Annotated in this window: 50 protein-coding genes and 1 tRNA gene (2 of these 51 running past the window's edge); 28 read left to right on the top strand and 23 right to left on the bottom strand. The window is 71.0% G+C overall.

Annotation, left to right across the window (positions count from 1 at the left end; all coding sequences use genetic code 11):
• Together JOD31_RS16950 and JOD31_RS16945 are read left to right on the top strand one after the other, a co-directional pair.
• Positions 1–201 carry the end of a PhnA-like protein gene (locus tag JOD31_RS16950; RefSeq protein WP_204951614.1) on the top strand. 696 nt of this gene lie to the left of the window's left edge, so 201 of the gene's 897 nt are visible here — the last part of the coding sequence; the start codon falls outside the window, past its left edge; its stop codon occupies positions 199–201.
• 253 nt (positions 202–454) lie between these two features.
• Positions 455–958: a hypothetical protein gene (locus tag JOD31_RS16945; protein WP_204951613.1), complete on the top strand. Its 504-nt coding sequence runs from the start codon at positions 455–457 to the stop codon at positions 956–958.
• 28 nt (positions 959–986) lie between these two features.
• Here the strand turns inward: JOD31_RS16945 and JOD31_RS16940 are convergent, their stop codons facing one another.
• The 5 genes from JOD31_RS16940 to JOD31_RS16920 form a co-directional block, all read right to left on the bottom strand.
• Positions 987–2678 (bottom strand): saccharopine dehydrogenase family protein, encoded by a 1692-nt coding sequence (locus JOD31_RS16940; RefSeq protein WP_204951612.1) that lies wholly within the window; start codon positions 2676–2678, stop codon positions 987–989.
• Positions 2675–3088 carry a thiol-disulfide oxidoreductase DCC family protein gene (locus JOD31_RS16935; protein ID WP_204951611.1) on the bottom strand — a complete coding sequence of 138 codons (414 nt, stop codon included), beginning with the start codon at positions 3086–3088 and terminating at the stop codon, positions 2675–2677. The genes JOD31_RS16940 and JOD31_RS16935 overlap by 4 nt, the downstream gene beginning before the upstream one ends.
• Positions 3085–3756 carry a DUF4166 domain-containing protein gene (locus JOD31_RS16930; protein WP_204951610.1) on the bottom strand — a complete coding sequence of 224 codons (672 nt, stop codon included), beginning with the start codon at positions 3754–3756 and terminating at the stop codon, positions 3085–3087. The genes JOD31_RS16935 and JOD31_RS16930 overlap by 4 nt, the downstream gene beginning before the upstream one ends.
• Positions 3757–3787: 31 nt before the next feature.
• Positions 3788–4345 carry a GbsR/MarR family transcriptional regulator gene (locus tag JOD31_RS16925; protein WP_204951609.1) on the bottom strand — a complete coding sequence of 186 codons (558 nt, stop codon included), beginning with the start codon at positions 4343–4345 and terminating at the stop codon, positions 3788–3790.
• 82 nt (positions 4346–4427) lie between these two features.
• On the bottom strand, positions 4428–5132 hold the full coding sequence (locus JOD31_RS16920; protein WP_204951608.1) for a GntR family transcriptional regulator: 705 nt from the start codon (positions 5130–5132) through the stop codon (positions 4428–4430).
• A gap of 242 nt (positions 5133–5374) precedes the next feature.
• On the opposite strand from JOD31_RS16920, the gene JOD31_RS16915 reads away from it, so the two are divergent.
• From JOD31_RS16915 to mdcH, 8 genes are all read left to right on the top strand, one after another.
• Complete coding sequence (locus JOD31_RS16915; protein ID WP_204951607.1) at positions 5375–6733, top strand: SLC13 family permease; 1359 nt, start codon at positions 5375–5377, stop codon at positions 6731–6733.
• A gap of 133 nt (positions 6734–6866) precedes the next feature.
• The gene (gene mdcA, locus JOD31_RS16910; RefSeq protein ID WP_204951606.1) at positions 6867–8513 is read left to right on the top strand and encodes a malonate decarboxylase subunit alpha; all 1647 of its coding nucleotides are present in this window, start codon (positions 6867–6869) and stop codon (positions 8511–8513) included.
• 123 nt (positions 8514–8636) lie between these two features.
• Entirely contained in the window at positions 8637–9497 is an 861-nt protein-coding gene (locus JOD31_RS16905) for a triphosphoribosyl-dephospho-CoA synthase (RefSeq protein ID WP_271206217.1), read from the top strand.
• A 4-nt stretch (positions 9498–9501) separates the two neighbouring features.
• Positions 9502–9789, top strand: coding sequence for a malonate decarboxylase subunit delta (locus tag JOD31_RS16900; protein WP_204951605.1), 288 nt, complete (start codon positions 9502–9504; stop codon positions 9787–9789).
• Complete coding sequence (locus tag JOD31_RS16895; protein WP_246482562.1) at positions 9786–10628, top strand: biotin-independent malonate decarboxylase subunit beta; 843 nt, start codon at positions 9786–9788, stop codon at positions 10626–10628. The genes JOD31_RS16900 and JOD31_RS16895 overlap by 4 nt, the downstream gene beginning before the upstream one ends.
• Positions 10625–11443: a biotin-independent malonate decarboxylase subunit gamma gene (gene mdcE / locus JOD31_RS16890; RefSeq protein ID WP_246482561.1), complete on the top strand. Its 819-nt coding sequence runs from the start codon at positions 10625–10627 to the stop codon at positions 11441–11443. The genes JOD31_RS16895 and mdcE overlap by 4 nt, the downstream gene beginning before the upstream one ends.
• Positions 11434–12051, top strand: coding sequence for a malonate decarboxylase holo-ACP synthase (locus JOD31_RS16885; protein WP_204951604.1), 618 nt, complete (start codon positions 11434–11436; stop codon positions 12049–12051). The genes mdcE and JOD31_RS16885 overlap by 10 nt, the downstream gene beginning before the upstream one ends.
• On the top strand, positions 12045–12971 hold the full coding sequence (gene mdcH / locus JOD31_RS16880) for a malonate decarboxylase subunit epsilon (protein ID WP_204951603.1): 927 nt from the start codon (positions 12045–12047) through the stop codon (positions 12969–12971). The genes JOD31_RS16885 and mdcH overlap by 7 nt, the downstream gene beginning before the upstream one ends.
• A gap of 20 nt (positions 12972–12991) precedes the next feature.
• Here mdcH and JOD31_RS16875 read toward each other — a convergent pair whose 3' ends face one another.
• The 4 genes from JOD31_RS16875 to JOD31_RS16860 form a co-directional block, all read right to left on the bottom strand.
• Positions 12992–13885: an NAD(+)/NADH kinase gene (locus JOD31_RS16875; RefSeq protein ID WP_204951602.1), complete on the bottom strand. Its 894-nt coding sequence runs from the start codon at positions 13883–13885 to the stop codon at positions 12992–12994.
• Positions 13885–14868 (bottom strand): SPFH domain-containing protein, encoded by a 984-nt coding sequence (locus tag JOD31_RS16870; RefSeq protein ID WP_204951601.1) that lies wholly within the window; start codon positions 14866–14868, stop codon positions 13885–13887. The genes JOD31_RS16875 and JOD31_RS16870 overlap by 1 nt, the downstream gene beginning before the upstream one ends.
• A 5-nt stretch (positions 14869–14873) precedes the next feature.
• Complete coding sequence (locus JOD31_RS16865) at positions 14874–15611, bottom strand: NUDIX hydrolase (protein WP_204951600.1); 738 nt, start codon at positions 15609–15611, stop codon at positions 14874–14876.
• 147 nt (positions 15612–15758) lie between these two features.
• Entirely contained in the window at positions 15759–16037 is a 279-nt protein-coding gene (locus JOD31_RS16860; RefSeq protein WP_204951599.1) for a hypothetical protein, read from the bottom strand.
• 255 nt (positions 16038–16292) lie between these two features.
• On the opposite strand from JOD31_RS16860, the gene JOD31_RS16855 reads away from it, so the two are divergent.
• Positions 16293–16907 carry a hypothetical protein gene (locus tag JOD31_RS16855; protein ID WP_204951598.1) on the top strand — a complete coding sequence of 205 codons (615 nt, stop codon included), beginning with the start codon at positions 16293–16295 and terminating at the stop codon, positions 16905–16907.
• A gap of 325 nt (positions 16908–17232) precedes the next feature.
• Here JOD31_RS16855 and JOD31_RS16850 read toward each other — a convergent pair whose 3' ends face one another.
• Complete coding sequence (locus tag JOD31_RS16850) at positions 17233–17862, bottom strand: TetR/AcrR family transcriptional regulator (RefSeq protein ID WP_428980918.1); 630 nt, start codon at positions 17860–17862, stop codon at positions 17233–17235.
• 64 nt (positions 17863–17926) lie between these two features.
• Here JOD31_RS16850 and JOD31_RS16845 point away from each other — a divergent pair, with 64 nt between their 5' ends.
• Complete coding sequence (locus JOD31_RS16845) at positions 17927–19078, top strand: serine hydrolase domain-containing protein (RefSeq protein WP_204951597.1); 1152 nt, start codon at positions 17927–17929, stop codon at positions 19076–19078.
• A 261-nt stretch (positions 19079–19339) separates the two neighbouring features.
• Here JOD31_RS16845 and JOD31_RS16840 read toward each other — a convergent pair.
• From JOD31_RS16840 to JOD31_RS16810, 7 genes are all read right to left on the bottom strand, one after another.
• Positions 19340–19414: transfer RNA gene (locus tag JOD31_RS16840), tRNA-Glu, on the bottom strand.
• Positions 19415–19476: 62 nt separating this feature from the next.
• Positions 19477–20115, bottom strand: coding sequence for an exopolysaccharide biosynthesis protein (locus JOD31_RS16835; RefSeq protein WP_271206219.1), 639 nt, complete (start codon positions 20113–20115; stop codon positions 19477–19479).
• 198 nt (positions 20116–20313) lie between these two features.
• Complete coding sequence (gene recJ, locus JOD31_RS16830) at positions 20314–22137, bottom strand: single-stranded-DNA-specific exonuclease RecJ (protein WP_204951595.1); 1824 nt, start codon at positions 22135–22137, stop codon at positions 20314–20316.
• A 57-nt stretch (positions 22138–22194) separates the two neighbouring features.
• Positions 22195–23205, bottom strand: a complete 1011-nt coding sequence (gene glpX / locus JOD31_RS16825; RefSeq protein WP_204951812.1) for a class II fructose-bisphosphatase — start codon at positions 23203–23205, stop codon at positions 22195–22197.
• Positions 23206–23368: 163 nt separating this feature from the next.
• Complete coding sequence (locus tag JOD31_RS16820) at positions 23369–24679, bottom strand: homoserine dehydrogenase (RefSeq protein ID WP_204951594.1); 1311 nt, start codon at positions 24677–24679, stop codon at positions 23369–23371.
• Positions 24680–24749: 70 nt separating this feature from the next.
• Positions 24750–25967: an LL-diaminopimelate aminotransferase gene (locus JOD31_RS16815; protein WP_204951593.1), complete on the bottom strand. Its 1218-nt coding sequence runs from the start codon at positions 25965–25967 to the stop codon at positions 24750–24752.
• Positions 25968–26101: 134 nt separating this feature from the next.
• On the bottom strand, positions 26102–26332 hold the full coding sequence (locus JOD31_RS16810) for a hypothetical protein (RefSeq protein ID WP_204951592.1): 231 nt from the start codon (positions 26330–26332) through the stop codon (positions 26102–26104).
• A gap of 162 nt (positions 26333–26494) precedes the next feature.
• Here JOD31_RS16810 and phaC point away from each other — a divergent pair, with 162 nt between their 5' ends.
• Positions 26495–28903 carry a class I poly(R)-hydroxyalkanoic acid synthase gene (gene phaC, locus JOD31_RS16805; protein WP_204951591.1) on the top strand — a complete coding sequence of 803 codons (2409 nt, stop codon included), beginning with the start codon at positions 26495–26497 and terminating at the stop codon, positions 28901–28903.
• A gap of 67 nt (positions 28904–28970) precedes the next feature.
• Here the strand turns inward: phaC and JOD31_RS16800 are convergent, their stop codons facing one another.
• Positions 28971–29141 (bottom strand): DUF1127 domain-containing protein, encoded by a 171-nt coding sequence (locus JOD31_RS16800; protein ID WP_020185620.1) that lies wholly within the window; start codon positions 29139–29141, stop codon positions 28971–28973.
• 298 nt (positions 29142–29439) lie between these two features.
• Positions 29440–32517 (bottom strand): excinuclease ABC subunit UvrA, encoded by a 3078-nt coding sequence (uvrA, locus tag JOD31_RS16795; RefSeq protein ID WP_204951590.1) that lies wholly within the window; start codon positions 32515–32517, stop codon positions 29440–29442.
• A 243-nt stretch (positions 32518–32760) separates the two neighbouring features.
• On the opposite strand from uvrA, the gene ssb reads away from it, so the two are divergent.
• From ssb to JOD31_RS16720, 15 genes are all read left to right on the top strand, one after another.
• Positions 32761–33273: a single-stranded DNA-binding protein gene (gene ssb / locus JOD31_RS16790; protein WP_020185622.1), complete on the top strand. Its 513-nt coding sequence runs from the start codon at positions 32761–32763 to the stop codon at positions 33271–33273.
• A 123-nt stretch (positions 33274–33396) separates the two neighbouring features.
• Positions 33397–33834, top strand: a complete 438-nt coding sequence (locus JOD31_RS16785) for a YqaA family protein (protein WP_204951584.1) — start codon at positions 33397–33399, stop codon at positions 33832–33834.
• Positions 33835–34244: 410 nt separating this feature from the next.
• A complete protein-coding gene (locus JOD31_RS16780; protein ID WP_210341566.1) occupies positions 34245–35441 on the top strand; it encodes a glycosyltransferase family 4 protein in 1197 nt (398 codons plus the stop codon).
• A 72-nt stretch (positions 35442–35513) separates the two neighbouring features.
• On the top strand, positions 35514–37022 hold the full coding sequence (locus tag JOD31_RS16775) for an undecaprenyl-phosphate glucose phosphotransferase (protein ID WP_204951810.1): 1509 nt from the start codon (positions 35514–35516) through the stop codon (positions 37020–37022).
• Positions 37019–38284, top strand: a complete 1266-nt coding sequence (locus JOD31_RS16770; protein WP_204951583.1) for an O-antigen ligase family protein — start codon at positions 37019–37021, stop codon at positions 38282–38284. The genes JOD31_RS16775 and JOD31_RS16770 overlap by 4 nt, the downstream gene beginning before the upstream one ends.
• Before the next feature lie 72 nt (positions 38285–38356).
• Positions 38357–38950 (top strand): ANTAR domain-containing response regulator, encoded by a 594-nt coding sequence (locus tag JOD31_RS16765; RefSeq protein ID WP_204951582.1) that lies wholly within the window; start codon positions 38357–38359, stop codon positions 38948–38950.
• On the top strand, positions 38947–40053 hold the full coding sequence (locus JOD31_RS16760) for a CmpA/NrtA family ABC transporter substrate-binding protein (protein WP_204951580.1): 1107 nt from the start codon (positions 38947–38949) through the stop codon (positions 40051–40053). Before JOD31_RS16765 ends, JOD31_RS16760 begins: the two co-directional genes overlap by 4 nt.
• Before the next feature lie 208 nt (positions 40054–40261).
• Positions 40262–41134, top strand: a complete 873-nt coding sequence (locus tag JOD31_RS16755; RefSeq protein ID WP_204951579.1) for a DMT family transporter — start codon at positions 40262–40264, stop codon at positions 41132–41134.
• A gap of 378 nt (positions 41135–41512) precedes the next feature.
• Positions 41513–42823 (top strand): CmpA/NrtA family ABC transporter substrate-binding protein, encoded by a 1311-nt coding sequence (locus JOD31_RS16750; protein ID WP_204951577.1) that lies wholly within the window; start codon positions 41513–41515, stop codon positions 42821–42823.
• A 76-nt stretch (positions 42824–42899) separates the two neighbouring features.
• Positions 42900–43802 (top strand): nitrate ABC transporter permease, encoded by a 903-nt coding sequence (ntrB, locus tag JOD31_RS16745; RefSeq protein ID WP_204951576.1) that lies wholly within the window; start codon positions 42900–42902, stop codon positions 43800–43802.
• Positions 43803–43813: 11 nt separating this feature from the next.
• Positions 43814–44614 carry an ABC transporter ATP-binding protein gene (locus JOD31_RS16740; RefSeq protein ID WP_204951575.1) on the top strand — a complete coding sequence of 267 codons (801 nt, stop codon included), beginning with the start codon at positions 43814–43816 and terminating at the stop codon, positions 44612–44614.
• Between the two features lie 216 nt (positions 44615–44830).
• The gene (locus JOD31_RS16735) at positions 44831–46042 is read left to right on the top strand and encodes an NAD(P)/FAD-dependent oxidoreductase (RefSeq protein ID WP_204951574.1); all 1212 of its coding nucleotides are present in this window, start codon (positions 44831–44833) and stop codon (positions 46040–46042) included.
• A 187-nt stretch (positions 46043–46229) separates the two neighbouring features.
• Positions 46230–48026, top strand: coding sequence for a NirA family protein (locus JOD31_RS16730; RefSeq protein WP_204951573.1), 1797 nt, complete (start codon positions 46230–46232; stop codon positions 48024–48026).
• A 217-nt stretch (positions 48027–48243) separates the two neighbouring features.
• Positions 48244–49875, top strand: a complete 1632-nt coding sequence (locus JOD31_RS16725; RefSeq protein WP_204951572.1) for a sulfite reductase subunit alpha — start codon at positions 48244–48246, stop codon at positions 49873–49875.
• 175 nt (positions 49876–50050) lie between these two features.
• Positions 50051–52720 (top strand): nitrate reductase, encoded by a 2670-nt coding sequence (locus JOD31_RS16720; RefSeq protein WP_428980919.1) that lies wholly within the window; start codon positions 50051–50053, stop codon positions 52718–52720.
• A gap of 221 nt (positions 52721–52941) precedes the next feature.
• Here JOD31_RS16720 and murJ read toward each other — a convergent pair whose 3' ends face one another.
• The 4 genes from murJ to cysT form a co-directional block, all read right to left on the bottom strand.
• A complete protein-coding gene (gene murJ / locus JOD31_RS16715; protein WP_204951570.1) occupies positions 52942–54465 on the bottom strand; it encodes a murein biosynthesis integral membrane protein MurJ in 1524 nt (507 codons plus the stop codon).
• Between the two features lie 76 nt (positions 54466–54541).
• The gene (locus tag JOD31_RS16710) at positions 54542–55609 is read right to left on the bottom strand and encodes a sulfate/molybdate ABC transporter ATP-binding protein (protein ID WP_204951569.1); all 1068 of its coding nucleotides are present in this window, start codon (positions 55607–55609) and stop codon (positions 54542–54544) included.
• 18 nt (positions 55610–55627) lie between these two features.
• Positions 55628–56515, bottom strand: coding sequence for a sulfate ABC transporter permease subunit CysW (cysW, locus tag JOD31_RS16705; protein ID WP_204951568.1), 888 nt, complete (start codon positions 56513–56515; stop codon positions 55628–55630).
• Positions 56505–56585, bottom strand: the 3' portion of a protein-coding gene (cysT, locus tag JOD31_RS16700) for a sulfate ABC transporter permease subunit CysT (RefSeq protein WP_204951567.1). 753 nt of this gene lie beyond the right edge of the window; 81 of the gene's 834 nt are visible here — the last part of the coding sequence; its start codon lies beyond the right edge, outside the window — the gene reads right to left on this strand; its stop codon occupies positions 56505–56507. Before cysT ends, cysW begins: the two co-directional genes overlap by 11 nt.

The raw sequence follows: 56585 nt of genomic DNA, 5'->3' as shown, positions 1-56585 counted from the left end.
CGCGCCCAGATCGGCCAGTACGAGGAGCGCTACCGCGCGACGGTCGCCGAAGCCAAGAGCCAGGCGCAGGCCGCCGCCGTGACGACCGCCAAGGTCGTGTCCCGCGGCGCGCTGCTCGGCTTCCTCGCCCTCGCCCTCGCCGCCCTCGCCGCATGGCTCGGCGGCGCGGCTGGCGCGACGCGCCCCACGCGTCGGGTCTGACCCCATCGTCCAGGCCTTTCCCGAGGTCTGGACGTTAGGCAGGGGTGGTTCGCCCCCCCGATGCCCCTGCCGGAGGGCGGGACCCCACGGGGTCCCGCCCTCTTTTTTGAGACCTGCGCAACCGTCGTCCGCACGACTCCGCGCGCTCCGATTTGCGAAGGATCAGGCGCTCGCGCCATCATGGTTCGCGATGATCACGCCAGCGCCTCCCTCTTCGCCGGATCCGAGGTCCACGCCAGATCCGAGGTCCGCGGTGAGCGACGGCGAGGAGGCCTTCGCGATCTCGGTCCCGGCCTGGCGCGCGCGCCGGCTGCGCGCCCATCTCGGCGCCCTCCCCGCCGCAGGCGCGGCCGCCCGGGCCGCGGGCGAGCCGCGCGCCGCCCCGGCGGAGGCCGCGCACCGCGCCGAGGCCCGGCGCTGGCTCCAGGGGTGGGACCAGGCGGACGTCTCGGCGGCGTCGAGCGAGCCCAAGCCCGCGACCCCGAAGCAGCTCGCGAAACTGGCGCGCTGGGAGGCCGGCGTCGGCCGTCTGCGTCCCTCCGAAGGCGCGCTGCGGCGGGACATTCTGGAGACCGTCGCGGACGCGCTGCTTTCGGCGCGGCCGTTGCCCTTCGGCGCCATCGCCGCGGCCCACCGCGAAACCGTGAGGCGCTGCCGGGAGGCGGGCGTGCCGGCGCCGAAGGCCTCGCGCTACCGCCGCTGGCTGAAGCTCACGGGACGGGCCGCCGGCCCGACGGGAGCGCCCCGTCCGGACTGAACGCGCCGGCGGAGACCGCCTCGCGGCGTCAGAGGGCTCCCCGAGCCTTCGCGGGCTTCGGCTTCAGCCAACCGGCGTAGCGCACCAGCAGGCCGAACACGGGAAGCGTCAACGTTACGTCGAACCGGAAGCGTCCTTCCTCGTCCGCCCGTTCGACGGCCTCGCAGCGTGGACGCAGGAGGGACGGCAGGGGGACGCCCCAGAGCTGAGCGTCGAGCACGGGCAACGAGATGCGCCCCTCGCTCGCCGCGAGGCCCAGACGGAACGTCAGGGGACCGAACCGCTCGACGAGCTTTCCGTCGGCGTCCCGGCGGAGGCGGGAAGAGAAGCGCGTTCCGCCGAAGGTCCGCGTCCAGATCTCCTCGCCTCCGCCGCCGGACGCCTCCCGTTCGACGCTGACCGTCACGGGAACGTCGGCGCCGGGTCGCGGCAAGCCGATCACCCACCGGACGAGCCGGGCCACGGGACTCCGGCCGCCCTCGACGCTGGCCCGCCCCTGCCAGACGGGATCGCCGTCGGAGCGGTGGAACGCTTTCAGCGGCTCGGGCAGGCCCGCGAAGGCCGCCGCGCCCAGGACCTGCTGGAACACGGCGGGGCCGTGCGCCGCGGTCTCGATGGTCGTCGAGATCGCATAGGGCGTCATCTCGGCCTCGATGCGACCGAGCGTCAGAGCGCCGGCGGCCGAGCGGGCGCCCGGCGCAAGCTGACCGGCCCGGATCGCCCGCACGGCCGCCGCGGTGGCGAGCGTCGGCACCTGAGGCCCGTGGCCCTGCTCGGCGAGCAGCGACCAGCGCGCATGGCGCGGTGCGCCGGCCTCGTCCAGCCCGGAGACCGCAACCAGCATCCCGCCGCGCTCCGAGGTGGTGATCCGCGTCAGGCGGCGCGCGGCGAGCAGGAGGGGGATCAGCCCGTCGAGCCGTCCGACGAGCCCTGCCCGGCGCAACAGCGCCAGCGCAGTCAGCCCGCTTTGCTCGATCGACGACTCGAGGCCCGCATAAAAGGCGACGCGGGACGTCACGCCGAGCGCAGGCCCGAGACTCTGGGCGTCGACCGTCTCCACCGCCGCGACCCGCTGCGTCCGCAGGCGCGGCATCGCCGCCGCGCGGCCGTCGAGCCAGCCGGTCGTCTGCTGCAGCTCGCCGTCGCGCCAGACGGAAATCGGCCGGCCGGCGTAGGTGAGGATCGCGGCGATCACCGCGGCGCCGACCTCGCTGCGCCCGCCCGGCGTTATGGCGATGTCGACGCTGTCGATCCGGCGCCAGCCCTCCGTCAGCGCGATCACCGCCGCGGCCGACAGGGCGGGCGTCGAGCTGGCGCCCGCGAGCGCCACCCGCCCCCGCGCGCGCGCCAGGTCGTCGAGCGCCGCGCCGTAGCCCGCGATGTAGTCGCGCGCGTCGGCGAGGTCGACGACATGCGCCCCGGCGTCGAGCGCCGCGCGCGGCACGTCATAGCCCGCCCCCTGAAACGGGCCGGAGGCGTCGATCACGAGCCAGGGCGCGATCTCGGCGAGCCGGGCGGCGAGTCCCTGGCGGTGGTCGAGCCTCGCGCCGGAGACGCGCGTCCCCTCCCCGCGCCCGACGCTGCGGGCGAGGGCCTCGGCCTTCCCGGCGTCGCGGGAGGTGAGGATGAGGTCGAGGCCGTCGAAGGCCGCGAGATGGCGCGCCAACCGCGCGCCGAAGACGCCGGTTCCGCCGATCAGCAGGACGCGGTGCAAGGTCATTCCGTCTCCGAAGGCGCGAAGCGATGGCGGTGCGCGGGATCTGGCGTCTCGCACACGGTCTTCCGGCCGAAGATCCGGTAGCGGTTGCGCGCGACGCGATCGTAGAGCCAGTCCCGAAGCGCCTTCGGCATGATCCGACCGATCACGAGCAGGCGGGCGGGGCCGTTCAGATGGGCGGCCAGCGCGAGCACCGCGTCGGACTTCGCCAGCGCGCGGCCGTCCTCGATGAAGAGGAAGCTCTCCGGATCGTCGGGGTCGGCGCCATGGCGCGCGGCGAGCGCCCGCCCCTCGCGCGACTGGATCGCGACGAAACGCATCGCGTGGTCGCGCTCGTGGCCGAGGGCGTAGCGCACGCTCCCGGAGCACAGCACGCAGACGCCGTCGTAGAGCCAGACCGGCGCGGCGCTCATCCGCGCTGGTCCCGGTAGCGCCCGCTCTGGCGCAGCAGTTCGCCGAACAGGGGGTGCCGCAGGCTGAGCGCGAACTCGAAGGCGCCGGCGCCGGTCTCGCGGTGGGTGACGGTCAGCGCCCCCGGCGACAGCCAGCCGGGCAGCGCCACGCGGAAGCGCCCGAGCCGCAGCGTGTAGCCGGCGCTGCGGAAGGTGAGCGCGCCGTCCTCGACCGAGAGCCTGAGCGGCATGGCGACGCCGTAGCCGACGTACTCCTCCAGGCCGGTCGGCCCCGCGAAGCGCTTGGCGGAGTGGATCACCTGCGGGAAGCCGCCGCGCTTGGCGTAGAGCCGGGTCCAGACCTGCCCGCCGGTCGCGCCGTCCTCGGTGACGGTGACGACGCTCGCGACGTCGGTGTCGAGACAGACCGGCAGCGGCGCGCCGATCAGGCGCAGCGCCTGCGACAGGATGCGGCCCGCCCGGTTCATCCGGAGCTCCGTGATGCGCCCGACATAGGTCGCCGCGGCGGAGCCCGACAGCCGCTTGGAGAACCGGCGGCGGACGTCGGCCGGAAGCCGCTCCCACTCGGCGGCGCCCAGCAGCGCGCGGAAGCGCAGATCGACCAGCCGGGCCTCCGGCCGCGAGGGGGACAGCTGCAGGTCTTGGTCCGTGTCGCGTTGCGCCGACATCCTTTGTCTCCAATCGAATCCTAAAGCCGCCTCAGCCCTTCTCCTTCGGAAGGAACGACGCGATCTTCGCGCCGAGCTTCAGCAGCATGTCGCGCTTGCCCCGCGGGAGGGACAGCATCTGGCCGTACCAACGGTCCAGCGCGACGGTGAAATCGAGCATCGCCTGCAGCCGCTGCCGGGCCACGGGGCTGACGGTCGGATCGCCGTCGGCCTCAGCCGAGCAGTGGCGCAGCGCGGCGAGCGCGGGGTCGATCTCGCGCTCCTTGCGCCCGGCCGCGATGCGCGCGGCGATCTCCCAGACGTCGGTCTCGGCCTCGTAATGGTCCCGCCGATCCTGACGCACCGGAACGCGGCGGATCAGGTTCCAGGCCAGCAGCTCCTTCAGCGAGTTCGAGACGTTGGAGCGCGCCATCGACAGGTCGTCGGCGATCTCCTCCGCCGTCAGCGGGCGCTCCGAGAGGTAGAGCAGAGCATGGATCTGGCCGATCGACCGGTTGACGCCCCACTGTCCGCCGAGATCGCCCCACTGCAGGACGAAGGTCTCGATCGGCCGCGGCAAATTTCCGGTTTCATCTGTAATTTCTGTCATGACAGAAATTTACGACACAACGGAAGGAAGCGCAAGCGGGGCGTTGCGGCGAACGCCGTTCAGGCGGCGCGTGGCGGCGTGGTCAACCGAGGTCCGACCGGTCGAGCGTCGCGATGAAGTCGCTCAGACGGTCGCCCTGCACCAGGATGTGGGCGCGCAGCTCGCGTTCGGCCCCCGGCGTATCGCCCGTAAAGATCGCCTCGACGATCCGTTCGTGCTCGGCGAGCGAGGTCGCGACGCGGGCGCCGGCGCGGAGCTGGAGGCGGCGGTAGGGCTTTAGCCGCATATGCAGCCGGCGCGCTTCGTCGCCCAGGAAGGCGTTGTGGGCCTCGGCGTAGATCACGTGGTGGAAGCGCTCGTTGGCGAGATAGTAGGTGTCGCTGTCGCCGTCGGAGGCCTCCGCCCGGCAGTCGTCGAGCGCGGCCTGCAGCGCCCGGCGGCCTGGTCCGTCGATGCGGCGCGCGGCGAGGCCGCCGGCCATGGCCTCGAGCGCCGCCATGGCCTCGAACCGTTCGATGATGTCGCGGAAGCCGAGCGAGGCCACGAAGGCGCCGCGCCGGGGCAGCAGCGTCACGAGGCCCGTCGCCGCGAGCTGGCTCAGCGCTTCGCGCAGGGGGGTGCGCGACACGCCGAAGCGGTCGGCCAGCGTCTGCTCGTCGAGACGGTCGCCGGGCTTGAAGACGCCGGTGACGATGTCGGCCTCCAGCGCGAACCGCAGGGCGTCCGCGCGACGGACCGGCGCCTCCGCGGCCGCATGCTCCGCCGACGTATTCCTCTTCGTCCTCAAGACTCTACCGTTCGTTTCACTGCGTGGAGAGGATCGTAGCCGCGCTCTCCGTCATGCACAATTTCATTTCTTGTATACGAGAATATTGACACCGCATTTGTAGGGGCGTTTGCTGAGCGCATAAAAATCAACAGCCTGAGGAACGCCGACGATGACCAGCGCCCCCCGCGATCCGGGAGGCGGCGGGCTCGCGCCTGCCCTCCCGAACGCCGCCCCGCTCCCGCTGACGGGGAGCGCCCGCCATGACGCCTGAGCTTCTCTCCATCGTCGGCCTCGGCGCGATGTTCGTCGTGGCGACGCTGCTGCCGGTGAACATGGGCGTGCTCGCCTTCGCGGGCGCCTTCCTGCTCGGCACGCTGGTGGCCGGCCTCACCACCAAGGCCATCATCGGGTTCTTCCCCTCCGGCCTGTTCCTGACGCTGGTCGGGATCACCTATCTCTTCGCCATCGCCCAGGCGAACGGCACCATCGACTGGCTGGTGCGCCTCGCGGTGAAGGCGGTCCGCGGCCGGGTCGTCATGATCCCCTGGATCATGTTCCTGGTCGCCGCGGCGCTGACGGCGGTCGGCGCGGTCAGCCCCGGCGCGGTCGCGATCATCGCCCCGATCGCGCTCGGCTTCGCGATCAAGTACGGCATCTCGCCCCTGCTGATGGGCCTCATGGTGATCCACGGCGCCCAGGCCGGCGGCTTCTCGCCGATCTCGATCTACGGCGGCATCACAAACGGCGTGGTGGCGAAGGCCGGCCTGCCGATGGACCCGCTCGTGACTTTTGCGGCGAGCTTCGCGGTGAACGCCGGCGTCGCGGCCCTGCTGTTCGCGCTGCTCGGCGGCAGAAGCCTGTTCGGCGCGCGGGTCGAGACGGCGGGCGCCAACGGCGCGCCCGTCGGCGGCTACGGCCGCCCGCCCCGGAGCGAGCCGCGCTACGGCGACGCCGAGACCGAGGCGATCTCGGCCGAGCGCCGCATCGCGGCCGGCCAGACGCAGACCGACGCCGACCCGATGGCGGACAACCGCGCCTACCAGATGCTGACGCTTGGCGGTCTCATCCTGCTCGCGGTCCTGACGCTCGCCTTCAACCTCGACATCGGCTTCTGCGCCATCACGATCGGCCTCGCGCTGTCGCTGGTCGCGCCGACGCTGCAGCGCCGCGCCATCGCGCAGGTGACCTGGCCCGAGATCGTGCTGATCACCGGCGTCAGCACCTATGTCGGCGTGATGGAGAAGATGGGCACGATCTCCTACGTGGCCGACAGCGTGGCGGGCCTCGCCTCGCCGCTCACCGCGGCGCTGCTGCTCTGCCTGATCGGCGCAGTGGTCTCGGCCTTCGCCTCCTCGACCGCCGTGCTCGGCTCGCTGATCCCGCTCGCGGTGCCCTTCCTCCAGGGCGACACCGGCGTCGGCGCGATCGGCTTCATCGCCGCCATGGCGGTGTCCTCGACCATCGTGGACGTGAGCCCGTTCTCCACCAACGGCGCCCTCGTCCTCGCGAACTCGCCCGAAGGCTCCCGCGACGGCTTCTTCCGCCAGTTGCTGCTCTACGGGACGATCGTCACGCTCGTGGCGCCGTTCGTGGTGTGGTTCCTGTTCGTGGTGCTGTGAGGACGGATCGGCAGACCGCGAAGCCCCCTCACCCGGCGCTTCGCGCCGACCTCTCCCCGCCGGGGAGAGGTCGGAGGGCGAAGCTCTCCGGGTGAGGGGGCTCTGGCCCAACAGAAGGACTTTGGAACCAGCGATGTCCGATACGAACTCACGTTCCTGGTCGACCCGCCGCGACGACAAGCTGCGCCGCGTGCGGGCGGTCGAGGCGCACGCCGACGGCAAGGTCCTCCGAACGGCCGAGATGGTCGCGGCGCTGGAGGCGGTCCTCGTCTCCGGCGACCGGGTCGCGCTCGAGGGCGACAACCAGAAGCAGGCGGATTTCCTCTCGCGCTCGCTCGCGAAGGTCAGCCCCGAAAAGGTGCGCGATCTGCATATGCTGATCTCGTCGATCTCGCGGCCCGAGCAGATCGACGTGTTCGAGACCGGCGTGGCGAAGAAGATCGACTTCGCCTACGCCGGCCCGCAGTCGCTGCGCGTGGCGCAGCTGCTGGAGGACGGCGCGCTCGAGGTCGGGGCGATCCACACCTATGTGGAGCTCTACGCCCGCATGTTCGTGGACCTGACGCCGCGGGTGGCGCTGGTCGCGGCCGAGAAGGCCGACCGGCGCGGAAATCTCTACACAGGCGCCAACACCGAGGACACGCCGACCATCGTGGAGGCGACGGCCTTTGGCGGCGGCATCGTGATCGCGCAGGCGAACGAGATCGTCGACGAGCTGCCGCGGGTCGACATCCCCGGCGACTGGGTCGACTTCGTCGTGAAGGCGGACCGCCCGGCCGCGATCGAGCCGCTGTTCACCCGCGACCCGCGGCTGATCACCGAGCAGCACATCCTGATGGCGATGCTCGCGATCCGCGGCGTCTACGAGCGCCACGGCGTGGTCTCGCTGAACCACGGCATCGGCTTCAACACGGCCGCGATCGAGCTGCTGCTGCCGACCTACGCCGAGCGCCTCGGGCTCAAGGGCAAGATCGCCCGGCACTGGACGCTGAACCCGCACCCCACGTTGATCCCCGCGATCGAGAGCGGCTGGGTCGACAGCGTGCACTGCTTCGGCGGCGAGGTCGGCATGGAGGCCTACATCGCCGCGCGCTCCGACGTGTTCTTCACCGGCCGCGACGGTTCGCTGCGGTCGAACCGGGTGCTGTGCCAGCTCGCGGGGCAGTACGCGGTCGACATGTTCATCGGCGCGACGCTGCAGATCGACGGCGACGCCAACTCCTCGACCGTCACCACCGGCCGGCTGGCCGGCTTCGGCGGCGCGCCCAACATGGGCCACGACCCCGGCGGCCGGCGTCACGCGAGCCACGCCTGGCTCGACCTCAAGACCGACCCCTCCCCCACCGCCCGCGGCAAGAAGCTCGTCGTGCAGATGGCGGAGACCTTCCAGTCCGGCGGCGTGCCGACCTTCGTGGAGGAGCTCGACGCCGTGGGCGTCGGCCAGGCCGCGGGCATGCCCATCGCCCCGGTCATGATCTACGGCGACGACGTCAGCCACGTGGTCACCGAGGAGGGCGTCGCCTACCTTTATCTGGCGGCCGACGAGGACGAGCGCAGGGCGGCGCTGGCGGCGGTCGCGGGCGTGAGCCCGATCGGCCTGCGCCACGACCCGCGCCGCACCGACGACCTGCGCGCCAAGGGCCTGGTGGCCTACCCCGAGGACCTCGGCGTGGACCCCACGGAGGCCAGCCGCTCGCTGCTTGCGGCCCGCACCATCGAGGACCTCGTCGAATGGTCCGGCGGGCTTTATGCGCCGCCCGCGAAGTTCAGGAGCTTTTGAGCGATGATGGACACGTTGACGCCGCGCTTTGCGCGCACGCCGTTCACGCGCAGAAACGCGCCGTCATGCCCGCGCGAGGCGCGGGTATCCACGACTTTCCCTGCCGCGATCGACGCCCAAGTCGTGGATGCCCGCGAAAGCGGGCATGACGGCGAGGATGGCGGCGCGCGCCCTGCGCATCTCGCCGACCTCGCCGTGGGCGCCCTCGCCGCTGAGGCCGAGCTGACGCCGAAGCCCGGCCTCGTCGACCGGCGCGGCGCGGGCTCCCACGCCGACATGGAGCTCGACACGCTGCTCGCCTCCGCCGCGGCGCTGCGCCCGACCTTCGCGGGCCTCGCACGCGCAGCTGAAGGACAGAGGCCCTCGCAAGCCTTGCGCGAGGCCCTCGCCCGCATCGGCCGCGACGGCGAGGCCGCGATGTTCGCCGCGACCGGCGGCGTCAACACGCACCGCGGCGCGATCTTCGCGCTCGGCCTGATCGTGGCGGCGGCGGCGATCGAGGGCCGTGGCGCGAAGGCCGCCGACATCTGCGCGACCGCCGGCGCGATCGCCGGTTTCCGCGACGGCGCGGCCCCCGACGCCGCGCTGAACGGCGCCGTCGCCTGCCGGACCTACGGCGTGACCGGCGCGCGCGGCGAAGCGGCGGCCGGCTTTCCGCACGCGCTGGCCGCTCTCGGCGCGTTGCGCGCAAGCCGCGCGCGCGGCGCGACGGAGACCGCCGCCAGTCTCAACGGGCTGATGGCGGCGATGGCGGGGCTCGACGACACCTGCCTGCTCCACCGCGGCGGGCGACGGGCGCTGAGGGTTGCGCGCCTCGGCGCGCGGGCGGTGATCGCGGCCGGAGGCGCCGCGACGGACGACGGCATGGCGGCGCTGCGCGCGCTCGACCGCCGCCTGCTCGCGCTCAACGCCTCGCCCGGCGGCGCCGCCGACATGCTGGCCGCCGCGCTGCTGCTCGACGCGTTGGACGGACGGGAGGTTTGAGCCGATGGAACGCTTCGAACTCCGCTTTTCCGGCAACGCGCCGCTCGTCGGGCGCGCCCATGTGGGCGTGGTGGCTTCCGGCGATCTCGAGGTGCTGATGGAGCCCGCCAACGAGACGGTGGTCTCCGTCCGCACCAGCGTCGACGGCTTCGAAAAGGTCTGGCGCGCGACGCTGGAGCGCTTCTTCGCCCGCCATCCCGTCGCCGCCCGGATCGAGATCAACGACTCCGGCGCGACGCCGGGCGTCGTGAGCCTTCGTCTCGCCCAGGCGCTGGAAAGGACCAAGGCATGAGCGTTCCCGCCCTGATGAGCCGCACCAGCTTCGTGGAGCTGAACGCGCGCGAGCGCGCTCGCGCGCTGCTGGACGTGGGCTCGTTCCGCGAGTTGCTCGGCCCCTTCGACCGGATCGAGAGCCCCTGGCTCGCGCGCCAGAACATCGTGCCGCAGGCCGACGACGGCGTGGTCGTCGCGCGCGGGACGATCGGCGGCGTCGCGGCGGTCGTGATCGCGATCGAGGGCGCGTTCCAGGGCGGCAGCACCGGTGAGGTGTCCGGCGCCAAGATCGCCGGCGCACTCGAGCTCGCGGCCAAAGACGCCGAGGCGGGCAAGCCGATCCGCCCGGTGCTGGTGTTCGAGACCGGCGGGGTGCGGCTGCAGGAGGCGAACCTCGGCCTCGCCGCCATGGCGGACGTGCACGCCGCGGTCGTGGCGTTGCGCGCTCACGTCCCCGTCGTCGGCGTCATCGCCGGGATGATCGGCTGCTTCGGCGGCATGGGCATCACGGCCGGACTGGTAAGCCGGCTCATCGTCACGAAGCAGGCGCGGCTCGGGCTCAACGGCCCGGAGGTGATCGAGCAGAACGCCGGCGTCGAGGAGCTCGACAGCCGCGACCGGCCGCTGATCTGGAGCCTGACCGGCGGCGAGCAGCGCCACGCGGTAGGCCTCGCCGACGACCTCGTCGCCGACGACGCCGATGCGCTGGCCGACGCCGTCCGCGCCGCCTTCGACCGCGGCGCCCCGGCGGAGCACGCGAGCGAGCGGATCGCGTTCTGGCGCGCGCGGCTCGACCGCCTGCCCGCGGCGCCGGAGGGCATGGCCTTGCGCAAGCTCTGGACAGGAGATCGGCCATGAGCGCCACGATGAGCGCGACGTCATCGAGCCGCGGGCGGACCTGGTTCGAGGCGCTTGGCCGAGGCGCCCCGCGGATCGACGGCGGTCCCGCTTCCGTGCTGGCGGCGGACGTCGCGATCGGCGACGAGACCGTGCGGATGATCTCCGTCGTCACGAACCCCGACAACCGCTTCCCGCGCGCGCGGGAGGGCGAGGTCGGGCTTGACGAGGGCTGGGGCGTCGCCGCCCGCGTGCGCGAGGTCTTCGGGCCGGAGAAGCACCCGATCCTCGCGATCGTCGACGTTCCGAGCCAGGCCTATGGCCGCGCGGAAGAGCTCTACGGCATCCACCTCGCCTGCGCCGCGGCGGCCGACGCCTACGCCAGCGCCCGGCTCGCGGGCCATCCCGTGGTGTCGCTGGTGGTGGGGCGCGCGCTGTCCGGCGCGTTCCTCGCGCACGGCTACCAGGCCAACCGCGTGCTGGCGCTCGACGATCCCAAGATCTCGATCCACGCCATGGGCAAGCAGGCGGCGGCCCGGGTGACCAAGCGAAGCGTCGAGCAATTGGAGAAACTCGGCGAGGAGATCCTGCCGCTCGCCTACGACGTCCGCTCCTTCGCGAAGCTCGGGCTGGTGCACGAGCTGATCGGCGGCGTCGACGCGGACGCGCCGAGCGCGGAGGACGCGGCCAAGGTCACCGCGCGGATCGCGGCCGCCATCGCGGACGCCCGGAGCGGCCCGCGCGACCTTTCCAGCCGCCTGACGTCTCGGGAAGCGCGCGAGAACCGGGCGGCGTCGATCCGAGTGCGCGAGGCCCTCGCCGCGCAATGGGGGTGAGGCCGCACGACCTGCTGCGCCTGACGACCCCGAACGCGCTCGAGGCCGTCGACGCGCCGGACTGGGCGGCGCGGTCGCTCGCCGCCGCGCCGTGGGTCGTCGTGCGCCGCGCGGGGCTGGCGCGGGGCCGGATCGCGGTCGGCGTCCGCGGAGTCTCGCGCGCCGAGCGCTTCGCCGCCGTCGTCGCCGAGGACGCGGTCGCCGAGCGCCTCAGCCCGGAGGACCTGCGCCACCATACCCCGCCGCGCGCGCATCCCGCCTTCGCGGCGATGGCGCAGCTCGGCCGGACTCTCGATGCCATTCCACTCCATTGGGGTCCCGCCGGCGCGGCCGGCTACGAGCTTGCGACCGGGCGTCCGACGCTCACCCCGGCCAGCGACCTCGACCTCGTGCTGCGCGCCGACGGCGTCCCGGACAGGAGCGCCCTCGCCGCCGTGTCGGATGCCGCCGCCCGCGCGCCGCTCCGGGTCGACGTCGTGGTGGAGACGCCCGCCGGCGCGGTCGCGCTCGACGAACTGCTGGGCGACCCGGCGGAGGTCCTGCTGCGCACGCCGCAGGGGCCGCGCCTCGCGTCCCCCGACGAACTCTGGGTCGCGGCGCCATGCTGAGGACCGCGCTGCTGTTTCCGGGCCAGGGCTCCCAGCGCCCCGGCATGCTCGCCGCCCTCCCCGATCATCCCGCGGTCCACGCCGCGCGCGACGAGGCGAGTGCGGTCCTCGGCCGCGACTGGCGCGCGCTCGACGACGCCGACGCGCTGTCGCGCACCGACGGCGCGCAGCTCGCGCTGACCATCGCGGGCGTCGCCGCCGCGCGCGCGCTGATCGCCGAGGGCGCGCCGATCGACGTCGTCGCGGGCCATTCCGTCGGCGCCTTTCCCGCGGCGGTCGTGGCCGGCGCGCTGTCGTTCGCGGATGCGCTGGGCCTTGTCGCGCTTCGCGGGCGGCTGATGGCGGAGAGCCACCCGCTCGGTTTCGGCATGACGGCGATCATCGGACTGCGGGAGGCCGCCGTCGCGCGCCTCGTCGAGCAGGCGGGCGGGGCCGGGCCGGTCTATCTCGCGAACCGCAACGCCGAGCTGCAGATCGTCGTGTCCGGCGCGGAGGCGGCGCTCGTCCGCGTCGCGGAGCTTGCGCTCGGCGCCGGCGCGCGGAAGGCGGAGCGGCTGAACGTGCGGACGCCCTCCCATTGCCCGCTGGTCGCCCCGGTCGCCGAACGCCTGGCGGAGGCCATGCGCGACGTGCGCCTGAGCGCCCCGACGATCGCCTATGTCAGCGCGCGCCGCGCCCGCGTGCTGCGGACGGCCGAGGCGATCGGCGACGACCTCGCGACCAACGTCGCCGAGCCCGTCCGCTGGCGGGACACGGCGCGGCTGCTCGGGGAGCTTGGGGTCGAGCTCGCGTTCGAAACACCGGCGGGATCCACGCTCGGCGACCTGACCGCGGAGACGCTGCCGCAGGTCCGAACCTGCGCGCTGGACCAGGTCTCGTTGCGGTCGGCCTGCGTCCTGTCCCGCGCTCCCCGCGGATAAGGCTGGACGCGCCGGCGTTCTCAGCCCGTGACGAGGTTGAGGGTCTGCGCCGCGGGACCGAGCGTGACGCCGCGGCCCCAGTCGAACGCGAGGAAGTCCTGCTCGATCCCGTCGGCGAAGATCACCCCGCCGTCGTTCATCCGCGAGGTGACGGCGAGCGGCGCGGCGTCGAGCTTTCCTGCGCGCAGGGCGGTGCCCGTGGCGACGCTCGGAAACGGCTCGCGCACGAAGAAGGCGACCGCGCGCTCCTGCGGGTCGAGCGGCACGGTCTGGCGCGTCGCCTCCATGATCGAGCGCGCCCAGCCGGTCGCCCCGGTGCCGGACGCGACGATGAGCCCGCTCGACGAGTGGTCTTCGGCCGCCCCGTCGCAGGCGATGCGGTAGCGCGCCGACTGGTGGCTGTGGTGGCCGACGAACACCTCGTTCAGCGCGAGCAGGCGCTCGCCGGTGTCGAGCCGCGCCTCGACCATCGTCCGCCGCTCGGCGGGCGCCCGGCCGGCGGCGCTCGCCGGCAGCAGCGGCGCGAAGCGCGGGAGGGAAATGCGCACCAGCACGCCGTCGTAGAGGTCCGGCGCGGGATTGAGGCCCAGCACCGGCTGGCCGTCGAGATACTTGGCGACATTGGCGACCAGCCCGTCCTGCCCCACGACGACGATCACGTCCTCGGGGCCGAACAGGAAGCGGTCGAGGTCGGCCCGCGCGACGGCCGCCTGCCGCCAGTCGCCCGGCGCCGCGGCGCGCGCGGCGTGAAGCGTCGCGTGGAGCTGGCTGTGCCGGTCCTCCAGCACGTCGATGTCCTGGCCGCGGGAGTCCAGGAAGAACTTGGCCTGCCCGCGCGTGGCGTGGCGCGCGAGCAGCAGTTCGTAGTCGGTCTCGCGGGTGACGAACACCGCGCGCGGGCTGTTGGTCGCCATCAGCGCGCCGGGAGGCCGGTCGCGCCGCGCCGGAACTCGCCCAGCACGGCGGCGAGCAGGTCGGGCGTGACGTTGAGGTGTTCGATCGTCTCCAGCTTGCCCGCGAGTTCGCGCGCGGCGAGGCCGAGCATCACGGCGGGCGGCAGGTCGCGGTAGATCGTCATCCGGGCCTGTTCGGCCTCCGCCCTCGCGCTCTCGACGGTGCGGATGCGATCGGCTTCCGCCGCCGCCTCCACCTGCTGCGCCTCGGCGAGGCCCGTCGCGCGGTTGCGCGCGTTCTCCGCCTCCTGGGTGATCAGCAGCATCTCGCGACGGGCGAGCTCCGTCCGGTTGGCGAGCTCGTTCTCCGCGATCGCCCGCTCCTTCTCGACCGCAAGCGCGCGGCGCTCGAAGGTGGCCTGGTCGGCCTTCTGCTGGAGCGCTTCGAAGGTCGGGGTCTGCAGCGCACGCTCCAGTTCGCTCGACGGCGCGAGGTTGGTCAGGCGGACCGCCGCGACCGCGATGCCGATCTCGCTCAGCGCGGGATCGTCGCCGAGCGCCGCCTCGAGCTGCCGGCGCAACGGCTCAGGGCCGGCGTCGAGCAGCGCGCGCACCGGCGCCTGCGCGAGGTACTGCAGCGCCGCCTGATTGACGAGGCCTGCAAGCCGCGTCTCGATGCGCTGGAGCGGCTCGCTCTGGTAGGCCCCGGTGACGAGGCCCAGGCTGAAGTCCACCCGCGAGGCGAGCAGCTCGGGGTCCGCGACGCGCCAGGTCAGCGCGCCCTGGATCGCGACGCTCTGGAAGTCCTGGCTGCGGCCCCGGACGAAGACCGTCATCTCCCGATCGTCCATCGGCAGCTCGGCGATGCTCGCGGTCTCCGGGCGGAACCAGAAGACCAGCCCGCGCCCGCTCTGGCGGATGCGGCCGTTGCGGTAGCGGATGACGTGATTGCTCGCGTCGCTGCGCAGCTGCGCCAGGACTCCGAGGTTTCTGATCGACGCCATGACGGTTACTCCTGTTCTGGCATGGTCTTACGGCAGCGGAAGAGTTCCGCCGGACGGAACGAAGCCCCGGTCTCGCGCTCTCCGGTCGCCTCCAGCCGCCCGGTGTCGAGCATGCGGCGGCGGAAGGCGGGCTTGTTCAGGCGCACCCCGAGGATCGCCTCGTGGACGTCCTGCAGCGCGCGCAGCGTGAACAGCTCGGGCAGCAGCGCGAAGGCGACGCCGGAGTAGTCGAGCTTTCCGCGCAGCCTGAGCATCGCGAGACCGAGCATCTCGGCGTGATCGAAGGCGAGCGGCAGCGCGTCGCCGTCGGCCGACCGCGCCTCGACCGGGCCGCCGGTCTCTCCCGGCCACGGCACGACCAGCTCGGCCAGCGTCAGCTCCGGCGCGCCCTTCAAGGCCGCTGCGAAGCGGGCGGCCGGCAGCAGCGCGAAATAGGCGACGCTGACGATCCGCGTGCGTGGATCGCGGTCGACGGCGCCGAAGGTGTAGAGCTGTTCGACATAGGCGTCGGTCATCCGCGCCTTGGCGCCAAGCACGCGGCGGGCCGCGGCGTCGAGGCTCTCGTCGATCGCCACGAAGCCGCCCGGCAGCGCCCAGCGGCCGAGGTGCGGATGCTCGTCGCGGCGGAGCAACAGCGCGGCCGGGCGGCCGCCGACGACGCTCATCAGGATCAGATCTACCGCCACCGACGGCCGCTCGTGAACGCCGGGGTCGTACCCTTCCAGAAACTCCGCCTCGGTCATCGCACACCCCATATATTCACCATACATCTTAGTAAGACGCACTATGGATATATGTCAAGGGACGACGCAGGGAGAGGCGAGCCCGCCGGCGCAGGCGGGGGCGTCTTCGTTCGCAATGTCGCGATCTGAGAGCGGGACGACGCGGTCTCAGGCGGGGGGGCGAGGCGCGCGTAGATCCCCGGCCCGTCTCCGGGGCGTCTCGGTCGTATCGGCGGCTCGAACAGGGATCTGCAAGGTCGCGCAGTCGGCTGGCGAGCAGTTCAACGCCGACCAGCCGCCGCTCGTCAGCCGCCACCCGACGATCGAGAAGACGATCATCTTCTTTTCGTGAAGCTCGCTCAGGACGTCGCCGTCGAAGACGACGGGAGCCTTGGGCGTCGCAATCTGCGCAAGCGTCGCGCGCGCGGCCTGGGCCAGTTTCGGCACGTCACTTCCAATCCGATCATGTCAGCCGGCGTAAAACACCGCGGCGCAGCATTTCGTTGCATGCCAGCCGAGCCACAGTCCGCATTTTTCCCGACGCGGCCTTGCGGGGCGGGAGTCCCGGACCCGGTGTGCTGGGCTCACACCGGAACCGCGCTATAGTCCTCCCCGCCCGCCGACATCCGGCTGCGAGACATCAATGAGCGTGCAGTGATGCGTACCTGCGTAAGATCGAGGCTGACAGAGCTGACCGGGCTCTTGGCGTCCGTCGGCGTCGCAGTCGTGGTTCCGCAGGGCGTCGGCGCCTATGAGCTGGAGTATCGCTCGCCCTTCGGGCCGTGCGCCATGGACTGCGCCGTGACCGGCTTCGTGGGCGCGCTCGTGAAGAGCTCCATGTCGTCGATTTACGTGACGAAGGGCCTGCCGCCGACCAGCTGGCGCTACGGCGACTCCGGCATCGTGGGCGGCGCTTTCTCCCGCGAGGTGGTGACCTACGGCCCGCTCTGGGCGATCGAGACGGAGGTCGGGGCCGCCAAGCGCTTCGGAGCGCTCGACGAGTTCGAGGCCTGGACCGCGCTGTACTTCCGCTGGAAGAGCTTTCCCTGGAGCGACGTCGTCCGGACGTCCGTCGCGATCTCGACGGGCTTGAACTGGGCGTCCGACGTCCCGCGCTACGAGGTCCAGAAATCGCCGGGCGGGCAGTCGCAGCTGCTCCACTACCTCTCGCCCGAGGTCACCTTCGGATCGGTGAAACACCCCGACGTCGACCTGGTGTTCCGGTTCCACCACCGGTCCGGCGGCGAACTGGCGGTGTTCGACAACACGAGCGGCGGCGCCCAATACGGGACGGTGGGCCTGCGCTTCCGCTGGTGAGCGCCGCCGCCGCGGGCAGACGGCGGATCATGCTCTAGACGCGCGATATCCTGCGCGAAAACCGCCGAGTGCCGCACGTGATTTACGACCGGCGACGAAGCCGGCTCGGCAAAGATGTCTGGCGACCGATGCGGCAATTCTGCGCCGCAGGACATCTCATTTCGATTGCATGACAGGAAACGGAGTTTCGGCGGCGGGAGCCGGAGCTAGCGTTCGTATGCGGCCATCGAGGGCCTGCCGATGGTCGAAGCCCGCGCGATGAAATCGCTCGACGCCCTCACGCCGGCGTTCTTGACGAACCGATATCCGGAGGCGTCAGCGCCCGTCAGGCGCGGTGCCGAGCCAGCTCCATGGCCGCCAGCTCCGCGACGGCGACCAGTTCGTCCGCGCCGGCGCCGTCGCGGGCCTGCACCGACAGGCCCTGGATGACGGCGCCGACGAAGCGGGCGAGCGCGACCGGATCGGCGTCCGGTCGCAGGTCGCCCTCGACGATGGCGCGCTCCAGCCTCGCGCGGACCAGCGCCACGCTGGCGTGGCGCAGATCGGCGACCATCGCCGAGACCGGGTCATTCTCCTCAGCGCAGCCGAGCGCGGCCGTCGCGATCATGCAGCCCGGAGGATAGGCCGGATCGGTGAAAGCCCGCGCCTGGTCGCGCAGCAGCGCCGACAGGACGGCGATCGCATCGGGGGCGTCGAGCGCCTCCGGCGTGATCGCGCCGAGAGCCGCGCGATACCAGTCGAGCGCTTCGCGATAGAGCTGCGCCTTCGATCCGAAGGCGGCATAGAGGCTCTGCGCGGTGATCCCCATGGCGTCCGTCAGATCGACGATCGACGCGCCTTCATAGCCGCGCCGCCAGAAGATTTTCGCCGCCCTTTCCAGCACCTCCCGCCGGTCGAACGCCGGAGGGCGCCCGCGGCGGCGCACGAGGCCTTGGTTATTTTTCACATCGCTCACTATGGTATTTTCGCTCACACGGATATTACGTAGCGATCACTGTGATAAATTGCGAGGCGCCGGCATGACGACACGATCTCCTTCCGCCGCCCGTGCGCTTGGAGACGCGCTCGGGGCCGCGATCGACGCCGCCCTCGCCGACAGGCGGATCGTGGGCGCGGTGGTGCTGGTCGCCCGTGACGGAAAGCTCGTGTACCGACGCGCCGCCGGCCTCGCCGATCGCGAGGCGGGGCTGCCGATGCGCGAGGATGTCATCTTCCGTCTCGCCTCGGTCACCAAGCCGCTCGTAACCGCGGCGGCGATGCGGCTGGCGGACGACGGCGCGCTGGCGCTCGACGCGCCGGTGACGCGCTGGCTGCCGGATTTCCGGCCCCGGCTGGCCGACGGATCGGCGCCGGAGATCACTATCCGCCATCTGCTCACCCACACCTCCGGCCTCAGCTACCGGTTCATCGAGCCGGCGGAGAGCCCCTATCACCTGCGCGACGTCTCCGACGGGCTGGACCAGCCGGGCCTGTCGATGGCGGAGAACCTGACGCGCCTTGCCGCCGTGCCGCTCGCCTTCGCGCCAGGGACCGCGTGGCGATACTCGCTGGCGATCGACGTGCTGGGCGCGGCGATGGAGCGGGCGGCCGGCGCGTCGCTGCCCGATCTGGTCGCCGCGCTCGTGACGGACCCGCTCGGCTTGCGCGACACGCGCTTCGGCGTGGCCGACATGGACCGGCTCGCGACGCCCTACGTCAACGCCACGCCGGCGCCGATCGCGATGGCGGACGGCGTCGCCGTCGCGCTGGACGCCGGCGCAGCGATCTTCGCGCCGAGCCGCATCATCGATCCCGCCTCTTATCCCTCGGGCGGCGCGGGCATGTCGGGAACGGCGGGGGATGTCCTGGCTTTCCTCGAAGCGATCCGCACCGGCGGCGCGCCGATCCTCGGTCCCGCAACGATCGCGAAGATGACGCGCGATCATGTCGGCCCTCAGGCGGAGACACAGGGACCGGGGTGGGGCTTCGGCTACGGCTGGGCGGTGCTGGACGATCCCGAAGCCGCACAGACGCCGCAGGCCAGGGGCACGCTGCAATGGGGCGGCGCATACGGCCATTCCTGGTTCGTCGATCGAGCGAACGCGCTCACGGTCGTGGCGCTGACCAACACCGCGTTCGAGGGCATGAACGGCCGCTTCGTCGCCGATGTCCGGGACGCAGCCTATGCGTGACGCCGCCGGGCCGGGATTCTCCTCCCCTCCGGATGCGGGTTTTCCGGCATTCTGATCTGATGAGGACGGAGCCGGCGAGGACCAGGCCGGGGCAGGCGTCGCGCAAGGCGCGCCAGGGGCTCCCTTCCCGCCAGCCCCTGAGGGTTGCCGTACTCATGGAGCTGAAAACCGCCACGGGTTTGCGCCCACCGTGCGGCGGGGGGCGATCCAAGGCCCTGAGAACCTTGGATATTCCAGCAATATCAGCAGCTTGGAGGTGTCTGGCGCGCCCTACGGGAGTCGAACCCGTCTTTTCAGCGTGAAAGGCTGACGTCCTAACCGATAGACGAAGGGCGCGGCGACGGGACGTATAGGGGGGTTCGCCGCGGCGGGCAAGAGCGCCGGGCGGGCGGCTCCGCTCAGAATCCGAAGAAGCTGAGGACAGGCTGCGCAAAGGCCTCGATCAGCTTGACGATCGCCGTGGAGAAGGCGGCGAGGATCGCGAAGCTCGCCGCGGTGGCCGCCCAACCCACGCCGATCGCGACGCCGTCGCGCTCGATGATCCCGAGCGCGAAGGCGGAGATCGCGATCGCGGGGGGCATGTTGCCGAAGGGGATGGGCAGCACCAGGATCAGCGCCAGCACGAAGCAGGCGAGCCCCGTGAACCGGTCGGCGACGTAGCTCGTCATGACCTCCGCGCGCGGCTTGAGCAGGCGCTCGAGCTTCGCGACCCAGGGCTCGACCTTCGCGGCCAGCGTGCGGAAGTCCTCGCGCTTGAGCGAGCGCTCGGTGATGAAGCGCGGCAGCCAGAGCCGCTGGGCGCCGATCGCCAGCTGCAGCGCGATGAAGAACAGCGGCGCGCCGAGGATGGCGGAGGTTCCGGGCGGCATCGGCAGCGCGTTCGGGAGCGCGAACAGCAGCAGGAGCGCGCCGAAGGCGCGGTCGCCGAAGGCCTCGAGGATTCGCCCGATGCTGATGCGCTCATGCTCGCTGTCCGCAAGCTCGCGCAGCACCTGCGAGAAGCCGCGGCGCGGCTCCTGGGGGTCCTCAGCGGGCACGGAGGCAGGCGATGGGGAGCTGGCGACGTCGGTCACATGGCCTCGAGAGGGTTGGTCGCGGCGTGAACGGGCGACCTTCGCGGCCACTCAACGCTGAAAACGTGAACATCGCGTGGCGCTGCAACCTTCGGCCGACAATCCTGAGGGAGATCCTGCGAGAAGACATGGCGCTCGACCGCCGCCATTCAATGCGCCCGCTCACCGTCCGCCCGGCGCCGCGTCGATCAGGCGAAGGCTGACCCGCTCCGATCCGCCCCAGCGGTCGACGCCGAGCACCCCGGCGGCGTGGACCTTCGCCCCCCGCGCCTGGAGCAGCGCCCGGCCGAGGTCGGCGTCCGCCGCGCGGAAGGCGATCGCGCCCACCGAGGCGCCGTCGCCCGCCCTGAGGCGCAGGCGCACGTGCCCCTGCCCCACCACGTCGGCCGAGGAGACGGTGTGGTCGGCGAGCGCCAGCACCGGCTCCGGCGCGCCGGAGCCGAACGGTCCCGCGCGCTCCAGCTCGCGGACGAGGTCCGGGGTCGCGGCGGCGGCGGTGAGCGCGGCGTCGACGGCGAGCGAGCGGTCCGCGCGCGCCCGCACGACATGGCCCTTCAGGCGGTCTTCGAGAAACCCGCGGAAGACGCCGAGGCGGTCGGCCTTGAGGGTGACGCCCGCCGCCATGGCGTGGCCGCCGCCCTTGACCAGCAGCCCCTCGGCCACGGCCTCGCGGACCACGGCCCCAAGGTCGACGCCGAGGATGGAGCGTCCCGAACCGACGCCGGTTCCGTCCGCGCCGAAGGCGATGGCGAAGGCGGGGCGGCGGAAGCGCTCCTTCAGCCGCGCGGCGACGAGGCCGACGACGCCGGGATGCCAGCCTTCGCCGGAAACGACCACGGTCTGCGCCGCCTCCTCGTCCGGCCCGAGCGCCGCCCAGGCCTCGGCCTCGCCCTCGGCCAGCGTGGCGCGCTCGATCGCCTGGCGCTCGCCGTTCAGCCGGTCGAGATCGGCGGCGATCGCGGTCGCGCGCTCCTCGTCGTCGCAGAGCATCAGCCGCGCGCCGAGGCCGGCGTCGCCGATGCGACCGCCGGCGTTGATGCGGGGGCCGAGGAGATAGCCGAGGTGGTACGGCGTCGGCGGGCCGTCGAGCCGGGCGACGTCCATCAGCGCGCGCAGGCCGAGCCGCGACCGCGAGCGCAGCGAGATCAGCCCCTTCGCCACGAAGGCGCGGTTGAGGCCCTTGAGCGGCACCACGTCCGCGACGGTTCCGAGCGCGACGAGATCGAGCGCGCGGAGCAGGTCGGGCTCGCCTCCCCGCCCCGCCCAGAAGCCGCGGCGGCGCAACTCGCGGCTGAGCGCAACCAGCGTCATGAACACCACGCCGCAGGCCGCGAGGTGGCCGAGGCCGGACAGGTCGTCCTGCCGGTTGGGGTTCACCAGCGCCGTCACGTCGGGCAGCGCCTCGCCGACCTGGTGATGGTCGAGCACGATCACGTCGAGGCCGCGCGACCGGGCGTGGGCGAGCGCGTCGTGGCTGGTGGAGCCGCAGTCGACGGTGACGAGCAGCGTCGCGCCGCCGTCCGCCAGCATGTCGATCGCCCCGACGTTCGGGCCGTAGCCTTCGAAGATCCGATCCGGAATGTGCGTCTTCACCGTGGCGCCGGCGGCGAGGAGAAACTCCGCCAGCAGCGCCGTCGAGGTGGCGCCGTCGACGTCGTAGTCGCCGAAGATCGCGACCGTCTCGGCGCGCTGGACGGCGTCCGCGAGGCGGCCCGCGGCCGCGGGCATCGCCGTCAGCGTGTCGGGATCGGGCATCAGCCGGCGGATCGAGGGGTCGAGATGGCCGACCGCGGTCTCGCTCGTCACGCCGCGGCCGGCCAGCACGCGGGCGAGCAGGTCGCCGTAGCCGTGGTCGCGGACGAGTTCGGCGGACAGCGCGCGGCCCCGCGCGTCGAGCCGGTCCCGCCACGCCCGCCCGCCGAAGGACGCGACGACGCCCAGGAAGGCGTCGGAGGGATCGCTCCGCAGCGCGGTCGCCGCGGTCATGGACGTTGATTCTCCATGGGCCGAGCATAGTCCATGGCGCGCGGCATAGCCCGCGCCTCAGTCGAGGTGGAACTTCTCCGTGCGGGCATGCTCGGCCCGGATCCGGCGGCTGGTTCCGGTCGACGACCGCATCACGAGCGTCTCGGTCACAATCGCCCGGCGGCCGAAGCGGACGCCCGCGAGCAGGCCGCCGTCGGTCACGCCGGTCGCCGCGAAGATGACGTCGCCGCGGGCCATGTCGTTCAGCTCGTAGACGCGGCTGAAGTCGGAGATGCCGGCGGCGGCGGCCTTGCGGCGCGCGTCCGGCGAGTCGAGCAGCAGCCGGCCCTGCATGTAGCCGCCGGTGCACCGCAGCGCGGCCGCGGCGAGGACGCCCTCCGGCGCGCCGCCGACGCCGAGATAGATGTCGATGCCGGTTTCGTCCGGATCTGTGGCGTGGATCACGCTCGCCACGTCGCCGTCGGTGATAAGCCGGATCGCGGCTCCGGTGGAGCGGACCGCGTCGATCAGGCGCGCGTGGCGCGGCCGGTCGAGCACGCAGGCGGTGATCTCGCGCACCGGCACGCCCTTGGCCCGGGCGAGGCTCTCGACGTTCTCCCGGGGCGAGCGGTCGAGGGCGACCGTGCCGGCGGGATAGCCCGGTCCGATCGCGATCTTGTCCATGTAGACGTCGGGCGCCTTCAGCAGCGTCCCCGCCTCCGCGATCGCAAGCACCGAGATCGCGTTGGACTGCGCCTTGGCGCAGAGCGTGGTGCCTTCGAGCGGATCGAGCGCGATGTCGACTCGCGGGCCTTGTCCCGAGCCGACCTCCTCGCCGATCCAGAGGACAGGCGCTTCGTCGCGCTCGCCTTCGCCGATCACCACGACGCCGCGGATCAGCAGGTGGTCGAGTTCGCGCCGCATGGCGTCGACGGCGGCCTGGTCGGCCGCGCGTTCGTCGCCGCGCCCGCGGAAGAAAGCGGCCGCCACGGCCGCGCGCTCGGTCACGCGCACAAGTTCGATCGTCAGGGCGCGATCGATCGCGTCGTTCGCGTCGAGCGGGCCGAGGCCCTGCCCGTCCGGTTCCATCTCGGCTCTGAGAGCCGTCGCCTTCTTCGCCACGTGTCGTCCCCCGCGGCAAACGCCGCTCCGCCCCGGTTCGCCGGGGTCTCGTCGCGACGTCCTCGTTGCGGCGGCGGGGGAGGTCGCGCTGTCCCCGGCCGTCCGCGGCCAGAGCTCCGATCGAATCGCGTCAGCGCTTTTCGATGCGGATCAGCTGGGGCGCGCCATCGATATGCCCGTCCGCTTCGATCGCGTCCAGCGCGATCCGAAGGCTCGCCTCGGTCGTGGCGTATGTGATGAGCACCACCTGCACCGGCTCGCCGCCCGCGGAGTCGCTTTCGGACTCGCGTCCGCGCTGCACGATGCTCTTCAGGGAGATGCCCTGTTCGGCCATCCGGGTGGCGATGGCGGCCGCCGCGCCCGGACGGTCGATGACCGAAAGACGGATGTAATATCCGCCTTCGTGCCGTCCCATCGGGGCGCGCGTCGGGCTCCGGAGCTTGCCCGCCGGCAGGCCGAACATCGGCGGCGTGACGCCGCGGGCGATGTCGACGATGTCGGCGATGACCGCCGAGGCGGTCGCGTCGCCGCCGGCGCCGGGACCCGACAGCACCAGCGCGCCGACCGCGTCGGCGTCGATCTCGACGGCGTTGGTCACGCCGTCGACGCGTGCGATCGCGCTCTCCTTCGGCAGCATCGAGGGGTGGACGCGCTGCTCCACGCCGGCGTCGGTCCGCGTCGCGACCCCGAGCAGCTTCACGCGGTAGCCGAGCTCCTCCGCCATCTGCAGGTCGAGCGGCGTGATCGAGGCGATGCCCTCGACATAGATGCCGTCCGCGTCCGGCTCGACGCCGAAGGCGAGCGAAGCCAGCAGCGCCAGCTTGTGCGCGGTGTCGAAGCCGCCGACGTCGAAGGTCGGGTCGGCCTCGGCGTAGCCCAGCCGCTGCGCGTCGGCGAGGCACTCGGCGAAGCCGATCTTGTCCTTCTCCATCCGCGTCAGGATGTAGTTGCAGGTGCCGTTGAGGATGCCGAACACGCGGGAGACGTTGTTGGCCGCGAGCCCCTCGCGCAGCGTCTTGACGATCGGGATGCCGCCGGCGACCGCCGCCTCGAACGCGATCGGGACGCCCTTCTCCTCCGACGCGCGGGCCAGCGCCACGCCATGCTTGGCGAGCAGGGCCTTGTTCGCGGTGACCACCGGCCGGCCGTGCTCGATCGCGGTCTCGACGCAGGCGCGCGCAGGCCCCTCCGCCCCACCGATCAGCTCGACCACGAGGTCGACGTCGTTCGCGCGCGCAAGCTGGCTCGCGTCCATGTGCCAGGCGACACGGGAGAGATCGAGACCGCGGTCGCGGCCCTTCTCGCGGGCGGAGACCGCGGTCACCACGATCGGGCGGCCGGCGCGCGCGGCGAGCTCCTCGGCTTTGGCCGACAGGATGCGCACGACGGCGGAGCCCACCGTGCCGAGGCCGGCCACGCCGACCCTCAGAGGTTCCGCCATTAGATATTCCAAGCCGAAGAGAGGGACGGTCTGCGGAGGCCTCGAACCGGCCTCCGCGAGGTCCGGTCCGTTAGCGCGCCGCGGCGAGCGGGACGACGTTGTGCAACGTCTCGTCCGCCGTTTCAAGGAACCGGCGGATGGAGCGGGCGGCCTGCCGGATGCGGTGCTCGTTCTCGACCAGCGCGATGCGGACGTACTCGTCGCCGTGCTCGCCGAAGCCGATGCCGGGCGCCACCGCCACGTGCGCCTTCTCCACCAGCAGCTTCGAGAACTCGAGGCTGCCGAGCGACCGGAACTTCTCCGGGATCGGGGCCCAGGCGAACATGGACGCGCGCGGGCTGGGCACCGGGAAGCCGGCGCGGCCGAAGGAGTCGACCATGATGTCGCGGCGCTTCTTGTAGATCTCGCGCATCTCGACGATGCAGTCGTCCGGGCCGTTCAGCGCGGCCGAGGCCGCGACCTGGATCGGCGTGTAGGCGCCGTAGTCGAGATAGGACTTGACCCGCGCGAGCGCCGCGATCAGCCGCTCGTTGCCGACCGCGAAGCCGACGCGCCAGCCCGGCATCGAGAAGGTCTTGGACAGCGAGGTGAATTCCACCGCCACGTCCATCGCGCCCGGCACCTGAAGGATCGAGGGCGGCGGCACGTCGTCGAAGTAGATCTCGGAATAGGCGAGGTCCGAGAGCACGAAGATGTCGTGCTGCTTCGCGAAGCGCACCACGTCCTTGTAGAACTCGAGGTCGGCGACCTCCGCCGTCGGGTTCGACGGGAAGCAGGTGATCAGCGCGATCGGCTTCGGAATCGAGTGGATCACGGCGCGCTCGAGCGCGTGGAAATACTCCGGGCCGGGCGTCGCCGGCACGTTGCGGATGACGCCGCCCGCCATCAGGAAGCCGAAGGCGTGGATGGGGTAGCTCGGGTTCGGCGTCAGCACCACGTCGCCGGGCGCGGTGATCGCCTGCGCCATGTTGGCGAAGCCTTCCTTCGAGCCCAGCGTCGCGACGATCTGCGTGTCCGGGTTCAGCGTCACGCCGAAGCGGCGGGCATAATAGGCCGCCTGCGCCTTGCGGAGGCCGGGAATGCCCTTCGACGTCGAATAGCGATTCGTGCGCGGCTTGGTGACGGCCTCGATCAGCTTTTCATTGATGTGATCGGGCGTCGGCAGGTCGGGATTGCCCATGCCGAGATCGATGATGTCGGCGCCTGCCTTCCGGGCGGCGGCCTTCACGCGGTTCACCTGTTCGAACACGTAAGGCGGCAGACGGCGCACGGAATGGAATTCGGTCATGGCACGATTCGCGGAAAGTGGCTCCGGCGCACCAGCGCGCCGGCCGTCCGGGAATACAGTATGGGCCGTTTGCGGGCAAACGGCGGCGCGCCGGATTGGCCAGAAGGTCTAAGAGGCTGCCGGACTTGGCGCGGTCAGCGCTTGCCGCGCGCCAGCAGGTCCGCCTCGAGCGTCTTCTGCTCCTCCGGCGTGCGCAGGCGGCCCGGACGCTGCGGCGGCGTCACGCCCACGGACGGGTACGCGAGGTTCGTGGGCGCCGGCGGCAAGCCGCGCGTGCCCTTGTACTTCTCCAGGTCGCACCCGCCGAGCGCGAACCCGCAGGCGACGAGGAGGACCGCGCGGGCGGCGTTCCGGGATACGCTCATGGCTGTCTCTCGAACGCGGGCGGATCGCCCGTTTGTCTGGCGGAAGGGCCGGTTGGCGCGTGACGCGCGGCGCGGCTTGCGCCTATTGTCATGGGAACAGGTTACGACGCAACCCGAAGCGCTTGACGCGACCTCGGGGCCGTCGAAAGGGGAGGAAGGGCTATGGCCCGGAGCGCCGTCGGACGTTCGGCGACGAAGCCTGCGAGAACGAGCGGCCGGCCGGCCGCAGCCAAGCCCCGCCCCGCGGCGCGGCGCGCGAACGCCCGCGACGCGCCCGAGATCGCCGCCGACGCTCCGGCCCCTGCAAAACCCGCCGCTCCGCCCTCCGCCGGCCCCAAATCCGCGCGGTCGAAACCGGCGGCGCCCAAACCTACGCTCTCGAAACCCGACGCCGCCCCGTCCGCCGAGCAGAAGCCGGCGCCACCCAAGTCCGCGAAGCCCAAGTCCGCACGGGGCCCCGCCGCCAAGGTGAGCGCGCCGGCGGCGTCCGCCGAGACGGCCGCGGTCGAGCCCGCCGCGCCCGAGACTGCGACGGCGCCGAAGAGCAGAACCGCGAAAGCGCGGACGGCCGCCAGGACGCAGGACGACGCGGGCGCCAAACCTCCGCGGAAGCGGAAGGCGGCGGTTCTGAAGGACGACGCAGCCAAACCCAAAGCGGCCGGATCGAAGAGGCAAGAGGCGCCGGCCGACGCCCCGCCCCGCCCCGAAACGCAGGCCGGGTCGACCGCCTCCGGCGCTCGCGCCGACCACGGCGAGCGCGACGCGGGAGCGGAGGGCGGCGACGGCGGGCCCAATCCCTTCCTGACGCCCGACGTTGAAGCCTTCGCGGCCAACATGGCGCGGCTGTTCGAAGAAGGCGGCCGCGCGCTGTCGGCCTATCTCCGCCCGCGCGAAGGCGCCGCGCTCAAGGCGGCCGGCACGGACGAGATCGTCGACGTCGTCAGGACGCTCGGCCAGGTCGCCGAGCGCTGGATGGCGAGCCCCAGCCGCACGCTCGAGGCGCAGCGCGCCTTCGCCGGCGGCTTTCTCGAGCTCTGGGCGGGCTCGCTGAAGCGGTTTTCCGGCGAGGACGCCCCGCCGGTCGCCGTGCCGGACCCGCGCGACGCCCGGTTCAAGGATCCGGAATGGACCACGAGCCCGTTCTTCGACTTCGTGAAGCAGGCCTATCTGCACACCAGCCGCTGGGCCGAGCGCATGGTGGACGAGGCGCACGAGCTTGATCCGCACACGCGGCACAAGGCGTCGTTCTACGTGCGCCAGATCGCGAACGCCGTGGCGCCGTCGAACTTCGTGCCCACCAACCCCGAACTGATCCGCGAGACGCTGTCCTCCAAGGGCGAGAATCTCGTGCGCGGCATGCGGATGCTGGCCGAGGACATCGCCGCCGGAAACGGCGACCTCCGCATCCGCCAGACGGACGGCTCCAACTTCGTCGTGGGCAAGAACCTCGCGACCACGCCCGGCAAGGTGGTGTTCCGGAACGATCTGTTCGAGCTGATCCAGTACGCGCCCTCGACCGAGATGGTCCGCACCCGGCCGGTGCTGATCGTGCCGCCGTGGATCAACAAGTTCTACATCCTCGATCTCACGCCGGAGAAGAGCTTCATCAAGTGGTGCGTGGACCAAGGGCTCACGATCTTCTGCATCTCGTGGGTGAACCCGGACGCCCGCCACGCCAAGCTCAGCTTCGACGACTACATGCGCGACGGGGTGCTGACCGCGCTGAAGATCGTGCAGGAGATCTCGGGCTCGGAGACCGTCGACGCCGCAGGCTACTGCGTCGGAGGCACGCTGCTCGCGGTCACCCTCGCCTACCTCGCGGCCAAGGGCGAAGCGCCGTTCGCGAGCGCGACCTTTCTCACCACGCAGGTGGACTTCACCCACGCGGGCGACCTGAAGGTCTTCGTGGACGAGGCGCAGGTGAAGGCCGTCGAGGCGCGGATGGCGGAGTGCGGCTTCCTCGAGGGCGCGAGCATGGCCAACGCCTTCAACATGCTGCGGTCGAACGACCTGATCTGGCCCTACGTCGTCAACAACTACCTGAAGGGCAAAGCGCCCTTCCCGTTCGACCTGCTGTACTGGAACTCCGACGCCACGCGGATGCCGGCGGCGAACCACTCGTTCTACCTGCGCGGCTGCTACCTCAACAACGATCTCGCCAAGGGCCGGATGACGGTGGGCGGGGAGCGTCTCGACCTGAAGACGGTCACGGTTCCGGTCTATGAGCTCGCGACCCGCGAGGACCACATCGCGCCGGCGCGGTCGGCCTTCCTCGGCGCCCAGCTGTTCGGCGGCCCGGTGCGCTTCGTCCTCGCCGGCTCCGGCCACATCGCCGGGGTGGTGAACCCGCCCGCCAAGATGAAGTACCAGCACTGGGTGGGCGAGGCGCCCGCGGGCGCCTTCGAGGACTGGTTCGCGGAGGCCGAGGAGAGGCCCGGCTCGTGGTGGCCGGACTGGCGCGGCTGGCTGGCCGCGGCGGACGCGACCGCGACGCCCGCGCGGACGCCCGGCGAGGGCCCCTACCCCGCGCTCGACGACGCGCCGGGAACCTACGTCAAGATGCGGGTCTAACCGCCTGCCTGAAAATGAAAAAAGCCCCGGATCGCTCCGGGGCTTTTCCACGTGTCGTTCGCGCCGTTCAGGCCGCGACGGCGTTGTGGGCGGCGCGACGCGAGATGGTCTCGATGTCGTTGCGGCCGATGTTGATGTCGCGCAGCGTGCGCTCGTCGAGGGTCGCGAGCTGTTCGAAGGTCTCGCGGTACACGCGCCACATGCGGTAGCGCTTCAGAAGGAAAGCCCAGAAAATCATCGTCTTCAGTCCAAGGTGAGGCGGCTCTCGGCAGGCGGTCACGCGAGAGCCTCTTGGCCGTCGCTGTCCGTCGCTGGGTCGTCGTGTTTCGGTGAAGCCTAGATAATCAGCAGACTGGCAAGCGAATAGGCAGCCGATGGCATCGCAGCAATGCGCCGCTCACATGTCGCCTCGCCAAGGCGTTAACCTGAGCCATCCGGCTGTTAACGCCGTTGCAGACTGAGGCGTTACGCCAGAACCGCCGCCGCGGGCGCGGCGTCCCGGGACGCCACGCTGCGACGCGGCGCCACAGCTCGCGCTACTCCGCCGCGTCGTCGAGAGCCCGCCGCAGCGGCCGGCGCTTCAGCACCTCCGCGAGGAATCGCCCGGTGTGGCTGTCCTTCGCCCGCGCGATCTGCTCCGGCGTGCCGGTCGCGACCACTACGCCGCCGCCGTCGCCGCCTTCCGGACCCATGTCGATGATCCAGTCCGCGGTCTTGATGACTTCGAGGTTGTGCTCGATCACCGCGACCGTGTTGCCCTGGTCGACCAGCTCGTGCAGCACCTCGAGCAGCTTCGCCACGTCGTGGAAATGCAGGCCCGTCGTCGGCTCGTCGAGGATGTAGAGCGTCCTGCCGGTCGCGCGGCGCGACAGCTCCTTCGACAGCTTCACGCGCTGGGCCTCGCCGCCGGACAGCGTCGTCGCCTGCTGGCCGACCTTGACGTAGCCGAGGCCGACCCGGGCCAGCGTCTCCATCTTCTCGCGGATCGAGGGCGTCGCCTTGAAGAACTGCACCGCCTCGTCGACCGTCATGTCCAGCACGTCCGCGATTGACTTGCCCTTGTAGAGCACCTCCAGCGTCTCGCGGTCGTAGCGCCTTCCCTTGCAGACGTCGCAGGTGACGTAGACGTCGGGCAGGAAGTGCATCTCGATCTTGATGACGCCGTCGCCCTGGCAGGCCTCGCACCGGCCGCCCTTCACGTTGAACGAGAACCGCCCCGGCATGTAGCCGCGCGCCTTGGCCTCGGGCAGGGCCGCGAACCATTCGCGGATCGGCGTGAAGGCGCCGATGTAGGTGGCGGGGTTCGAGCGCGGGGTGCGGCCGATCGGCGACTGGTCGATGTCGATGACCTTGTCCAGCGCCTCGAAACCCTCGATCCGCTCGTGGGCGCCCGGGTTCTCGTTGGCGCCGTTCAGCTTGCGCGCCGCGGCCTTGAACACGGTGTCGATCAGCAGCGTGGACTTGCCGCCGCCGGAGACGCCGGTGACGCAGGTGAAGACGCCAAGCGGGATCTCGGCGGTCACGTCCTTCAGATTGTTGGCCTTGGCGCCGAAGACCTTCAGCGCTTTCTTCGCGTTGAACGGCCGGCGCTTCGGCGGCGTCGGCACCATCCGCGCGCCGGTGAGATACTGGCCGGTGAGGCTGTCGGGATGGTTCATCACCTCGTCCGGCGTGCCGGCGGCGATGATGCGGCCGCCGTGGACGCCGGCGCCGGGCCCGACGTCGACCACATAGTCCGCGAGCCGGATCGCGTCCTCGTCGTGCTCCACCACGATCACGGTGTTGCCGAGGTCGCGCAGGCGCTCCAGCGTCGTCAGCAGTCGGGCGTTGTCGCGCTGGTGCAGGCCGATGGAGGGCTCGTCCAGCACGTAGAGCACGCCGGTGAGGCCGGAGCCGATCTGGCTCGCGAGCCGGATGCGCTGGCTCTCGCCGCCGGACAGCGAACCGGAATTGCGGGCGAGCGTGAGGTAGTCGAGCCCGACGTCCACAAGGAAGCGCAGCCTGTCGCGGATCTCCTTGAGGATCCGGTAGGCGATCTCGTTCTGCTTCGCGGAGAGGTGGTTCGGCAGGTCCTCGAACCAGGCGTGCGCCGCCTTCACCGAGAGCTCCGACGCCCGCCCGATGTGCCGGTCCGCCACCCGCACCGCCAGCGCCTCGGGCTTCAGCCGGTAGCCCTCGCAGATCAGGCACGGCACGTCCGACATGTAGCGGCCGATCTCCTCGCGGGACCAGTCGCTCTCGGTCTCCTTCCAGCGCCGCTCGAGGTTGCGCACCACGCCCTCGAAGGTCTTTGTGGTCTCGTAGGAGCGCAGCCCGTCGTCATAGACGAAGCGCACCTTGTCAGAGCCCGAGCCATAGAGAATGACGTTCTTCGCCTTCTCCGGCAGGTCGGACCAGCGCGTCGTCAGGTTGAAGCCGTAGTGCTTGGCGAGCGCGTCCAGCGTCTGGACGTAATAGGGCGAGGTCGAGCGCGACCATGGGGCGATGGCGCCTTTGCGCAGCGTCAGCCCGCCGTCGGGAACCACAAGATTGGGGTCGACGCTTAGCTCGGTGCCAAGGCCGTCGCAGGCCGGGCAGGCGCCGAAGGGGTTGTTGAAGGAGAAGAGCCTGGGCTCGATCTCGGCGATGGTGAAGCCGGAGACGGGACAGGCAAACTTCTGCGAGAACGTTAGCCGCTTCGCCTGGCCGTGCTCGTCGGTCTCGCCCGCGAACTCGGCCAGCGCGATGCCGTCGGCGAGCGCCAGCGCGGTCTCGAGGCTGTCCGCCAGACGGCTCGAGATCTCGCCGCGGATCACCACGCGGTCCACCACCACGTCGATGTCGTGCTTCAACTTCTTGTCGAGCGCGGGAGCGTCGGCGATCTCGTAGTAGGTCCCGTCGATCTTGAGGCGCTGGAAGCCCTTCTTCTGGAACTCGGCGATCTCTTTGCGGTACTCGCCCTTGCGGCCGCGGATGACGGGCGCGAGCAGGTAAAGCCGGGAGCCCTCCGGCAGCGCCGTCAGCCGGTCGACCATCTGGCTCACGGTCTGGCTCTCGATCGGCAGGCCGGTGGCCGGCGAATAGGGAATGCCGACGCGCGCCCAGAGGAGGCGCATATAGTCGTAGATCTCGGTGACGGTGCCGACCGTCGAGCGCGGGTTCTTTGAGGTGGTCTTCTGCTCGATCGAGATCGCAGGCGACAGGCCGTCGATCTGGTCGACATCCGGCTTCTGCATCATCTCCAAGAACTGGCGCGCGTAGGCCGACAGGCTCTCGACGTAGCGGCGCTGCCCTTCAGCGTAGATCGTGTCGAAGGCCAGCGATGACTTTCCCGAACCCGACAGGCCGGTGAACACCACCAGCCGGTCGCGCGGGATGTCGAGGTCGACGTTCTTGAGGTTGTGCTCGCGCGCGCCGCGCACGGAGATCAGCCGCGCGTCGCGCCGCTCCGGCCGGCGCTCGGCCGCGGCGTCGAACGCCGCCTCCAGCGCCGCGGCGGAGGTCCTGGCCGCCGGCTTCGGCGCCGTCTCGCCAGCGGCCTTTGCCGCCGATTTGGGGGCCGTCTTAGCGCCGGGCTTGGCCGCAGCCTGCTTCGGCGCTCGGGCCTTGCCGGCCGGCGAAGAGGTTTTCGTCATGAGGTCACGTCGTCCCGCAGCGGCTCGAACCCGCCATTCGATCGTCAAGTCGGCCCGCAAGGCGTTCAGGTCAAGCGGAGCGCTTGTCGCGCCGCGATCCGCATGTTAAGGAACATAGGAAGAACAAACACCATTGTCCACCGCGATGCGTCCCGTCCCGAGGCTTGTGGACAAGCCCGGCGCGGGGGCGACGGCGGCGGGCGCGGCGATTAGGGTGCGCGCTCAAGCTTTCAGGAGATCGTCATGGCGGGCAGCGTCAACAAGGTCATTCTGGTCGGAAATCTCGGCCGTGATCCGGAAGTCCGCCGCATGAACTCCGGCGAGCCGGTGGTGAACCTGCGGATCGCGACCTCCGAGAACTGGCGCGACAAGCAGTCCGGCGAGCGCCGCGAAAAGACCGAGTGGCACTCGGTGGTGATCTTCAACGAGAACCTCGCCAAGATCGCCGAGAGCTATCTGCGCAAGGGCTCGAAGGTCTATGTCGAGGGCCAGCTCCAGACCCGCAAATGGACCGATCCCTCGGGCGTCGAGAAGTACACGACCGAGATCGTGATCCAGCGCTTCCGGGGCGAGCTCGCCCTGCTCGACGGCCGCGGCGGCGGCGGTTCGGACGACAGCTACGAGGCCGGCTCCAACGAGAGCTTCGGCCGGTCGAGCCCGACCGAGCGCCGCTCCCCCGCTCCGGCGGCCCCCGCCGCGGCGGGCGGCGGACGCGGCGGCTACTCCGACGCCATGGACGACGACATCCCGTTCTGACGCCGGCCCGACCGGACGCTCCCTCCTCCGGGCTTGGTCGATGACACGCGACGCGGTCGCGGGCCGGACGCGCCGTGACGCGTCACGCGCGTCGACGGCTTCGAGGGTCGCGGGATCGCGCCGATGACCGCCGCGGCGACCTATGGCGGGCTGTTCGTCGCCGCCTTCCTCGCCGCGACGCTGCTGCCGGCGCAGTCCGAGGCGGCGCTCGTCGGCCTGATCGCGCTGGGCGAACGGTCGCCCTGGGCCCTGGTCGCCACGGCGAGCCTCGGCAACACCCTGGGCTCGCTGGTGAACTGGGCGCTCGGCCGGCAGGCGGAGCGCTTTCGCCACAAGCGCTGGTTTCCGGTCTCGGACCGGGCGCTCGATCGCGCCACGGGTTGGTACCGCCGCTACGGCCGGTGGTCGCTGCTGCTGAGCTGGGTCCCGATCGTGGGCGATCCGCTGACGCTGGTCGCGGGCGTGCTGCGCGAACCGTTCTGGAGCTTTCTCGCGCTGGTGGCGGTCGCCAAGACCGCGCGCTACGCGGCGCTCGCGGCGGGGACGCTCGCCCTCGCCTAGCCCGGGATCGGAAGGCGGCCCGCATTCGGAGCTGGCTCCGGCCGTCGGCCGCGGGCCTGGTCCCGGCGTATGAACCCGCCGTCGCAGCCGGCCTCGCGCGGAGGTCATCGGCGGGGCCGAAGACAAGAAACGACGAAGGCCGCCGAACGCGGGGTTCGTCTTGCGTCGGCCGGCGGCGATCCCGAGCATGCAGGCGCTCGTTGCAGGGTTGTTGAGAGACGCCGTCCGACTTTCGGCGGATCAGACCTGTTTAGTATTAGTCTAAAGTCTTATATTTTACATTGTCCTGGCGGTTGATCGTTCGCTTACAACCTGTTGTGAAAAGCGATAGATAACCCTGCGCGCATTTCGGCGCGCCGCGGGCGGCGGGACAACCGCTCCTTTACCGGGCGCACATCACAGTCCCAGCCATGTCAGCCGCCCTCGATTATCGCCAAGCGCGCGCTTCGTCCGACGGCCCGCTTCGGATCGTCCATCTCGTCCGCTCGCCGGTCGGGGGGATCTTCCGGCACATCGCCGATCTGGCGACGGCGCAGGCCGCGGCCGGCCATCAGGTCGGCTTCGTGTGCGACAGCCTCACGGGAGGGGCCTTCGAGGCCGAGCGCATCGCTGCGCTCGAGCCGCACCTCGCGCTCGGGGCGTTCCGGCTGCCGATCGCGCGCCAGATCGCGCCCTCGGACGTCACGGCGCTCGCCCGCGTCCACCGCCGTCTGGCGCCGCTCGCGCCCGACGTGGTGCATTCCCATGGCGCGAAGGGCGGCGTGTTCGGCCGCATCACGGGCGCCTGGCTCAACCGGGCGAAGCCGGTGGCGCGGATCTACGCGCCGCACGGCGGCAGCCTGCATTTCGACCCGGCCACCGCCGAGGGCCGCATCTACTTCGCGATCGAACGCGCGCTGGAGAGCGTCAGCGACGTGCTGGTGCATGTCAGCGAGTACGAGCGCCGCGCCTACGTGGACAAGGTCGGCGCGCCGCGGTGCCGGGCGGTCGTCGTGCGCAACGGGCTGACGCCGCCCGAGTTCGAGGCGGTGACGCCCGCGCCGGACGCCACCGATTTCCTCTACCTCGGCATGCTGCGCGACCTCAAAGGCCCCGACGTGTTCATCGAGGCGCTGGCGCTGCTCGCGCGCGACGGCGCCGCGACGACGGGGACCATTGTCGGCGACGGTCCGGACGAGGCCCGCTACCGGGCGCTCGTCGCCGAGCGCGGGCTGGCGGCGCATGTCCGCTTCCTGCCGCCCCAGCCGGCGCGCGAGGCCTTCGCGATGGCCCACGCGATCGTCGTGCCGTCGCGCGCGGAATCCATGCCCTATGTCGTGCTCGAGGCGATCGCCGCCGGTCTGCCGATCCTCGCCACCGACGTCGGCGGCATTCCGGAGATCTTCGGCCCGTTCAGCGGCGACCTGCTTCCGCCCGGCGATGCGGCCGCCCTCGCCGCTGCGATGGAGCGGCTCACGGCCGACGCCGGCCGCGCCCGCGGGATGGCGCGCGAGCGTCGGGCGCATATCGCCGACGAGTTCGCGCTATCGTCGATGGCGTCGCGGATCGAAACCGTTTACCGCGACGCAATCACGGCGCGCGAAGCGCGTACTTTCTCCGTTCGGTAAAAGTGTTTGTTTTGAGTTTGGCGCCATCCTGATCCGACATCGCGGTGGAGCGGCGACGTGAGCGGGTTCAAAATGGCGCGCCTCGAGATCAGGCAAGATGAACCGAAGCCTCTGACGCCGCGGCAGACGCGGCTGAACGAGCAGGCGCGCGAGATCGCGCAGCAGTTCACGGCCGCGTCGATCTCGCAGACGCTGCTGGTCGGCGCTGTCCGACTGATCGACGCCGCGCTCGTGCTCGCCTCCGCCGCGATCGCCTACGCCGTCACGCTCGGCCCGCTGTCGGGCCTGAGCTGGGCCTACCCGCTCGCGGCCGGGCTCGGCGTGCTGCTGTTGCTGATCTTCGCGCAGGCGGCGGACGCTTATCACGTGGTGGCGTTCCGCTCGGTGGGGGGGCAGCTCGGTCGCATTCTGGGCGCCTGGACGCTGGTCTTCGCAGGCTTCGGGGCGCTCGGCGCCTTCCTCGACTTCGGCGGCGCGATCGACCGGCGCTGGCTCGGCTACTGGTTCGTGTTCGGCGCCGCCGTCCTGCTCGTCGCGCATGTGTGGCTCGCGGTTCTGGTGAAGCGCTGGGCGGTGCAGGGGCGGCTCGGCCGCAAGGCCGTCATCGTCGGCGGCGGCGAACCCGCAGCCGAGCTCATCCGCGCGCTCGAGGCGACGCCGGGCAACGACGTCCACATCTGCGGCGTGTTCGACGACCGCTCCAACGACCGCTCGCCGGCGATCGTCGCGGGCTACCCCAAGCTCGGCAACATCGCCGAGCTCGTCGAGTTCGGCCGCCTCGCCCACATCGACCTGCTGATCGTGACGATCCCGGTCACGGCGCGCGGCCGCGTCACCGAAATCCTGAAGACTCTCTGGGTGCTGCCGGTCGACATCCGGCTGTCGGCCCACACCGACAAACTGCGCTTCCGACCGCGCTCCTACTCCTACCTCGGCTCGATCCCGATGGTGGAGCTGGCGGAAAAGCCGATCGCGAACTGGGACTACGTGGCGAAGCGCACCTTCGACCTCGTGGTCGGCTCGCTCTGCATCCTGCTGACGGCGCCGTTGATGATCGCGACCGCGGTGGCGATCAAGCTCGACAGCCCCGGCCCGGTGTTCTTCCGGCAGAAGCGCTACGGCTTCAACAACGAGGTCATCGAGATCTTCAAGTTCCGGTCGCTCCGCCACGAGATGGCGGACCCGGAGGCGAAGACCGTGGTGACGAGGAACGACAGCCGCGTGACCCGCGTCGGCCGCTTCATCCGCAGGACCTCGATCGACGAGCTGCCGCAGTTGTTCAACGTCATCAAGGGCGAGCTGGCGCTGGTCGGCCCCCGCCCCCACGCCGTCAACGCCCACACCTCGGACACGCTCTGGAACGACGTCGTCGACGGCTATTTCGCCCGCCACCGCGTCAAGCCCGGCGTCACCGGCTGGGCGCAGATCAACGGCTGGCGCGGCGAGGTCGACACCCCGGAGAAGCTCAAGAAGCGCGTCGACCACGACCTCTATTACATCGAGAACTGGTCGATCCTGTTCGACCTGACCATCCTGCTGAAGACCCCGATCTCCCTCGCCAAGACGGACAACGCCTATTGAGCGCGTCGCACGCCACCTATGGCGGCGGCCGCTCGCTGGCCTTCGGCGCAGAGGGCCTGCGCGAGGGCATCGTCTGGCTGGCGGTCGCCTCCAGCTTCTTCGTGATGTTCGAGCCGGCGCCCTACGACCTGCTCTTCATCCTTGCGATCGGGGTGTTCGCGGCCACCGGTCTTAGCCTGCCGCGCGCGCTGCTGCCCTTCGTGCTGCTGGTCATCCTGTACCAACTCGGCGCGGTGCTGACGCTGACGCTGGTCTACGACCGGGCGGACACGCAGAAATGGACCACGGTCGGGGTGTTCCTGTCCGGCACCGGGGTGTTCTACTCGCTGCTGCTGGCCCAGCGGACAGAGATCAGGGCGCGCCTGATCGCCAACGCCTGGGTTATCGCCGGCGCCATCGGCGGCGGGCTCGCGATCGTGGGCTACTTCCACCTGGCGCCGTTCGCGGACTCGCTGCTGATCTACGGCCGCGCCAAGGCGACCTTCAAGGACCCCAACGTCTACGCGCCCTACCTGATCTTCCCGGCGCTGGTGCTGATCCAGCGGCTCTATTCGGTGGATCTCAGGAAGTCCCTGTTCGTGCTGCTGCCGCTCGGGCTGATCATGAGCGGCGTGTTCCTCAGCTTCTCGCGCGGGTCCTGGGGCCACCTGATCGGCTCCGCCGCGATCATGACGGTGCTGACGATCCTCGCCGCCCCTACCCCGGCCCGGCGGGCGCGCATCCTTTTCATCTGCGGCGCGGCGGCGCTGGGCGCCGCCCTGCTGATCGCGGTGCTGCTGACCCTGCCCTCGGTGTCGAGCCTGTTCGCGGAGCGCGCGAGCCTCGAGCAGAACTACGACGTCGGCCGCTACGGCCGCTTCGGCCGCCACGCCGCGGGCTTCCAGCTCGCGCTCGAACGGCCGCTCGGCATCGGCATCTTCCAGTTCGCCAAGCTCTTCGGCGCCGACGTCCACAACACCTACCTCAACGCCTTCATGTCCTACGGCTGGCTTGGCGGCATCGCCCTGCCGACGCTGGTTATCGTCACCTTCGTCTTCGCGGCCCGCACGATCCTCTTCCCGACCCCGTGGCGGCCGATCTTCATCTGCGCCTTCTCCACCTGGAGCGTGTTGATGATGGAGGCCTGGGTCATCGACGTGGACCACTGGCGCCACCAATGGGCGCTGCTCGGCATGACCTGGGGCTTCATCGCCGCGACCATCGCCCACCAGCGCCACGCCGACGGCGCGGCGTCGGCGCGCATCCCCCGCGCGGCGGGTTGACGGCCCCCAGGGCCGTCGCGCCAAAGTAGCCGGCACTCCCGCAGGCCCGCTTAAAGGCGCGATCCCAGCCCCATGTCCGACCGCGACCGACCGCTGAAGATCGTGCTGATCGACGCGAGCCCCGTCCGCGCCGCCATCATGGAGCAGGGCCTGCGCGACGCTGGGCACACCACGATCATGCGGATCACCGACCACGTGAACCTGCTCGCGCGCATCTACGCGATCGACCCCGACGTGATCCTGATCGACCTCGAGAACCCGAGCCGCGACGTGCTGGAGCAGATGTTCCAGGTGAGCCGCGCCGTGCGGCGGCCGGTCGGGATGTTCGTCGACCAGAGCGACAGCGCCTCAATCGAGGCCGCGATTGACGCCGGCGTCTCGGCCTATGTGGTCGACGGGCTGAAACGCGAGCGCGTGCAGCCGATCCTCGAGACGACGATCAGCCGCTTCCGGGCCTTCGCCAAGCTCCGCGCGGAGCTGGAGCAGGCGAAGGGCCAGCTCGAAGAGCGCAAGACCGTCGACCGCGCCAAGGGTATCCTGATGCGTGCGAAGAAGATCGACGAGGAGGAGGCCTATGCGCTGCTGCGCAAGGTGGCCATGAACGAGAAGAAGAAGATCGTCGAGATCGCCCAATCGGTGATCACCGCTGCGGAGTTGCTCGGATGAGCCTCGACCCGGTCAAGATCGGCTTCATTCCCCTCGTCGACGCCGCCATTCCGATCATCGCGGCCGACGTCGGATTCGCGGCGGAAGAAGGCATCGCGCTCGAGCTGGTGCGCGAGGTGTCCTGGGCGAACATTCGCGACCGGCTGACGCTCGGCCATTTCGACGGCGCGCATCTGCTCGCGCCGATCGCGATCGCGACCACACTGGGGCTCGGCACCATCAAGGTGCCGCTCGCCGCCCCGCTCGCGCTTGGCCTGAACGGCAACGCGATGACGATGTCGCCGCCGCTGTTCGAGGACATCCGCCGCCATATGGCGCCGGGCGCCGACATGGCCGACCCGCGCGCCACCGGCGCCGCGTTCAGGGCGGTCGTCGAGAACCGACGCCGCAACGGCGACGAGCCGCCGACCCTCGGCATGACCTTCCCGTTCTCGACCCATAACTACCAGCTCCGGCTGTGGCTGGCGGCGGCGGGCGTCGAGCCGGATGAGGACGTGCGGCTCGCGGTCGTGCCGCCGCCGTTCATGGTGGACGCGCTCGAGAACGCTCACGTCGAGGGCTTCTGCGTCGGCGCGCCCTGGAACTCGGTCGCGGTCGAGTACAACCTCGGCCGTATCCTTCACCTGGGCACGGACCTCGTGCGGCGCTGCCCGGAAAAGGTGCTGGCGGTGCGCGCGAACTGGCTGGCCCGGAACCCCGAGCTCGCGGCGCGGCTGGTGCGGGCCTGCGTGCGCGCGGCGGAATGGCTCGACGAGCCCAACCACCGCGAGGAGGCCGCACGGCGGCTCGCCGCTCCGAACCGGCTCGACGTGCACGCCCCCATCATCCAGCGCGCGCTCGACGGCCGGCTTCCGACCGGCGACGGCGACGAAATCCGCGCCTGCGACAGCTACGTCCTGTTCGGCGCGGACGGCGCCACGCGGCCCGACCCGAGGCACGCGCGCTGGCTGCACGCGCAGATGGTGCGCTGGCGGCAGGCGTCGGACGATCCCGCCGGCGCCGACCTGGCCGCCGCGAGCTACCGCACGGACGTCTACGACGCCGCCCTCGGCCGCGACGCGCCGCAACAGGCGGACGATCCGCTGGGCGTGTTTACGGACTGACGGACTGAAACGCCCTTGATGGCGCGGCCGAGGCGCTGCTAGCGTCCAAGCATCGACCGAGTGGCGACTAGGGTTCCGGGCGCAGACGCCGCCGCTGGACCGAGCGTCGCAGAGACCGCGGGAGTTCCGCGGCTGCACCCAAGGGGCAAAATCCCAGGGGAGGAGACGTCGAGATCAACCAGCGCCGAACGGCGCGCAGGAGGTCTCCATGACGCTCGCCTCGGCTTTGCTCGTCATTCTCGCCGCCGTCATCCACGCCAGCTGGAACATCATCGCCAAACGCGCGGCCGCGGTTGGGCCCGCGTTCGTGTTTTCCTACAATCTCATCGCCTGCGTCGCCTACGCGCCGTGGGTCGCGTATCTCGGAGTCCACGGCGGGCTCGGCTGGAGCTGGCGGGTCGCGCCATTCCTGTTCCTCAGCGGACTCATCCACCTCGGCTATAGCCTCTGCCTCCAGCTCGGCTATCAGCGGGCCGACCTCTCGGTGGTCTATCCCGTCGCCCGCGGAACGGGTCCGATGCTGTCGAGCCTTGGCGCGATCGTCATCCTCGGCGAGGCGATGTCCTGGCAGTCCCTGCTCGGCCTCGCCCTCGTCATCGCCGGGATCGGCCTCGTCGCAACGCAGGGAGACCTGTCCGCCTTCCGGCGACCGGGTGGACAGGCGGGCGTCGTCTGGGGGTCCGCCACGGGCGGGCTGATCGCCGCCTACACCGTGGTCGACGCCTACGCCGTGAAGACGCTTCACGCCTCGCCCGTGTTTCTCGACTGGTGCTCGAACGTGCTGCGCTTCATCCTGCTCGCGCCGTTGGTGGCGGCCTCCCCCGCGCGAGCGCTCCGCGCCATGCGCGAGTCCTGGCCGGCGGCGATCGCCGTCGGGCTGCTGTCTCCCCTCGCCTACATTCTGGTGCTCGTCGCGCTGGACGACGGCGCGCCGCTCTCTGTCGTCGCGCCGATGCGAGAGATGTCGATGATGGTCGGCGCGTTGATGGGCATGGCGATCCTGCGCGAGCCAGTCGGTCCTTGGCGGCTGGTCGGCTGCGCCGTCCTCACCGCCGGCGTCGTTCTACTGTCTTCCTCCTAGAAGGACGCCTCCCGCGCGCTCGCGCCGCCTAAGTTGCGTGCAGCGCACAAAATTGAAGCTGCGTCTGCGCGCTGTGGTGGCGCCCGAAGACAATCGGGTGCTGGCTCGCCGCTGTCCGACCCGGCCCCAAACTCCTCAAAACTGAACGACCTTCACACACCAACCCCAGTTGGCACGCGACTTGAAGGGAAACGTTCGAGGTTGGCGTCAACGATGACGCTTACCTCCTGCCCACCGATGGGCCCCAGCGACGCCGCTGACCTGACGAGCTCACGCACGTCACGTCTGCGGCTTTTTTCGTTTCTGGGCCCCGTCATGAGGACGGCGGCCCCTTCAAGACCCCGAGCGCCGATGGGCGCCCATGGAGCCGAAGGCCTGATGACCACCGACACGAAGACGCCGCTGATCCATGGCCTCCGTCGCCGCGACGTGCTGCGCGTCGGCGCAGGCGCCGCCGCAACCCTGCTCGCCGCCCGGACGCTCGCGCCCTCCGGCGTGTTCGCGCAGGGCGCCGGGCCGGAGACGACCAAGGCGACGCTGGGCTACATCGCGCTGACGGACTCCGCGCCGCTGATCGTGGCGAAGGAGAAGGGCTTCTTCGCCAAGCACGGCATGCCCGACGTCACCGTCACGAAGCAGGCGTCCTGGGGCACCACCCGTGATAACCTCGTCCTCGGCTCCGAGGGCAACGGCATCGACGGCGCGCACATCCTGACGCCGATGCCCTACCTGATCTCGGCCGGCAAGGTGACTCAGCAGAACATCCCGCTGCCGATGTATATCCTGGCGCGGCTGAACTACGACGCCCAGGCGATCTCCGTGGGCGCGGCCTACAAGGGCCTGAAGCCGACCGTCGACGCCAAGCCCCTGAAGGAGGAGTTCCTCAAGAAGAAGGCGGCGGGCCAGCAGGCCAAGGTCGCCATGACCTTCCCCGGCGGCACCCACGACCTGTGGATCCGCTACTGGCTGGCCGCCGCCGGCATCGACCCGGACAAGGACGTCGAGACCATCGTCGTGCCGCCGCCGCAGATGGTGGCGAACATGAAGGTCGGCACCATGGACGCCTTCTGCGTCGGCGAGCCCTGGGGCGCCCAGCTCGTCGCTCAGGGCATCGGCTTCTCCGCCTGCAACACCTCGGAGATCTGGAAGGATCACCCCGAGAAGTCGTTCGGCATGCGCGCGGCCTATGTCGACAAATACCCCAACGCCACCAAGGCGCTGCTGATGGCCGTCATGGAGGCGCAGATGTTCTGCGACGACATGGCGAACAAGGAGGAGGTCGCCTCCATCGTCGGCACGCGCGCCTGGTTCAACGTGCCGGTGAAGGACATCGTCGGCCGCCTCAAGGGCCAGTACGACTACGGCGACGGCCGCATCGTCGAGAACAGCCCCGGCCTGATGAAGTTCTGGGGCGGCGGCCCGGTCTCCTACCCCTACCAGAGCCACGACATGTGGTTCCTGACCGAGGACATCCGCTGGGGCAAGTTCGCCCCCGACACGGACGTCAAGGGCATGATCGCCAAGGTGAACCGCGAGGACCTCTGGAAGGAGGCCGCCAAGGCGGTGGGCGCCAAGACGATCCCCGACTCCACCTCGCGCGGCGTGGAGACCTTCTTCGACGGCAAGGTCTTCGATCCCGCGCAGCCGATGGCCTACCTCGAAAGCCTCGAGATCAAGCGCGTCGCCTGAGGCCTCGCCTTCATGGAGGGCGCCGCGCGCGCCCTCCCCGCTCCCGACCATCCGCCCCACCTCCTGAGGAGTCGCCATGTCGGCCCCCGTCCTGAAACTCGACGACGCCCGCGCGACCAAGGCGGCGTCCGTCGCCGAAGTCGTCGCGTTCCGGGCGCCGAAGGCGCCCTCCCCGATCGCCAAGCGCGCCAGGCGCGTCTTGGACTGGGCGAGCACCACGCTGATCCCGCCGCTGGTGGTGCTTGCCCTGCTGCTGTTGTTCTGGGAGCTGATCTGCTCGCGGCCCGGATCGTCGCTGCCGCCTCCAAGCCAGGTCGTCACCGACACCTGGGAGCTGATCATCGACCCGTTCTACGATCGCGGCGGCCTGGACAAGGGGCTGTTCTGGCACCTGCTGGCGAGCCTGCAGCGCGTCGCGGTGGGCTACGCCATCGCGGTGGTCGTCGGCGTCGCGCTCGGCGTGCTGGTCGGCCAGTCCACCTGGGCGATGCGCGGTCTCGACCCGATCTTCCAGATCCTGCGCACCGTGCCGCCGCTCGCCTGGCTACCGCTGTCGCTGGCCGCGTTCCGGGACGGCCAGCCCTCGGCGATCTTCGTGATCTTCATCACCTCGGTCTGGCCGATCATCATCAACACAGCCGTCGGCATCCGCAATATCCCGACCGACTACTCGAACGTCGCCAAGGTCATCCGGCTGAACGGCTTCGAGTACTTCACCAAAATCATGATCCCGGCCGCCGCCCCTTACATCTTCACGGGCCTGCGGATCGGCGTCGGCCTCAGCTGGCTCGCGATCGTCGCGGCCGAGATGCTGATCGGCGGCGTCGGCATCGGCTTCTTCATCTGGGACGCGTGGAACTCGTCCAACATCAGCGACATCATTCTGGCGCTCGTCTACGTCGGAGTGGTCGGGTTCATCCTCGACCGGATCGTCGCGTTCATCGCCAACGCGGTCACCCGCGGCACGGCTACCGCGTGAGGATCCGGACCATGTCAGCCCAAGCCTTTCTCTCCATCCAGCACGTCGACAAGGCCTTCTCGCGCGGCGGCGTCACCAACGAGGTTCTCAAGGACGTGTCGCTCGACGTCCATGAGGGCGAATACATCTCGATCATCGGCCATTCCGGCTGCGGCAAGTCCACGCTGCTCAACATCGTCGCCGGCCTCACCGGCGTGACGAAGGGCGTGGTCTTCCTCGAAGGCAAGGTGGTGGACGAGCCGGGACCGGACCGCGCAGTGGTGTTCCAGAACCACTCCCTGCTGCCCTGGCTCACCTGCTACGAAAACGTCGCGCTCGCCGTGGACAAGGTCTTCGCCAGGTCGAAGACCAAGGCCGAGCGCCGCGACTGGACCATGCGCCAGATCGAGCTGGTGAACATGGCCCACGCCAAGGACCGGCGCCCGTCGGAGATCTCCGGCGGCATGAAGCAGCGCATCGGCATCGCCCGCGCGCTCGCCATGCAGCCGAAGGTGCTGCTGCTCGACGAGCCCTTCGGCGCGCTCGACGCGCTGACCCGCACCCATCTGCAGGACCAGGTCATGCAGATCCAGACGGAGCTCAAGAACACCGTCCTGATGATCACCCACGACGTGGACGAGGCCGTGCTGCTCTCGGACCGCATCGTGATGATGACCAACGGCCCCTCCGCGCGCATCGGCGAGATCCTCGAGGTGCCGCTGGAGCGGCCGCGCAAGCGGCTGGAGCTGGTCTCCGACCGCACCTACATCGCGGCCCGCGCCGCGGTGCTCAAGTTCCTCTACGAGCGTCACCGCTTCGTCGAGGCGGCCTGAGCGATGAGCGGCCCGCACGCCTCCGAAGCGCGACGCGCCTCTCCCCTCCCCCTTGCGGGGAGAGGCCGGGGGTGGGGATCGTGCAGGATCGAGCGCGGCGTGTCGCCCATCCGTGACGCCTCTTTCTGCGCCACCCCCACCCTTACCCTCCCCGCAAGGGGGAGGGAGACGGAGACGGCGAGCCCCTTGTCCCACCATCGCTGCGAGGCCTGAGCCATGGACCGCGAGCGTCTCGTCGTCGTCGGCGCCGGCATGGCGTCCCTCAGGCTCCTGGAGGAGCTGAAGGCCGCTTGCCCCGGCCGCTACGCCGTCACCGTGATCGGCGCGGAGCCGGAGCCGGCCTACAACCGGGTCCTGCTCTCCTCCCTGCTCGCCGGCGAGGCGAGCGACGAGGACCTCGCGTTCAGGGACCGCGCCTGGTACGCGGCGAACGGCTATCGCCTGCTGACCGGCGCGCCCGCGCAGACAGTCGACGCCGCCGCCCGGCGGGTGACGCTGAAGGACGGGCGGGTGTTCGCCTACGACCGGCTGGTGCTCGCCACCGGCTCGGAGGCGATCCGGCTGCCGCTGCCGGGCGCGCACCTGTCACAGGTGCTGGTGTTCCGTGACCGCTTCGACGCCCTGCGTCTGAAGGAGCTCGGCGTTCCCGGCGCGCGCGCCGTGGTGATCGGCGGCGGGCTGCTGGGGCTCGAGGCGGCCTACGGCCTCGTCAAGCTCGGTTGCGCCGTCACGGTGGTGCATCTCATGGACAAGCTGATGGAGCGCCAGCTCGACGCCAAGGGCGCGGCGACGCTGCGCCGGGCGCTCGAGGCCAAGGGCGTCGCCTTCGCGCTCGGCGCCCAGAGCAAGGCAATCGTAGGCGAAACCCGCGTGGAGGGGCTGGAGCTGGGCTCCGGCGAGATCCTGCCCGCCGACATGATCGTCATGGCCTGCGGCGTGCGGCCAAACGCTGCGCTCGGGCGCGCGGCGGGGCTCGCCGCGAACCGCGGCCTGCTGGTCGACGACGCCCTGCGCACCTCCGACGAGCGGATTTTCGCGCTGGGCGAATGCGCCGAGCACCGCGGCGTGGTCTACGGCCTCGTCGCGCCGGCCTACGAGCAAGCCAAGACGCTGGCGCGCGCGCTTGCCGGCGACGCGGCGGCCTATGGCGGCACGCTGCTCTCCACCAACCTCAAGGTCTCGGGCGTCTCGGTGTTTTCTGCCGGCGCGATCGAGGCGGAGGACGGCGACGAGACCATCGTGCTCTCCGACCCCGGCCACGGCTGCTACCGCAAACTGATCGTCCGCGACGACCGCCTGACGGGCGCGATCCTTGTGGGCGAGGCCTCGGACGCGCTCTGGTACCTCGACCTCATCGCGAGCGGCGCGCCGCTCGGGCCTTTGCGCGACGACCTCGCCTTCGGGCGCGGCTTCGCGCTGGCGGCGTGAGGGCGGCGGCGATGACGATGATCCACCTCTCTTGTCCCGGCCTCGAGCAGGGACCCAGACACACAGACCTCCAAGAACAAGCCGGCGCGGCCGTAGCCTCGTCTTTCAGCCGACGTGGCTCTGGGTCCCGGCTCGAGGCCGGGACAAGGACGCGGATGAGCCTGCACGGAACGTGGACGGTGACGGCATGACCCAGGATTTCTCCCCCGACCAGAAGCGCTACCTTGAGGGCTTCGTCTCCGGCGTCCAGGCGATCCGCGGCTCGCGCGGGGCTCCGGGCTTTGGCGGCGGCGTGCCGTTCGGCGGTCCCGGCGCCGCGCCGGCCGCGGAGGCCGAGCCTACCGGGCCGGACGCCATCCACCTCAAGGCCATGGCCGCGCAGGAGAAGGCGGGCAAGAAGCTCGTGCCGCAGGAGAAGGCGAAGCGGGAGGAGCACCCGTTCGACGCCTACGCGCGCCTCAAGGTCCTCGCCGAGAAGAACCAGTTCGCGAAGCAGCTCGACGACTTCCGCATCCGCTTCCACGGCCTGTTCTACGTCGGCCCGACGCAGGACTCGTATATGTGCCGGCTCAGGATCCACAACGGGATCCTGAAGGCCTGGCAGTTCCGCGGGGTCGCCGACCTCTCCGAGCAGTACGCCGGCGGCTTCACCCATGTGACGACCCGCGCCAACCTGCAGGCGCGCGAGATCAATGCAGCCAATGGCATCCCCTACATCGAGGGCCTTGTCGACATCGGCCTGACCGCCAAGGGCTCCGGCGCCGACAACATCCGCAACGTCACCGGCACACCGACCGCGGGCGTCGACCCGCAGGAGCTGGTCGACACCCGCCCCTATGCAAAGGAGTGGCACCACCACATCCTGAACGACCGCGCGCTCTACGGCCTGCCGCGCAAGTTCAACGTGGCCTTCGACGGCGCCGGCCGCATCGCCGCGCTCGAGGACACCAACGACATCGGCTTCCAGGCGGTCGAGGTGCTTGAAGGCGCGGGCGTCGCGCCCGGCGTCTGGTGGCGGCTCGCGCTCGGCGGCATCACCGGCCACAAGGACTTCGCCCGCGACACCGGCGTGATCGTGCCGCTCGACAAGGCGATCAAGGTCGCCGACGCGATCGTGCGCGTGTTCATCGCCTCGGGCGACCGCTCCGACCGCAACAAGGCGCGGCTGAAGTACGTGCTCGACGCCTGGGGTTTTGAAAAGTTTCTGGCCGAGGTGGAGAAGGTCCAGGGCTGGGCCTTCACCCGCGTCTCGCCCGAGCACGTCGCCCCCCGCCCCGAGAGCGACCGTCTCGCCCACATCGGCGTGCACCCGCAGACGCAGGCCGGCCTCAACTGGGTCGGCGTGGTGCTGCCGCTGGGCAAGATGACCTGCGACCAGATGCGCGCGCTCGCGGACGTCTCCGAGCGCTACGGCGACGGCGACGTGCGCCTCACCGTCTGGCAGAATCTGCTGCTCTCCGGCGTCCGCGACGCCGACGTCGCGACCGTCGAGCAGGCGATCGCCGACATCGGGCTCGCGACCTCCGCCTCGAACGTCCGCGCCGGGCTGGTGGCCTGTACCGGCAGCCGCGGCTGCAAGTTCGCGGCCTCCGACACCAAGGGCTTCGCCGACCTGATCGCGAACCATGTCGACGACATCGGGCTTGCGGTGGACACGCCGGTGAACATCCACGTCACCGGCTGCCACAACTCCTGCGCGCAGCACTACATCGGCGACATCGGCCTGATCGGCGCGAAGGTGCCGATCAACGACGAGGACACGGTGGAGGGCTTCCACCTCCACGTCGGCGGCGGCTTCGGGACCGACGCCGCGATCGGCCGCGAGCTGGTGCGCGACGTGAAGGGCGAGGACTGCCCGGCCGTCGTGGAGAAGATGCTGCGCGGCTACCTCGCCGCCCGCGACGGCGCCGAGACCTTCGCCGCCTTCACGCGCCGCCACGAGATCGGCGCGCTCAAGACCCTCTTCGAGCTGGAGACGGCGTGATGGTCCGACGTCGAGCGCACCGCCTCTTCACCTCTCCGCGGCGGGGAGAGGTCGGCGCGAAGCGCCGGGTGAGGGGGACGTCCCATGTCCGGCGCGAGCAAAGACCCCTCACCCGCTCGGCTTCGCCTCGCGACCTCTCCCCACAGGGGAGAGGTGAAGGCCGCTCCCGGTACGACCACCCTCGCCTTCTCACAGCTTGTTCGTGCGGAGCCTCGTCATGACCGCGCAGACCCTGGTCCTCCCTCCCCTCGTCCCCGAGAACGCGCCGTTCAGCACGGAGCAGCGCGCCTGGCTGAACGGGTTCTTCGCAGGCCTCCTGTCCATGGACGGCGGCATGCAGGCGCTGTCGCGCGACGCCGCGACGGCCCTGCTGGGCTCGCCCCTGCCGGGCGAGGCCGCGCCCGCGGAGGAGGACGACGGCGCGCCCTGGCACGACGCCTCGCTCCCGATCGACGAGCGCATGGAGCTCGCCGCCGGCAGGCCCGTGAAACGGCGGATGTTCGCGGCCATGGCGCAGCAGGACTGCGGCCAGTGCGGCTACCTCTGCGAGAGCTACTCCGCCGCGATCGCGACGGGCGAGGAGAAGAAGCTCAACCTGTGCGTGCCGGGCGGCAAGGAAACCACCCGCATGCTGAAGAAGCTGTACGAGGAGCTCGACGGCGGTGCGGCGCCTGCGAAGCCTGCGGCGGCGCCCGCCCCCGCGACGCCGGTCGCGGTCGAACCCGGCCGCTCGCGCGAGACCCCGGTCGAGGCCGCCTTCCTGTCGAAGCACGCGGTCAGCGGCGAAGGCTCCGACAAGGAGACCAACCACGTCGAGATCGACCTCTCCGGCTGCGGCCTGACCTATGAGCCGGGCGACTCGTTCGGCCTGTTCGCGACCAACGCGCCGGAGCTGTGCGCGGCGGTCGCCGCCCGTCTCGGCGTGGCGGAGGACGTCGCGGTCTCCCACGACGGCCACACGCTGCCGCTGAAGACCTGGCTCTCCGAGCGGGTGGCGCTGGGCGCCGCGCCGGACGCGCTGTTCGAACTGCTCGCGGCTCACGTGGAGAGCTCCGACGACAAGCAGACGCTCGCCAAGCTCGCCGAGGGCGAGGACCCCGACGGCGACCTCGCGACCCTCGACGTGCTGGCGGCGCTCGAGAAGTTCCCGGCCGCAACGCCGCCGGTCGCCGAACTGCTCGGCGCGCTCGACCCGCTGCAGCCGCGGCTCTACTCGATCTCGTCGGCGCTTTCCGCCGATCCGGGCAAGGTCAGCCTCACCGTCGCCGCCGTGCGCTACCGCATCGGCGACCGCACGCGGCTCGGCCTCGCCTCCACCTACCTCTCGGACCGCGTGGCGCCGGGCGACCGGCTGAAGGTCTATGTCCAGAAGGCGCACGGCTTCGCGCTGCCGAAGGACGGCGCGGTGCCGATCGTCATGGTCGGCCCCGGCACCGGGATCGCGCCGTTCCGCTCGTTCCTGCGCGAGCGCAAAGCGACCCACGCGGCCGGCGGCGCCTGGCTGTTCTACGGCCACCAGCACGAGGCGACCGACTACTACTACCGCGACGAGATCGCCGATCTGCAGGCCGCAGGCGCGCTGACCAGGCTGTCGCTCGCCTGGTCCCGTGACGGGGCGGAGAAGGTCTATGTCCAGGACCGCATGCGCGAGTCCGGCGCCGAGCTCTGGAGCTGGCTTGAGAAGGGCGCGCACTTCTACGTCTGCGGCGACGCCAAGCGCATGGCGGCCGACGTCGAGAAGGCGCTGGTCGAGGTGGTCGCGGCCCATGGGGCGAAGACCGCCGACGAGGCCAAGGCCTTCGTGGCGGGCCTGAAGAAGGCCGGCCGCTATCAGGCGGACGTTTATTGATGGGCGCGGCGGGCGGCTGGCGTTCGACGTACTCGCCGTCATGCCCGGCGAAGCCGGGTATCCACGACTTCGACGTCGAGCGCTTCCCGAAGTCGTGGATGCCCGCGCGAAGGCGCGGGCATGACGGGATCCTAGGTCGGCCGCTCTCGTGCTTTTCGGGCTTCCGCCCATGAACATGCACCCCTCCGACCTGCCCAAGGCCCCCACCCGCACCACCTGCCCCTACTGCGGCGTGGGCTGCGGGGTGCTGGCGCAGCCCGGCCCGGCCGGCGGCGCGACCATCGCGGGCGACACGGAGCACCCGTCGAACTTCGGACGGCTGTGCTCCAAGGGCTCGGCGCTCGGCGAGACGCTGTCGCTCGACGGGCGCCTGCTGCACCCGGAGATCGGGGCTCAGCGCGTGAGCTGGGACGCCGCGCTCGACGCCACGGCGGAAGGCTTCCGCCGCACGCTCGAGGCGCACGGGCCCGAGGCGATCGCGATCTACCTCTCCGGCCAGCTGCTGACCGAGGACTATTACGCCGCGAACAAGCTGTTCAAAGGCTTCCTCGGCTCGGCCAACGTCGACACCAACTCGCGGCTCTGCATGTCGTCCTCGGTCGCGGGCCACAAGCGGGCCTTCGGCGCCGACACGGTGCCCGGGACCTACCGCGACCTCGAGACCGCCGACCTGCTGGTCTTCGTCGGCTCCAACGCCGCCTGGTGCCACCCCGTGCTCTACCAGCGCATGCTGGCGGCGAAGGCGGCGCGCGGAACGAAGATCGTCGTGATCGACCCGCGCGGGACCGCGACCGCGGAGGAGGCCGACCTCCATCTGCCGCTCGCCGGCGGCTCGGACACGGCGCTGTTCTGCGGCCTGCTGGTCCATCTCGCCGACGAGGGGCGCCTCGACCAGGCTTACGTAGCGGCTCACACGCAGGGGTTCGATGCGGCCCTCGCCCGCGCCCGCGAGATCGCGCCGACGCTCGCCGCCACCGCGGCCGCCTGCGACCTCCCGCCCGCTGACGTCGCCGCCTTCTTCGAGCTGTTCGCGACCACCGAGCGCGTGGTCACGCTCTACAGCCAAGGCGTCAACCAGGCGGCGCAGGGGACGGACAAGGTCGGCGCCATCCTGAACTGTCACTTGGCCACCGGCCGCATCGGCCGCGAAGGCATGGGACCGTTCTCGCTTACTGGCCAGCCCAACGCCATGGGCGGCCGCGAGGTCGGCGGGCTCGCCAACCAGCTCGCCGCCCACATGGGCTTCGAGCCGGCCTCGATCGACAGGGTCCGCCGCTTCTGGGACGCGCCGCGCATGGCGGAGGCGGAGGGGCTGAAGGCCGTCGACATGTTCGACGCGGTCGCGCGCGGCGAGATCAAGGCGCTGTGGGTGATGGGCACCAACCCCGCCGTCTCCATGCCGCGGGCCGACGCCGTGCGCGCCGCATTGAAGCGGCTCGACCATTTCGTCGTCTCCGAGAACGTCGCCTCCAACGACACGCTGGGCGCCGCCCCCCACATCCGCCTGCCGGCCGCGGCCTGGGGCGAGAAGGACGGCACGGTCACCAATTCCGAGCGCCGCATCTCGCGCCAGCGGCCGTTCCTCGCGCCTCCGGGCCAGACGCGGCCGGACTGGTGGGCCGTCGCGCAGGTCGCGAAGCGCCTCGGCTTCGGCGAGGCCTTCGGCTGGCGCACGCCGGGCGAGGTGTTCCGCGAGCACGCGGCGCTCTCGGCCTTCGAGAATGAGGGAACGCGCGATTTCGACATTGGCGCGCTGGCCGAGCTCGACGCCCGCGACTACGACCAGCTCAAGCCGATCCAGTGGCCGGCGAGGCAGGGCGCGGCGCGCACGGAGACCCGCTTCTTCGCGAACGGCGGCTTCTATACCGCGACCGGCCGGGCGAACTTCGTGGCCGTCGCGCCGATCACGCCCGCGGCGACGCCCGACTACCGCTTCCCCTTCCGCCTCAACACCGGCCGCATCCGCGACCAGTGGCACACCATGACGCGCACCGGCAAAAGCCAGCGCCTTTCCAGCCACCTGGTCGAGCCCTTCGTGGAGATCCACCCGGAGGACGCAGCCTCCGAAGGCTTGAAGGACGGCGGCTTCGCCCGCGTGACCACCGCCCATGGCCACGTGGTCTTGCGCGTGCGCGCGGAGCCGGGGCAGCGCCGGGGTTCGCTGTTCGCGCCGATTCACTGGAACGACGAGACCGCTTCGCACGGCCGCGTGGGCGCTCTGGTGCACGCCGCCGTCGATCCCTTCTCCGGCCAGCCGGACGCCAAGGCCACGCCGGCCGCGGTCGCGCCGCTGCGCTTCGCCCGCCAAGGCTTCGCGCTGACGCAAGGGACGCTCGGCGCGCTTGACCCCGCGACCTGGTGGGCCAAGGCGACCGTGCCGCACGGAATCGGGCTGCTTTTCGCGACCGACCACGTGGTGACGCTGTCGGAGATCTTCCCCGACCTCGAGCCGGGCGACGAGATCGTGGACTACGTCGACGCCGGCCGCGGCGTGGCGCGCTCGGCGGTGTTCCGCGACGGCGCGCTGGCGGCCTGCCTGTTCGTCGCGGCCGACCGACAGGAGAACGCCTGGACCTTCCTGCGCGCCAGGCTTGGCGAGGAGCTGACCGAGGGCCAGGTCCGCAGCCTCCTGCTCGCCGGCCGCGCCAGCGACGGCGCCGCCTGCGGCCCGCTGGTCTGCGCCTGCCATGGCGTGCCGAAGGGCGTCATCGAAACCGCCATCCGCGCCGGCGCGCCGGACGCCGCGGCGGTCGGCGCCGCGACGAAGGCCGGCACCAACTGCGGCTCGTGCCTGCCGGAAATCCGGCGCATGCTGGTCGACGCGCGGGCGCTCGCGACAGCGTAAGGGGCACCAAGGTCTTACGGGTCCTGACAACGCGGTCTCCCGGCCCCACACCGTCTCTTGTCCCGGCCTTGAGCCGGGACCCAGAACCACTGACGCAGCATGAGAGCCGCATCGGCCCTGCCTGCTCGTCAACGGACGTCGAGCGTCTGGATCCCGGCTCAAGGCCGGGACAAGAAGAGAGGCGCGCTTCAGGAAGAGGGGGCGCGTTTCGGGCGTCTCGGTCAGTTGCGCCCGAACCTGCGCGCGAGCCAAAACCCCGGCCCTGCGATGGCGACATACGCCGCAAACCCCGTGATCCCGATGAGCGCGGCGGGCGCGAGGTCCGGCATCTGCGGGACCAGCCCCTTCACGGCGCCGGCGGGCGCCAGCGCGAACCCGATGGCGGCGGCGGAGGCGGCCGTCGCAAGCACGAGTGCCGCGAGGTTCAGCGCGAGGCGGCGGTCCAGTTCGAACCGGCCGCGATTCCTGAGCAGCAGCACCAGCAGGCCGAGGTTGACCCACGCGCCGATCGAGGTGGCGAAGGCGAGGCCTGCATGCGCGTAAGGCCCGATCAGCACGAGCTTCAGCCCGAGGTTGACCACGGTCGCGACGGCCAGCGCCTTCACTGGCGTCGTGGTGTCGCCGGAGGCGTGGAAGGCGGGCGTGACGCAACGGAGCGCGACAATGGCCGGCAGGCCGACCGCATAGGCCTCGAGCGCGGCGGCGGAGCCCGCCACCGCCCTCAGGTCGAAGGCGCCGCGGCCGAACAGCGCCGCGACCACGGGGGCGGCGGCCACCGCGAACAGCGCGACGAAGGGCAGCGTCATCAGCAGCGCGCCCTCGAGCGCGCGGTTCAGCCGGTCGCGCGCGCCGGGCACGTCGTTGCGGGCGAGGCGACGCGACAGCTCGGGCAGCAGCACCGTGCCGATCGCGATGCCGACCACCGCCAGCGGCAGCTGGTAGAGCCGGTCGGCGTAGTAGAGGTAGGACACCGATCCCGTCGGCAGGAACGAGGCGAGGATCGTGTCGGCGAACATCGCGATCTGCACGCCGGCGGACCCAAGCACAGCGGGACCAAAGCCTTTGAGGAAGGTCTTCACGTGGGCCGTGAAGGCCGGAACGCGCAGTTTCAGCCAGAGGCCGGAGCGCCGGAGGTCCGCCAGCACCAGCGCGAGCTGGGCGAAGCCCGAGATCAGCACGCCCCAGGCCAGCGCGTGGGCGACGGTGGGGAACAGACCCGAGGCCATCAGGGCGGCGATCATGCAGATGTTGAGCAGGATGGGGGTCGCGGCGGCGGCGGCGAAACGGTCGTGGGCGTTCAGCACGCCGGAGACCAGCGTCATCATCGAGATCAGCAACAGGTAGGGAAAGGTGATCCGCGTGAGCGACGCCGTCAGCCCGAGCTGTCCGGGGTCCTCGGCGAAGCCGGGCGCGAGCGCTGCGACGACATAAGGCGCGAAGGCGATGGCGAGCACGAGCAGGCCGAGGTGGACCACCACCGTGATCGACAGCACGTCCTCGGCGAAGGCGCGGGCCGCGCCCTCCCCGTCCTGCGTCAGCGCGCGGGCGTAGCGCGGCACGAAGGCGGCGTTGAAGGCGCCCTCGGCGAAGATCGCGCGGAAGTGGTTCGGAAGCCGGAACGCGATCATGAAGGCGTCGGCCAGCGGGCCGGCGCCCAGAAGCGCCGCCATCATCACGTCGCGGACGAAACCGAACAGGCGCGAGGCGAGCGTCAGTCCGCCGACGGAGGCCGCCTTACGCCACATGAATCACCGTCTCCGCCGCGCCGTTGGCGGCGGAGAATACAGGGGCGCGTGGGGCGGGGTAAGTGCGCGCCGACGCTTACGCCGCGCAGGCGACGCTGGGCGCCCCTTCCGCGGGGAACACCGCGAAGCGCTCGAACGCCAGACCCACCTCCTCGCCTTCGCTGAAGGAAGCTTCCGGCGGCAGCCGCACCTCGATCCGCGACCGGCGGGCGCCGACCTCGACGTCGGCGCGGCGGAACGCGCCCAGCCGCCGCAGCGCGGCGATGCGGCCGAGGGCGACCCCCTCTCCCGGCGCCACGAAGGTCACGTCCTGCGGGCGCACGTGCAGCCGCGCGGGACCGTCCGGCGCATCGACCCGGCCGAGCGGAAGCGCCCTGCCGTCGAGGGTCGCCTCGCCGCTGCGCACGTCGATCGGCAACGAGCTCGAGTCGCCGATGAAGGCGTAGACGAACGGGGTCGCCGGCTCGTCGTAGATCGCGTCCGGGGTGCCGACCTGCTGCAGGTCGCCCTTGTGCAGGATGGCGACCCGGTCGGCGAGCTCCAGCGCCTCTTCCTGGTCATGCGTGACGAACACGGTGGTGTGGCCCGTCTCGTTGTGGATCTCGCGCAGCCAGCGGCGCAGCTCCTTGCGGACCTGCGCGTCGAGCGCGCCGAAGGGCTCGTCCAGCAGCAGCACCTGCGGCTCGATCGCGAGCGCGCGGGCGAGCGCCACGCGCTGGCGCTGGCCGCCGGAGAGCTGCGCCGGGTAGCGGTTCTCGAGGCCCTTGAGCTGCACGAGATCGAGCAGCTCAAGCACCTTCCTGCGGATGTCGGCCTCCGCCGGGCGGCGCGCCCGGCCGCGCACGCGCAGGCCGAAGGCGATGTTGTCGAACACCTTCATGTGCCGGAACAGCGCGTAGTGCTGGAACACGAAGCCGACATTGCGCTCCTGCACCGGCTTCGCCAGCGCGTCCTCGTCGCCGAACAGGATCTGGCCGGAGTCCGGGATCTCGAGGCCGGCGATGGCGCGCAGCAGCGTGGTCTTGCCGGAGCCCGAGGGCCCGAGCAGCGCCACCAGCTCGCCGGAGCGGATGTCGAGGCTGACGCCGTTCAGCGCGGGGAAGGAGCCGTATTCCTTGCGGACGTCGCGGATCTTGAGGTCCATGGTCTCTTCAGTCCGTTGTCAGTGGCGGCGGCCGGAGGCGAGCTGGTCGGCGTAGCGCCATTCCAAAGCGCTCTTCACCACCAAAGTCACCAAGCCGAGGCCCGCGAGCAGCGAGGCGACGGCGAAGGCGGCGACGAAGTTGTAGTCGTTGTAGAGGATCTCGACCTGCAGCGGCACCGTGTTGGTCTGGCCGCGCAGATGCCCGGAGACGACCGAGACGGCGCCGAACTCGCCCATCGCGCGGGCGTTGCAGAGCAGCACGCCGTAGAGCAGCGCCCAGCGCACGTTCGGCAGCGTGACCGACCAGAAGGTGCGCCAGCCGCCGGCGCCGAGCGACAGCGCCGCCTCCTCCTCGCTCACGCCCTGCTCCTGCATCAGCGGGATCAGCTCGCGCGCGACGAAGGGGAAGGTCACGAAGATGGTGGCGAGCACCAGCCCAGGCACCGCGAAGATGATCTGGACGCCGACGCTCTGCAAGTAGTGGCCGAAGTAGCCCTGCGCGCCGAACAGCAGTACGTAGCACATGCCGGACACGACCGGAGAGACCGAGAACGGCAGGTCGATCAGCGTCACCAGCAGGCTCTTGCCGCGGAAGTCGTGCTTCGCCACCGCCCAGGAGGCGGCGAGGCCGAAGACCACGTTCAGCGGCACGGCGATCGCCGCGACGCCGAGCGTCAGCCACACGGCCGACCAGGTGTCGGGATCGTCGAAGGAGGCGAAGTAGGCGTCGACGCCGTTGCGGAAGGCCTCGGCGAACACCGCGACCAGAGGCAGCACGAGGAACAGCGCCAGAAACGCCAACGCGACCACGATCAGCGCGACGCGGACGGCGACCGGCTCGGTGGTGGGGCTGGCGCCGGCGGCGACCGGGTGGGCGGGGAGCGTCTGGCGCGGATCAGCGGGCATGGCCGAGCCTCCGCCGGGACCAGGCTTCGATCAGGTTCACCGCCAGCAGGATCACGAAGGACATCGCCAG

The sequence above is a fragment of the Methylopila capsulata genome (genome assembly GCF_016907975.1).
GTDB lineage: Bacteria > Pseudomonadota > Alphaproteobacteria > Rhizobiales > Methylopilaceae > Methylopila > Methylopila capsulata.
This window is presented reverse-complemented; position numbering and strand designations above follow the sequence as displayed.

What these genes read in the sequence shown, in the direction of transcription:
- phaC (WP_204951591.1), top strand. Translation starts at nt 26,495, where the DNA reads ATGGCCCGGAGCGCCGTCGGACGTTCGGCGACGAAGCCTGCGAGAACG.
- JOD31_RS16915 (WP_204951607.1), top strand. Translation starts at nt 5,375, where the DNA reads ATGACGCCTGAGCTTCTCTCCATCGTCGGCCTCGGCGCGATGTTCGTC.
- JOD31_RS16930 (WP_204951610.1), bottom strand. Translation starts at nt 3,756, where the DNA reads ATGTCGGCGCAACGCGACACGGACCAAGACCTGCAGCTGTCCCCCTCG.
- JOD31_RS16755 (WP_204951579.1), top strand. Translation starts at nt 40,262, where the DNA reads ATGACGCTCGCCTCGGCTTTGCTCGTCATTCTCGCCGCCGTCATCCAC.
- JOD31_RS16730 (WP_204951573.1), top strand. Translation starts at nt 46,230, where the DNA reads ATGACCCAGGATTTCTCCCCCGACCAGAAGCGCTACCTTGAGGGCTTC.
- JOD31_RS16735 (WP_204951574.1), top strand. Translation starts at nt 44,831, where the DNA reads ATGGACCGCGAGCGTCTCGTCGTCGTCGGCGCCGGCATGGCGTCCCTC.
- JOD31_RS16780 (WP_210341566.1), top strand. Translation starts at nt 34,245, where the DNA reads ATGTCAGCCGCCCTCGATTATCGCCAAGCGCGCGCTTCGTCCGACGGC.
- mdcA (WP_204951606.1), top strand. Translation starts at nt 6,867, where the DNA reads ATGTCCGATACGAACTCACGTTCCTGGTCGACCCGCCGCGACGACAAG.
- JOD31_RS16775 (WP_204951810.1), top strand. Translation starts at nt 35,514, where the DNA reads ATGGCGCGCCTCGAGATCAGGCAAGATGAACCGAAGCCTCTGACGCCG.
- JOD31_RS16870 (WP_204951601.1), bottom strand. Translation starts at nt 14,868, where the DNA reads ATGGCGTCGATCAGAAACCTCGGAGTCCTGGCGCAGCTGCGCAGCGAC.
- JOD31_RS16740 (WP_204951575.1), top strand. Translation starts at nt 43,814, where the DNA reads ATGTCAGCCCAAGCCTTTCTCTCCATCCAGCACGTCGACAAGGCCTTC.
- JOD31_RS16750 (WP_204951577.1), top strand. Translation starts at nt 41,513, where the DNA reads ATGACCACCGACACGAAGACGCCGCTGATCCATGGCCTCCGTCGCCGC.
- JOD31_RS16785 (WP_204951584.1), top strand. Translation starts at nt 33,397, where the DNA reads ATGACCGCCGCGGCGACCTATGGCGGGCTGTTCGTCGCCGCCTTCCTC.
- recJ (WP_204951595.1), bottom strand. Translation starts at nt 22,137, where the DNA reads ATGACCGCGGCGACCGCGCTGCGGAGCGATCCCTCCGACGCCTTCCTG.
- JOD31_RS16940 (WP_204951612.1), bottom strand. Translation starts at nt 2,678, where the DNA reads ATGACCTTGCACCGCGTCCTGCTGATCGGCGGAACCGGCGTCTTCGGC.
- JOD31_RS16845 (WP_204951597.1), top strand. Translation starts at nt 17,927, where the DNA reads ATGACGACACGATCTCCTTCCGCCGCCCGTGCGCTTGGAGACGCGCTC.
- JOD31_RS16725 (WP_204951572.1), top strand. Translation starts at nt 48,244, where the DNA reads ATGACCGCGCAGACCCTGGTCCTCCCTCCCCTCGTCCCCGAGAACGCG.
- cysW (WP_204951568.1), bottom strand. Translation starts at nt 56,515, where the DNA reads ATGCCCGCTGATCCGCGCCAGACGCTCCCCGCCCACCCGGTCGCCGCC.
- JOD31_RS16760 (WP_204951580.1), top strand. Translation starts at nt 38,947, where the DNA reads ATGAGCCTCGACCCGGTCAAGATCGGCTTCATTCCCCTCGTCGACGCC.
- JOD31_RS16895 (WP_246482562.1), top strand. Translation starts at nt 9,786, where the DNA reads ATGAGCGTTCCCGCCCTGATGAGCCGCACCAGCTTCGTGGAGCTGAAC.
- mdcE (WP_246482561.1), top strand. Translation starts at nt 10,625, where the DNA reads ATGAGCGCCACGATGAGCGCGACGTCATCGAGCCGCGGGCGGACCTGG.
- JOD31_RS16925 (WP_204951609.1), bottom strand. Translation starts at nt 4,345, where the DNA reads ATGACAGAAATTACAGATGAAACCGGAAATTTGCCGCGGCCGATCGAG.
- uvrA (WP_204951590.1), bottom strand. Translation starts at nt 32,517, where the DNA reads ATGACGAAAACCTCTTCGCCGGCCGGCAAGGCCCGAGCGCCGAAGCAG.
- JOD31_RS16810 (WP_204951592.1), bottom strand. Translation starts at nt 26,332, where the DNA reads ATGAGCGTATCCCGGAACGCCGCCCGCGCGGTCCTCCTCGTCGCCTGC.
- mdcH (WP_204951603.1), top strand. Translation starts at nt 12,045, where the DNA reads ATGCTGAGGACCGCGCTGCTGTTTCCGGGCCAGGGCTCCCAGCGCCCC.
- JOD31_RS16865 (WP_204951600.1), bottom strand. Translation starts at nt 15,611, where the DNA reads ATGACCGAGGCGGAGTTTCTGGAAGGGTACGACCCCGGCGTTCACGAG.
- JOD31_RS16900 (WP_204951605.1), top strand. Translation starts at nt 9,502, where the DNA reads ATGGAACGCTTCGAACTCCGCTTTTCCGGCAACGCGCCGCTCGTCGGG.
- murJ (WP_204951570.1), bottom strand. Translation starts at nt 54,465, where the DNA reads ATGTGGCGTAAGGCGGCCTCCGTCGGCGGACTGACGCTCGCCTCGCGC.
- ntrB (WP_204951576.1), top strand. Translation starts at nt 42,900, where the DNA reads ATGTCGGCCCCCGTCCTGAAACTCGACGACGCCCGCGCGACCAAGGCG.
- JOD31_RS16935 (WP_204951611.1), bottom strand. Translation starts at nt 3,088, where the DNA reads ATGAGCGCCGCGCCGGTCTGGCTCTACGACGGCGTCTGCGTGCTGTGC.
- JOD31_RS16875 (WP_204951602.1), bottom strand. Translation starts at nt 13,885, where the DNA reads ATGGCGACCAACAGCCCGCGCGCGGTGTTCGTCACCCGCGAGACCGAC.
- JOD31_RS16815 (WP_204951593.1), bottom strand. Translation starts at nt 25,967, where the DNA reads ATGACCGAATTCCATTCCGTGCGCCGTCTGCCGCCTTACGTGTTCGAA.
- JOD31_RS16885 (WP_204951604.1), top strand. Translation starts at nt 11,434, where the DNA reads ATGGGGGTGAGGCCGCACGACCTGCTGCGCCTGACGACCCCGAACGCG.
- JOD31_RS16765 (WP_204951582.1), top strand. Translation starts at nt 38,357, where the DNA reads ATGTCCGACCGCGACCGACCGCTGAAGATCGTGCTGATCGACGCGAGC.
- JOD31_RS16820 (WP_204951594.1), bottom strand. Translation starts at nt 24,679, where the DNA reads ATGGCGGAACCTCTGAGGGTCGGCGTGGCCGGCCTCGGCACGGTGGGC.
- JOD31_RS16710 (WP_204951569.1), bottom strand. Translation starts at nt 55,609, where the DNA reads ATGGACCTCAAGATCCGCGACGTCCGCAAGGAATACGGCTCCTTCCCC.
- JOD31_RS16720 (WP_428980919.1), top strand. Translation starts at nt 50,051, where the DNA reads ATGCACCCCTCCGACCTGCCCAAGGCCCCCACCCGCACCACCTGCCCC.
- glpX (WP_204951812.1), bottom strand. Translation starts at nt 23,205, where the DNA reads ATGGAACCGGACGGGCAGGGCCTCGGCCCGCTCGACGCGAACGACGCG.
- JOD31_RS16800 (WP_020185620.1), bottom strand. Translation starts at nt 29,141, where the DNA reads ATGATTTTCTGGGCTTTCCTTCTGAAGCGCTACCGCATGTGGCGCGTG.
- ssb (WP_020185622.1), top strand. Translation starts at nt 32,761, where the DNA reads ATGGCGGGCAGCGTCAACAAGGTCATTCTGGTCGGAAATCTCGGCCGT.